This is a genomic window from Autumnicola edwardsiae, assembly GCF_031846505.1.
GTDB classification, from domain to species: Bacteria; Bacteroidota; Bacteroidia; order Flavobacteriales; family Flavobacteriaceae; genus Autumnicola; species Autumnicola edwardsiae.
This window is the reverse complement of the sequence record NZ_JAVRHP010000025.1, coordinates 1-43,744: the sequence shown is the minus strand read 5'-3', so window position 1 is coordinate 43,744 and position 43,744 is coordinate 1. Positions and strand designations below refer to the sequence as shown.

The following is a 43,744-nucleotide window of genomic DNA, read 5'->3' as shown; positions in this document are numbered from 1 at the left end:
GAATGGTGAAGTTTGGGATAATGAGATTATTGTAAGCCATATGGACAATGCGAGGGGACAGGAGCAGCCGGAGCGAATCAATTCTTTTGATTTTGTAGAAATTAAAATTCAGGATAAAACAGCGTGGGTGGCTTATCATAATAACGCGAGGTTCCTGGTAGACGGTAAACCTGTAGGGGAGATGAACTGGCTGGAAAGTGCGATCGCGGTCCTTACTGAAGATGGCTGGAGATTACAACTTTTACATTCTACGTTACTTAAAGAGAAGTAAGTTTAGCGGCAATGATTAAGCCCCGTTAAAAACAATGAGTGCCGAAAATTGGCAATTTTCGACCTATACCTTTAAGGAGCATAGGTATAAGCCTGCTTTACTTCCCGGAAATATTTATCTGGAAACCTTCAAATTAATATGTTGAAATGCTTAGACATTATAGAACCCGCTTGTTTTTTATTTATGACTGAAAAATTCCGAAACAAATACCGAATCCCTTCTGCTCGCCTGCAAAACTGGGATTATTCCTGGAACGCTGCATATTTCATAACGATTTGCACTCATAATCGCCAAAATTTCTTCGGAAGAATTGCTGATGGAAAAATGCAATTATCGGAAATTGGAAAAATTACCCATCACTTCTGGAACGAAATCCCTAATCATTTCCCATATATCCAACTCGGGGAATTCATTGCCATGCCCAACCACATCCACGGAATTATTATCATTGATAATAATGTACAGACGCCCAAGTTGGGCGTCTCTAGCGCAAATTCGGAACGCGCAAATTCGGAACGCGCAAATTCGGAACGCGCAAATCCCCCAAATTTTTCCAAAAACCGCGGCAACGGCACGGAAAATGAATCCGATAAAAAACACAAATCCGGCGGGAAAAATGAACAATGGAAACCCGGCACCCTTGGCGTGATCATCAATCAATATAAACGCATTTGCACGATACACGCACGAAAAATCAATCCTGATTTTGCCTGGCAAACCCGGTTTTATGATATAATAATTCGGGATGACCGGGCATTTAATAACATTTCTGAATACATCAAAAATAATCCTACAAAATGGGCGGCGGACAAATTCCATCATCAGAATAAAAAATGATTTTTTGTTTTACAGAATGTTTCCTGCTAAACCACTTAAATTTGTAGTACGCGCTGCTTAGGGGCGAAAACTGAAGAATTTATGGATACATCTAAAAAACCTGAAGTCTGGCTTCGCGGCTCCGTTCCCGGCATTCCAGCCTTTTTACAACCTGCTGCTCACGCCTTATTGCAGTCTAAAGAAGAGGTTTTTAAGTATACCGAAGCTTTTCCTGAAGCCTTGATATGGGAAAAACCTGCGGGACGTGCATCTGTTGGATTTCATTTGCAGCATATCACCGGAGTTTTAGATCGAATGCTTACTTATGCTGAAGGAAATTCGCTTTCTGAAGAGCAATTTGCATTTTTGCGCAGGGAAGGTGAGCCGACTGAAGATCGAAAATTGGCAAATTTAACCACTGACTTTTCTAAAAAGGTAGACCAAGCTTTGGAGATTTTTAAAGCCACTCCTGAAGCAATTCTAACCGAAAAACGCACTGTAGGAAGGAAGAAAATGCCTTCTACCATGCTGGGATTATACTTTCACGCTGCAGAACACAGTCAGCGGCATGTAGGGCAAATGCTGGTAACGATTAGTGTATTGAAAATTGCCTAAAAAAGTAACTGACTCAAATCCACATTTCCACCGGAAATAATTATCCCGACTTTCTTATTCCGGAATTTCTCTTTTTCCCGGAAAACTGCGGCCAAGGCGGTGGCACTGGAGGGTTCTACCACAATTTTCATTCGCTCCCAAATAATCCTTAACGCTTCGATAATTTCATTTTCTTCCACCCGAATAATTTCAGAAACATATTGCTGAATTATAGGGAAGTTTTTGTCTCCCAGATTAGTTTTGAGTCCGTCGCCAATAGTATTTGTAGTTTCGTTAGTTTCAATATTCCCGCTTTTTAATGAGCGGTAAGCATCATCTGCTTCAAAAGGTTCGGCGCCAATCGTTTTACAGTTTCTTCCGAAGAAATGCGCCGCAAGGGCAGTACCGGCAATGAGTCCGCCGCCACCAACCGGAGTTACGATAAGATCGAGATCGGGATGTTCCTGCAAAAGTTCTATTGCTGCAGTTCCCTGGCCCAGGATTACATTGGTATTGTTGGAAGGATGTAAAAAACCGGCTCCCGTTTCTTTCATGATGCGCTGCGCTGTTTCTTCGCGATCTTTTAAAGTTGGAGGACATTCGGTAATGATTCCGCCGTAAGTTTTAACTGCGTTTTTCTTCACTTGCGGGGCAGAGGAAGGCATTACAATATAAGCAGGAATCCCGATACTCTTAGCAGCAAGGGAGAGCGCCTGTGCAAAGTTACCCGAAGAATGTGTGACCACTCCTTTTTTCTGCTGTTCTTTGGAAAGCTGAAGAATGGCATTCGTAGCACCACGCATTTTAAAAGCGCCCATTCGTTGAAAATTCTCACATTTAAAAAACAATTCTGTTCCCGAAATTTCGTTTATGAGAGAGGAGTGTAAAACGGGAGTTTTATGAATATACGGGAGAATGCGTTGGTGAACTTCTTCAAGTTCCTGCTTAGAATACATAGCTGATTTTTTTCCTAAAGTTATAAATTTAGACCGGAATTCCCCACGGGAAAAGAATTCCTAAAACAGGAATGGCGTTAAAAGAAAAACCTTTTTAGAGTTCTTGACAATTAGAAAATATTGATCTATCGTGGCGGAAAATATATAAGGCTGAAAATTGTGATTTTGGAGAATCTCTTAGAATAGGAAAAAAGCGACCACTAATCCACGAATTTTTTGGCAAAATGAAGATCTTTCTGATTCCAATAATTGCTTTGCAAACCAGACCTCACAGGTTTTAAAAACCTGTGAGGTCTGGTGTTTTTTGGCCTTATGCTTTATGCAAAATCATGCAAATTACTTCTGGTCTAAGAGTAAAATTCACTACTCTTCCTCAACAGGAATAGTTAGCAAAGGAATATTTGATTTCTTAAAGAGTTCTAAGGAAACACTTTCCGAGAAAAGATTGAAGAAAAATCCGTGTTGATGGGTGCTTACGATCATGAGGTCAGCCTGCAATTCTTCAGCTTCTTTCAGGATCATTTCTACCGTAGAACCTTGGATAAGCAGCGCTTCAACCTGAATGTCCTTATTCAGAAATGAATCGCATAAATCCTGTAAATTTCTGTGTTCCTCACGGTATTCTTCAGCTTTTAAATCCCGAATGTATTGAGGTCCCGGCTCGTAACCTATAAAATCCGGCTCCGGATCTGTAACGTGGAGGAGCCAGATTTTTGCATGATATTTTTCTGCAAGGCTTTCTGCATAGTTAAGCAGTTCTTTCACAGTTTTATTAAAATCTACTGCAACAAGAATAGTTTTTATCTCTACCATACTATTTTACAGATTTAATAACCTTTATCTCTCTCTACCACGTTTTTAAGCGGCTCCTCTTCCTGAAGGCGCTCATAGTTTTCGATAATCTGCGGAACAACAGAAGATGCTTTGGTAACACTCGCTATATGCGGTGTAATAAGAATTTGGGTATTGGTCCAGAAAGGATGCTCTTCGGGCAAAGGTTCTTCTCTGAAAACGTCCAGCGCAGCTCCGGAAAGATGTCCGTTGCCAATCATCCTCAGTAAATCCTGTTCTACAAGATGTTCTCCCCTGGCCACATTAATCACGTAAGCACCTTCGGGCAGTTTTTCAAAAAGTTCCCTGTTCAGGATATTTTCTGTTGCCGGTGTAAGTGGTAATAAACAGACCAGTACTTCTACCTGCGGAAGAAATTCTTCCAGGCCATCTTCACCACAATAAGTATTGATATCCTTTTTGTCCTTATCACTTTTAGCCCATCCAAGAACGTTAAAACCATTCTTCGCCAGCTTCTCACCAACGGCAGTTCCTAAGACTCCAACACCCATAATACCTACTGTGGTATTCTTAGGTCTCTTATAAGTGTTATGCCTATCCCAGGCTTTTTCTGTTTGCTGGCTTTTATAAGAGGAGAGTTTCCTGAGATGGCTCATTACAAGCGCGAGAACAAAATCACTCATATCTGTAGTGAGTTGCTGATCTATTACCCGTGTGATCTTAATATTTTCGGGTAGTTCCTTATCGCTGGTAATATGGTCTACACCTGCGCCCATAGAAGCGACCACCTTTAGATTTGGATAATTTTTGAACAGGCCGCGCGGATGGTTCCAGGCAAGTGCAAATTCCACCTCTTCCTTATCGTGGTCTTCTGGGTATACATAAATATTTAATCCCGGATGTTGGTTTTTTAAAGCTTCTAACCAGGGCTGCGGGTCTCTGCCCGGACTTACAATTAAAAATGACATTTTTCTTTTTCTTATTTGTTAATATTAGCTCACAAATGCACTAAAGCCGGTGATGGCTCTTCCTACAATGAGAGAATTTATTTCTTTAGTTCCTTCATAGCTATATATAGCTTCGGCATCGGCCACAAAGCGTGCAACGTCGTGTTCCAGTAAAATTCCGTTACCGCCTAAAACCTCACGGGCACGGCTCACCACATCCCTGGTGCGCATACTACAATAAACTTTAGCCAGCGATGCATGCTCATCTGTAAGCATATCCTGATCCTGCATCTCGCTAAGTCTGAAAACCAGGGTTTGCATGGCAGTAAGGTTGGAAAGCATCTCTACAAGGTGATTCTGAACTAGCTGATAAGATGCAATAGGCCTGCCAAATTGTTCCCTTTTTTTGGTATATGCAAGTGCACTTTCATAAGCTCCCCGGGCACATCCCACTGCCTGCCAGGCAACTCCCGCACGGGTCATCCTTAGCACATTTGCCGTGTCTTTAAAAGAATTGGCATTCTGAAGCCTGTCGCTTTCCGGCACCTTACAATCGGTGAGGGTGATGAGCGCATTCTGAACGATTCTCAGCGCCATTTTATCCTCCATTTTCTCAGCTTTAAAACCAGGATTTTCTTTCCGGACCAAAAAGCCCTTCACCTGGTTACTTTCTACATCTCTGGCCCATATAATTATGACATCGGCAAAAGTCGCGTTTCCTATCCATTTCTTCTGCCCGTTAATTACCCAGTTTTCACCATCAAATTTGCAGGTGGTTTCGAGCCCGCCGGCAGCTCCAGATCCTACGTTGGGTTCTGTAAGGCCAAAAGCACCAATCTTGTCCAGTTTTTGCATTTTCGGTAACCATTCCTGTTTTTGTTCTTCACTTCCGCACAGATAAATAGAACCCATTGCCAACCCGCTGTGCACACCAAAAAAGGTGGAGATGGAAACATCTACCCTTGCAATTTCCTGCGCGATTATGCCTTCCATTAAAAATGGCAAATTTGGGCATCCGTATCCTTCATAAGGCACTCCGGCGATGTCCAGTTCTTTAAATTTTTCAATAATTTCAAAAGGAAACTTAGCACGGTTCCAATGGTCGTTCGCTATGGGTCGCACTTCCTTTTCCATAAAATTGCGCACTTTCATCTGGAGTTCCCGTTGCTCTTTGGTTAGTTTCAGGTCCAGATTATAGAAATCGGCATCTGTAGGAGGGAGTTCACGTTCGCCTTTTTGCTGTTTTGTTTTTAACATTTTCATCAGCCCTTTAAGCTGCCTGTCGTCTAAAGTTCCCAAAGCTTTCATTGCTTCAGAAAGGTCTATCTGCTTATTAATTTGTTGCAATTGGTCGAGATCGACCGACTTTAACAGGTTGATCGTGTTTCTGACTTTTCCGAAGAATGACATAGAAGTAGTATTGGTTCTTTTTAAAAATAGACAAATTAAGCCTTTGCAGTTGTTAAACCTTTCCGAAGAAAAAGTCAAAAATATTTCGGCTAAATCAGCTGTTTATAAGGGGTGAATATTGCTACTGAAGTTTATAAGCTCTCCCTCAAAACTTTATGAAAGTTTTAGCGGACGGACCTTTAAGTACTATGCCGATATTGGTAATTTTAAGAAGGTCACCTTATTTGTCACCGTAAATATTTTCTTCGGAAGAAATTGACCATGGCGTTTAGAAATAGAAGGAAGGCATTATGTCTAATTATTAACCATTCAGAATATGAAAAATCCACAGGAAAAACACGTAAAACCACCTTACCCACAGGAAAGACAGGATGTACCGGGTCACGAAGATGAAATGCAGCCTCAGGTAGATCACGGGGAAGATTCCTATAGAGGTTCGGGAAAGCTCGAAGGTAAAAATGCAATTATTACAGGTGCCGATTCCGGTATTGGAAGGGCAGTGGCCATAGCTTATGCACGTGAGGGCGCAAATGTGCTTATTTCTTACCTTGAAGAGCATGAAGATGCTGAAGAAACCGCTAAATACGTGAAAGAGGCGGGGAAAAAGGCTGTTCTTATTGCAGGTGATGTAAGTGAACAGGAACATTGTGAGAAAATTGTACGTAAGGCAGTAGAAGAATTTGGACAAATTGATATCCTCGTAAACAATGCAGCCTTTCAAATGGCACGTGAATCTCTACAGGACGTTTCCAGTGAAGAGTGGGATTATACCTTTAAAACGAATATCTACTCGATGTTTTATTTGTGCAAGGCGGCAGAACCTCACATGAAGCCGGGAAGTACAATTGTGAATACCACCTCTATTAATGCCTATAAGCCAAAGCCGGTTTTGCTGGCCTATGCAGCTACCAAAGGAGCAATTCTGAATTTTACTGCAAATCTCGGTCAACTTCTTGCAGATAAAGGAATTCGCGTAAATTGTGTGGCGCCGGGACCGGTCTGGACCCCGCTTATTCCTGCTACAATGCCTATGGAAGAAGTGAAACAATTCGGAAAAAATACTCCGCTAAAACGCGCGGGGCAACCGGCAGAACTTGCTGCCGCTTACGTCCTGTTGGCTTCTGAAGATTCAAGTTATATGACAGGTTCGACGGTGCAAATCACGGGAGGAACTCCAACAATTTAAAAAATAGATTATGACCAACGATAATAACTATAACTGCGACAGGCGAAAATTTATAAAGGGAATGGGTCTCGCTACCGGCGGAGCATTAATGACTTCTCCTTTTTTGTCATTCATGGAGGCAGCAGCCGGAGAATCTGACAGGCCACTTAAAAATATGGGAATTGCACTGGTGGGCCTTGGCCGTTACAGTACAAATCAACTTGCACCTGCCCTGCAGGAAACGGAGAATTGCCACTTAGCAGGAATTGTGACCGGTTCCCCTTCAAAAGCAGAGGTTTGGAAAAGGAAGTATAACATCCCGGAAGGGAATGTCTATAATTATGACAATTTTGATGAGATTGCCAACAATAATGATATTGATATAGTTTACGTTGTAATGCCAACTGCCTTTCATGCCGAATTTGCTATACGTGCAGCAGAAGCTAAAAAGCATGTGATTTGTGAAAAACCAATGGCTACAACTGCAGAAGAGGCTCAGCGAATGGTTGATGCCTGTAATGCTAACGGAGTAAAACTCGCCATTGGCTACCGCCTGCATTTTGAACCTTATAATAAACGCGTCATGGAACTGGGCCAGAAGGAAGTCTTTGGAAAAGTAAAGAGCATAAAAGCTGCAGATAGCAGTGACATGACAGGGGGTAGCCTGGATGTTTGGCGTCTGGATAAAGAACGTGCCGGTGGCGGTCCGTTAATGGATCTGGGAATATACTGCGTTCAGGGAGCGGTTTATACCATGGGTAAAAAACCAATTGCTGTAAAAGCTGAATTTGGAGAAATTACGCACCCGGCTTATTTCCGGGATGTGGAACAATCTATAAAATGGGAAATGGAATTTGAAGATGGGGTAGTGGCTGAATGTGAAACCAGTTATGCAGATCCCGAAGAAAAAAAGCTTTTATCTGCTGAAGCCGAAAACGGTTGGTGGAAAGTTGATCCCGCCTATTCCTACGAAGGTAAAAAAGGAGAAACCAGCGAAGGGAAAATGGATTTCCCCAATGTTTACGAACAGGCGATACAAATGGACAGCCAGGCAGGAAGTTTTAGTAAAAATGAAGAATCTATTGTGCCGGGTGAAATGGGCGTCAGGGATATGAAGATTATTATGGCAATTTATGAATCGGCCCGAAATAATGGGGAGCGTGTGGAGATTAAGTATTAAAAGGAAATTTCTCCATAAGTAAAAGCTTAGATATTAAAAATAGAGCCTCACAGTTAAAAAACTGTGAGGCTTGTTTCTGCTACTTTTATCTTCAAAGTTTCCCTTTGGATAAGGGGCCTTATTCAAGCCCAAAAGCTTCTTTAACCTTATCTACATAATCCAGTTTCTCCCAGGTAAATAATTCTACTTCTTTGGTGATTTTACCGTTGTAAGGGCTTTCAAATACTTTAATCTCTTTACGCGGTTCTTTTCCCATGTGGCCGTAAGCTGCGGTTTCCCGGTAAATTGGATTCCTTAATTTTAATCGCTCTTCTATTGCTGAAGGTCTCATATCGAAAATTTCGGCTACTTTTTTGGCAATTTCACCATTACTCATATCTACATTGGATTTGCCATAAGTATCTACAAAGATAGAAGTGGGCTCCACCACCCCAATAGCATAAGAAACCTGAACAAGAACTTCATCTGAAAGTCCTGCGGCCACAAGATTTTTGGCAATGTGCCTGGAAGCATAAGCGGCAGAACGGTCAACCTTACTTGGATCTTTTCCGGAAAACGCACCACCACCGTGGGCTCCTTTTCCTCCGTAAGTGTCTACTATAATCTTTCTTCCGGTTAATCCTGCATCGCCGTGAGGACCACCAATGACGAATTTTCCGGTTGGATTAATGTGGTATTTTATGTTGTCTGTAAATAACTTCTGGACGTATTCCGGTAGGCGTTTTTTTACTCGAGGGATAAGAATTTCCTGAATGTCTTTATTAATTTTTTTCAGCATCTTCTCGTCATCTTCATCAAACTCGTCGTGCTGAGTGGAAACTACAATGGCAACAATTCTTTGAGGAACATTATCGTCACTGTATTCTATGGTAACCTGGCTCTTGGAATCGGGCCGCAGGTAAGTAATTTCTTTACCTTCCCTTCTTAATTTTGCCAGTTCTATAAGGATCTTATGAGAGATATCGAGGGCCAGTGGCATATAATTTTCGGTCTCGTTGGTGGCGTAACCAAACATCATTCCCTGGTCACCGGCACCCTGCTCTTCTTTTTTACCACGATCTACTCCCTGATAAATTTCCTGTGACTGTTCATGAATAAGAGAAATTACTCCACAGGAATCGCCGCTAAATTTATATTCGCCCTTAGTGTAACCAATTTCATTAATCACGCCGCGGGCAATATTTTGTACGTCCAGGTAAGTATTGCTTCGCACTTCTCCGGCTAAAACGACCTGTCCCGTGGTAACCAAGGTTTCGCAGGCAACTTTGGATTCTTCGTCAAAAGCAAGGAAATTATCTAAGAGGGTGTCACTAATCTGGTCCGCAATTTTGTCTGGATGACCTTCAGAAACACTTTCTGAAGTAAATAAATACGCCATGTCTTCTTTTTTAGTTTAGAATCAACAGAGGCAGAGGTGACATGCAAAGGCTACAGAAGTACATTACTTTACTGCTTTAGCATTTTCAACCAAAGAATCTCTTTGGTTTTAGGGTTGCAATCAGTCAAATCTTTCCCTGTAAATAAATCGCTTACAAATGTATAAAAATAGTTTTGATTCAAAATTCTTTAACGGCATTTTATGTATTGGGCGTCGCACTTCGCAAAAAAGCTTGTGCCGGGATTTTGCTTCTCGCTTTTTATAGTCAAAAAAACTATAAAAGAGATCATATAACCGCTTGATCTCTAACGCGGCAATAAAAAAGCTTTCCTTATGTTTTTAACACAGGGAAAGCTTCTAAAAAATTAATTCAAGTATCAGGTTTTTTAGTTGAAATCTTCAACCGCATCTTCTGCAGTAGAACGTGGCAGGAATATTTGAATTCCAAAAGTAAGGCCTAACGAATTTTGATAATCTTCATTACCGGCTCCAACGAGTCCGCTATATTTCAGGCTGGTTTCAAGTGCTACACTTTCGGTAAGGAAATAAGAGTATCCTGGTCCAAATCCAAATGCAAAACCATTAGTAGTTTCACCGCCCGAAACGTTTCTTCCTGCAATACCTGCATTTGTTTCCACGAAAAATTGTCCTGCAGGAATTTCATCACCAAGGTCGGCATCCTGTGGTCTAACATAAAATCTTGTTAGAGCTTGTACTCCATAAACAAAGACTTCATCTGAGTCCTCACTGGCTTTGGCGAACCCCAGATTTACAATACCTCCCAGGAGAAAATTGTCATTCACCATATAACCGGCTTTTGGACTTAAGCCAATATTCCAGCCGGCACCATCGTTAAGACCTACATTAATCCCAAACAGACCTTTGCTTTCAGGTGTAGAAAGTCCACTTCCTAAATCAGCTCCAAGCATGAAGTTTCCTTCCTGCAACTGGGCATGCGAAGTTTGTGTCACTCCAACAATAAAAAATGCTGCTAATAGTAAAATCTTTTTCATAATTTAAAATTTTTCTGGTTGCCCTTCCTCGGGTAATATTTATAAAGGCAAAGTTAGCTGCTAGCGATATTCTGCAGTTTTTATTTAATAGATTTTAATATTCTTTTTGCATTTCCTATTAATTGGTTACAGGTTTGAAAAATGAGAGGATTTTGAAAAACTGTAAGTACTGATTATGACAATAACCCTGGATTTATTATGGATTTTTTAAAAATTTAAAAAATTATTTGCATATTAAATTTTTCTGTGCTTATATTTGTTTCAGACAAAAATGAGAAATGAATCTGTTTATTTGCAATATGATGATGTGTATGATGTGGAAACCTTCCGCAGCGCTCCTTATTGCATAAACTGAAAAGATAATTTGCAAAAGCCGCTGCCAACCGCAGCGGCTTTTTTATTGCGGTTGTCCAAAATGTATTAAAAGGAAGAGGCAGTATATTTTCAGCTAAAAGTGAAAACATGGAATCTAATAAGGCAATATATAAAATGATAATGTGTGAAGTGATGCGAATGTGTCACATGAAACGCTATTGCCAAAACTCGGAAATATAATTTAGTTTATATAGTTCAATTCGGAGTCCCCCGGTAATAGCTAACCTGGGGGACTTTTTTTTAAAATTTTAATAACAACGAATAAAAATTATATAAAAACAGAAATTATGAGTACTCAGAAATTTGCTACAAACGCACTTCATGCAGGACACGATGTAACCGCTAACGGCGGGACCAGAGCAGTCCCTATTTATCAATCTACCTCGTACGTTTTTAATAATTCCAAACACGCTGCCGATCTGTTTTCACTGGCAGAGCCGGGCTATATTTATACCAGGATTAATAATCCTACAAACGATATTTTAGAACAACGTCTTGCTGCACTGGACGGTGGGATTGCAGGGGTGGTAACAGCATCGGGGACAGCTGCTATTAATACAACGCTTCTTACCCTTTTAAAAACGGGAGATCATATTGTCGCTTCCAACAGTCTTTATGGTGGTACATACAACCTGTTAAGTGTGACTTTACCAAGGCTTGGGATTAATACCACTTTTGTAGATCCCGGTAATCCCGAAAACTTCAAGAAAGCAGCAAAGGAAAATACGAGGGCGATTTTCGTAGAATCTCTTGGAAACCCAAAACTGGATGTTTTAGATCTTAAAGCTATTTCCTCGGAAGCTAAAGCGCTTGGCGTTCCTTTTATAGTAGATAACACGGTTGCAACTTCTTACCTGGTAAAACCAATAGAACATGGAGCAGACATTGTGATCCACTCGCTAACAAAATATATTAATGGAAATGGTACTGCCTTAGGTGGTGTTATTATCGATGCCGGTAAATTTAACTGGGCTAACGGTAAATTTCCTGAATTTACCGAACCTTCACCGGGATACCACGGGCTCGTTTATCACAAGGCTTTGGAAGAAGCTGCCTTTATTGCCAAGGTGAGAATAGAAGGTTTGCGTGACCATGGTGCGGCATTGAGTCCTTTTAATGCATTCCAGATCCTTCAGGGGCTGGAAACCCTGAAAGTAAGGATAAAGCAGCATAGTGAAAGTGCTCTGGAACTGGCAAAATGGTTGCAACAGCAGGAAGAAGTAACCTGGGTAAACTATCCTGGGCTGGAGGAGAGCAAATACTATAAACTAGCCCAAGAATATTTGCCTGAAGGACAAAGTGGAGTAGTTACTTTTGGAGTGAAAGGTGGTTTTGATTCGGCACAGAAAGTCGCAGATGAAACAAAAATATTTTCGCTTTTGGCCAATATTGGAGATACAAAATCTCTTATTATTCATCCTGCCAGCACCACACACCAGCAATTGGACGAGAAGCAACAAGCTTCTACGGGTGTCACTCAGGATTTAATAAGATTATCTGTTGGGCTAGAAGATATAGAAGATCTTAAAGGCGATTTAAAAGAGGCTTTTTCTAAAATCTAGTAAGAGCGTAAGTTTAAATAATTTATTGATTGGAAGATGGAGGGAAAGTGTAAAGAAAATATTTTCCCTTCATCTTCCAAAAAAAGAAAATAATGCTTGAGGAAATTCGCATAGCAAATTTTAAGAATTCTGCCGGAGGTGTTCAGGAGATTCAACTTTCTTACGAAATTTTTGGTCAGCCTTTAAATACGGCTCCGGTAGTGATGATTAACCACGCCCTCACCGGGAATTCGAATGTAGCCGGGGAGGATGGCTGGTGGAAAGACATTGTTGGTGAAGAAAAATGTATAGATACTAATAAGTACACCATCCTGACTTTCAACATTCCGGGAAATGGATACGATGGCTTTATTATCGAAAATTATAAAGATTTTGTCGCGCGGGATATTGCGAATATCTTTCTTCTTGGTCTCGAAAAACTAAAAATCACCAAACTGTTTGCCTTAATTGGAGGTTCGCTGGGAGGTGGTATTGCCTGGGAAATGGCTGCCATCAATCCCTTAATTACTCAAAATTTAATACCCATTGCTACCGACTGGAAATCGACCGACTGGCTTATTGCCAATTGCCAGGTGCAGGAATTGTTCCTGAATAATTCTAAAAACCCCGTACATGATGCGCGCATGCACGCGATGTTATGTTATCGTACGCCGGAATCTTTTAAAACTCGTTTTAAGCGGAGTACAAACGAAGAGCTACAGGTTTTTAATGTGGAAAGCTGGTTGCTGCATCATGGGAACAAGCTTCAGGAGCGTTTCCAGATTGGGGCTTACAAGTTGATGAACCAGCTATTGAAGACTATTGATGTTTCCCGTGGCAGGCCCGAACTGGACAAAATCCTGGAGCGAATAGATGGCAATATTTGCATTATTGGGGTAGACTCAGATTTATTTTTTACTGCGGAAGAAAACAGGGAAACCCATCGCCAGCTTGCACAAAGCAGCAACAAGGTTACGTACAGCGAAATTCATTCTGTTCACGGCCATGATGCTTTTTTAATAGAGGCCAAGCAGGTGGAGCAGATCATTTCTGGGATCTTTCAGCAGGTAAATAGGTTGAAAATTTCCAAATTTGGAGGTAAATCTTTATCCAATGGAAATGGTATTAAGTCGGTGCTTGATATTATTGAAGATAAAATTCAAAAACAGGAGCGAATAGGAGTAGTTGTTTCCGCCAGGGGAAAAACAACAGATCAACTTGAAGATTTGCTGGAGATGGCTACGGCAAATCAGGATTACAGCGAAGTCTTCAGGAAATTCAGAAAATATCAAATTGGTGGTTATGATTCCTTAGATTTTTCTGAAGAATTTAAAGCTATAGAGAATCTCCTGGAAGGGGTTCGCTTGCTTGGGGACTACAGTCTTAAAGTGAAAGACCAGCTACTTGCGCAGGGAGAAATAATTTCAGCCAGATTTATAACGGAGGTTCTTAAACAAAGAGGGCATGACGCTCACTTTACAGATTCCCGTAATCTTCTAAAAACAGATAATAATTTTGGAAGTGCACAGCCTCTTGAAGGAATTTCAAAAGAAAATTTTATACAATATTTTAAAGAGCACGGGCATAAGGTGAATATAGTTACCGGCTATATTGGCTCCACCTTAGATGGTGAAACCACCACTCTGGGGAGAAACGGAGGCAATTACTCTGCAGCACTACTGGCAAATTACCTGGATGCGGAAGAATTGCAGAATTATACTCACGTAGACGGGATATTTACAGCAAATCCAGATTTGGTAAAAAACGCGCAGCGCATCGAGGAACTTTCCTATAGTGAAGCTAATGAACTGGCTAATTTTGGAGCGACAATCCTGCATGCCAAAACGATTATTCCTTTAATTGAAAAGAATATTCCGCTACGGATTTTAAATACGTTTAAAAATGACAATCAGGGAACTTTAATTACCGCCAAACCTACCAAAGAGGGCATTAAATCTTTATCTATTCTTGAAAATAACTCTTTACTTAACCTTGAAGGACGTGGGCTCCTGGGGAAATCTGGTATAGATGCCAGAATTTTTAGGGCCCTTGGAGATAGCGGAATAAGTGTGAGTATTATTTCGCAGGGCTCTTCAGAAAGAGGGATTGGCCTTGTGGTAGACGCGCAAAATGCCCATACGGCGATAAAGGCGCTGGAAAGGGAATTTGAAAGTGATTTTTATTCCAAAGATGTTAATAAGATTTCTGTGGTAGATGACGTTTCTGTAATCTCAATTGTGGGGCAGGACTTGAGTACTTTTCACAAACCGTATAATGCCCTTATAAGGAACCAGATTGTACCGTTACTTTTTAATAATACCGTAACCGGGAAAAATGTGAGCCTGGTGGTGAAGAAAGCACAGCTGCACAAAGCGCTGAATGTGATTCACGGGGAGATTTTTGAGGTTTATAAAAAGATCAATATCGCGATTTTTGGTCATGGTAATGTAGGCGGAACTTTAATTTATCAAATCCTGCATTCGGCAGCTTCAATCGAAGAGCGGAAAAAAATTAAACTGAATGTTTTTGCGGTCTCCAACTCGAGAAAACTTTTGTTGAATTCAGATGGTATTGCAGAAGACTGGAACGAAAAGCTGCAGGCTTCAGGAAAAGAATCTTCGGTTTCAGAAGTAATAAATTACGCTCGGCTGCATCATTTAGAAAATCTTATAGCCATAGATAATACAGCCAGCAGGGATTTCGTGCAGCATTACCCAAAATTGGTTAAAAATGGCTTTGATCTGATTTCCTCCAATAAGATCGCGAATACCTTGGATATGAAGTTCTATAAAGATTTGCGGGAAGATCTGGAAAAAAATCAGAAGCGTTATTTTTACGAAACTAATGTGGGCGCCGGGCTTCCGCTTATTGATACCATCAGGATCCTGCATCTTTCAGGAGAAAATATTACGAGAATCAGAGGTGTCTTTTCCGGAACCCTTAGTTATCTTTTCAATACATTTTCTTCAGAAGACAGGCCGTTTAGCAGTGTTGTTAAAGATACTATTGATAAAGGTTTTACGGAACCTGATCCCCGGGAAGATTTAAATGGAAATGATGTAGGCCGAAAATTGCTCATTTTGGCGAGGGAACTCGATTTACAGAACGAATTTGAAGATGTGAAAATTAAAAACTTAGTTCCGGAAGATTTAAGAGGGGGAGATGCCGGAAGTTTTATGTCCAATTTGAGGAGATTGGATGAGATGTATCAAAAAATAAAAAATCAACAAAAACCAAATCATGTTTTGCGATTTATTGGAGACCTTTCCGGAGATTTGCAACAGGATAAAGGCGAGCTGGAAGTAAACCTGGTTTCGGTGCCGGCAGATAGCAGCCTTGGGCAGGTAAAGGGAGCCGATTCAATATTCGAGATTTATACTGAATCTTACGGTGATCGTCCCATTGTGATACAAGGTGCCGGTGCCGGTGCTGCGGTTACTGCAAGAGGTGTATTTGGTGACATTTTGAAATTATCAGAAAAAATAGCTTAATGAAAAACTTTGAAACTATTGCCGTAAGGACTCAAATGGAACGTTCTCAATATTTAGAACATTCTACACCTTTATACTTAACATCCAGTTATGTTTTTGAGGATGCAGAAGATATGAGGGCTTCATTTTCAGAAGAAAAAGAAAGAAATATTTATAGCCGGTTTACCAACCCGAACACTTCAGAATTTGTAGATAAAATTGCAAAAATGGAGGGTGCAGAAACGGGGTATGCTTTTGCAACAGGAATGTCTGCGGTTTTTTCAACGCTGGCTGCCTTACTAGATAGCGGCGACCATATTATCTCGGCAAGATCTGTGTTTGGCTCAACACATAGTTTGTTTACCAAATTTTTTCCGAAATGGAATATTTCGCACAGTTACTTCAATGTAAATGAAGTTGAAAAAATTGAAAGCCTGGTAAAGCCGGAAACTAAAATTCTTTTTGCTGAAACCCCAACGAATCCCGGGGTCGATATTTTGGATTTGGAGGTGTTGGGTGAGATTGCTAAAAAGCACAACCTTATTCTAATTATCGATAATTGTTTTGCCACGCCGTACTTACAGAATCCCATTAAATTTGGTGCCGACCTGGTAATCCATTCGGCTACAAAATTAATAGATGGACAGGGTCGAGTTTTGGGTGGAGTGACGGTTGGTGATCCAAAATTAATAAGGGAAATTTATCTTTTTTCACGAAATACCGGGCCTGCTTTGTCTCCCTTTAATGCCTGGGTACTTTCCAAAAGTTTGGAGACCCTGGCGGTAAGACTTGACAGGCATTGTGAAAATGCTTTAAAAGTTGCAGAATTCCTGGAAAATGAACCTAATGCTGAAAATGTCAAATATCCATTCCTGAAATCCCATCCGCAGTATGAAGTTGCTAAAAAGCAAATGAAGCTTGGAGGGAACATTATTTCCTTCGAAATAAAAGACGGAATTGAAGCTGGAAGAAAATTTATTGACAGTGTAAAATTATGTTCCAGAAGTGCCAATCTTGGTGATACACGTAGTATTGTGACACATCCTGCATCTACCACACACAGCAAGTTAAGTGAGGAAGACCAGCTGGAGGCAGGAATTACGCCTGGTCTTGTAAGGGTTTCCGTAGGACTTGAACATGTAGATGATATTATTGCTGATTTGAAGCAGGCACTTAATGGTTTGTAGTTCATAGTCTGGAGTTCCTAGTTTCCAGTTCGTAGTTGTGAGCAAAAAACTACCATTTTTTTTAAGGAGGGGTGGCCGAAAGCCGGGGTGGTTTTCTGGAAGTAGGAATAATGTCGCGGGATAAGCACCCAAACCACGAAATTCAAACTTGGAACTTTCTAAAAATGGCTATCTTTGCATTATGCTTTCAAAAAAGACGAAATACGGTATAAAAGCATTGTCATTTATGGCAAAACAACCGGAACGCAAACCGGTACAAACATCAGAAATCGCCCGCAGCGAAAATATTTCCCAGAAATTTTTGGAAAGTATCCTGCTGGAATTACGAAAGTCTGGTTTCCTTGGAGCTAAGAAAGGTAAAGGCGGAGGCTACTATCTTATTAAAGAACCAGAAGATATAAAAATGACTTCTGTAATAAGGGTTCTGGAAGGACCCATAGCGATGGTTCCCTGCGTAAGCCTTAATTATTATGAGAAATGTTCAGATTGCGCCAGCGAAGAAGCCTGCTCTGTACATGCACTTATGATTCAGGTGAGGGATGTTACGTTAAAAGTATTGGGAGATAATACTTTGGCAGATTTGGCAATAAAGGAGTAGGAACCAGAATTTAATGTTAAATACTGTAAATTAGGTGACTATTTAATTGGAGTAATAGAAAATGAAGATTACATTTGTATTAAAACCTAGTAACCCGATAGGGTAATAGATAATAAGAATAAAATATGCTTATGTTTCTTGACCAGACCAAGACGAAGAAAACTTTTAAAAAAGACAGAGCTGCAGAGAAACCTCTCCGCAGTATCGCAAAAACCGTCAGCTGGAGAATAGTGGGAACAATGGATACTGTAGCAATATCCTGGGTTTTAACTGGTGAGATAGAAACCGCCATGGCTATAGGATCTGTAGAGCTGGTTACAAAAATGATTCTTTATTTTGGACATGAAAGGATTTGGAATAAGATAAACTTTGGAAAGGAATAGTTATGAAAAAGTATAGCGAACAAGAATTGAAAGTACTTAATCAGCAATTAAAAGGGATTACTCCGGCTGAGATTGTTCAATGGGTGGTTTCAAATGCAGGGAAACCTGTAGTGACCACTAATTTTCGCCCTTACGAAGCGGCTATTCTTCATGTATGCTCCAAAATAGACCCTGCTATTAAGGTGATCTGGTGTGATACTGGATATAACACTCCGCAAACTTACAAACATGCAAAAGCAGTGATAGATAGACTTCAGCTTAATGTAAAACTTTATACACCTAAACAAACTGCGGCTTACAGAGATGCGCTTTTCGGAGGGATACCCGACGTAAATTCGACTCAGCACGAGGAGTTTACAAAGCAGGTAAAGCTTGAGCCTTTCCAGAGAGCAATGAAGCAGCAACAGCCGGATGTATGGTTTACTAACTTAAGAAAAGGGCAGACTTCATTCAGAGATAGTATAGATATACTTAGTTACAGCAAAGACGGGCTTTTAAAAGTTAGTCCGTTCTATCATTGGAGTGATGAGAAGCTGGACGCTTATCTTGAGGAGCATGATCTGCCAAATGAATTTAAATACTTTGATCCTACAAAAGTTTTAGCAAACAGAGAGTGTGGCCTACACGCTTAAAAAATATATAAATGAACTCGATATTAAATCAAAATACCTTAGAAAGCGAAGCTGTATACATCTTTAGGGAAGTAGTGGCTCAGTTCGAGAATCCGGTGTTGCTCTTTTCTGGCGGGAAAGATTCCATCACTTTGGTTCGGCTGGCTCAAAAGGCGTTTCATCCTGCAAAGATTCCTTTTCCGTTAATGCACATAGACACCGGTCACAATTTCCCTGAAACTATAGAATTTCGGGACAGGCTGGTAAAAGAACTGGGGCTTCAGCTTATCGTGCGTCACGTACAGGATGATATAGATAATGGAAAGTCCATAGAGGAGAAAGGAAAGTATTCGAGCCGTAACGGGTTGCAAACAAATACCCTGCTGGATGCTATAGAAGAATTCAAGTTTGATGCCTGTATTGGTGGTGCCAGAAGGGATGAAGAAAAAGCCAGGGCGAAAGAAAGAATCTTTTCTGTAAGAAATGATTTTGGGGAATGGGACGAAAAGAATCAGCGTCCTGAGGTATTTGATATGTTGAACGGAAGGATTGAAATTGGACAGAATGTAAGGGTTTTTCCAATTTCTAACTGGACAGAACTTGATGTGTGGAATTATATCGATCAGGAAAATATTGAGATTCCGTCAATATATTTTGCGCATGAGCGTGAAATCTTTGAAAGGGACGGTCTTATCTGGACTGCTTCAGAATATGTGTATAAAGAAGACGATGAGGTTACCGAAAAGCGCAGTGTAAGGTTTAGGACTGTGGGGGATATTACCTGTACAGCGGCTGTAGAATCCAAAGCTGATACTATTCAGAAAATAATTCAGGAAATAAGGGAGTCTTCTATTTCTGAACGTGGCGCAAGAATAGATGATAAACGTTCTGAAGCTGCAATGGAAACCAGGAAGCAACAAGGTTACTTTTAGAAACCAATTCCGAAGAAATTTATCTCAAGCAAAGAACAGAATTAAACGATTTTAGAAATAATGGAAGTTTTAAAGATAGCAACAGCGGGTAGCGTAGACGATGGTAAAAGTACCCTTATTGGGAGGTTACTTTACGATACGCAGTCTCTTACCTCAGATAAAATTGAGGCAATAGATAAAAGCAGTCGTAAAAAAGGACTTGATTACCTGGATTTCTCTTTGGCTACAGATGGTTTGGTAGCAGAGCGCGAACAGGGAATTACTATAGATGTGGCTCATATCTATTTTTCTACTAAAAAGAAGAGTTACATTATCGCTGATACTCCCGGCCACGTAGAATACACAAGAAATATGGTGACTGGAGCTTCAACCTCCCAGGCGTCCATTATTTTGATAGATGCCAGAAAAGGAGTGATCGAGCAGACTTACCGTCACTTTTTTATTAATAACCTGCTTCGTGTAAAAGAAGTAGTGGTGGCCATTAACAAAATGGACCTCGTCAATTATTCTGAAGAAGTTTTTAATGATATTGTTGCTGATTTTAGGAAACTTCAGGAAGAGAGTGATTTTAAAGAACAAAATTTGACTTTTATTCCGGTTAGCGCACTTTGGGGAGAGAATATAGCCGAAAAATCTACGGCAATGCCATGGTACAACGGTGATACGGTACTGGAGCACCTGGAAGATATTAAAGCCGAAGATTTTCAGGAAACTTCGCAGGCACGATTTGCTGTACAAACTGTAATCCGCCCTAAGACCGATGAGCATCATGACTTTAGAGGCTATGCAGGAAAAATTACAGGGAACAGCCTCAAAGTAGGGGATGAGGTAACCGTACTTCCATCTCTAACAACTTCAACTATAAAGGAAATATTCTTTTTTGATGAGAAATTTCAAGAAGCACCGGCAGGAAGTTCTGTGACTATTACGTTGACAGATGATATTAATGTGGCGCGAGGGAATACCCTGGTAAAATCTTCAGAAGTTCCACAAGAGTCAAAACAACTAAATGCTACTATTTGCTGGATGGACGGGAAGCCCCTTGTGCCGGGAAGTAAATATGTGCTTCAGCATAATACTAACGGAATATTGGCGAAAATTGACAAAATTGAAGGTCAGGTTTCCACAGATTTTGGTGGGATCAGCGAAGCTTCATCACTCAATTTAAACGAAATCGGGCAGGTTTCCATTAAATTAAGTAAACCGATTTTTGCAGATAATTTCGAGAAAAATAAAGCTAACGGCCGTTTTATACTTGTAGATACACAAACCAATACAACTTCTGGAGTTGGATTTATCAAGTAAATCATGAAATCAAACAAAACATCGTCCTCTATATGTATGTGCATGCGTTGTACAGCAAACACTTAGAAGTCCGTTTTATAAAATAAATTATAAAAGGTTCTTTTAAGTGTAAAAACTAAGAAGAACCTTTTTTATTAAGCACCTGTTTATAAGGTGATCCATTAAAATTTCATTATTATGCAAAGTTTTAGAACCGAAATCGAGAATCCTGTTGTTGAGAACGACATTATAGATTTAGAGAAAAGAATCAGGTTGTTCCGTGAAGGAAAAGCAGATGAAGAAAAATTCAGGAGTCTGCGTCTTGCCCGTGGTGTTTACGGCCAGAGGCAGGCAGGCGTGCAAATGGTTCGTATAAAACTTCCGTTTGGAAAAGTGACTTCTGAACAATTACATAGAATTGCAGATGTATCTGATGAATATTCTAAAGGAAGATTGCATATTACTACCCGGCAGGATATACAGATTCATTATGTGAGCCTAGATCGTACGCCAGAACTTTGGGCTCAATTGGAGAAAGATGATATCACTTTGCGTGAAGCCTGCGGGAATACAGTAAGAAATGTTACTGCGTCCCCAACTGCGGGGATAGACTCTAAGGAACCTTTTGATGTTTCTCCTTATGCCCACGCGACTTTTCAGTTCTTTTTACGGAATCCTATCTGCCAGGAAATGGGAAGAAAATTTAAAATGTCTTTTTCTTCTTCAGAAGAGGACACTGCATTAAGTTACCTGCATGATTTAGGATTTATTGCTAAAATGAAGGATGGAAAACGCGGATTTAAAGTGATGCTTGGTGGTGGTCTGGGTTCGCAGCCAAGACATGCAGATGTGCTTTATGAATTTATTGAGGCAGATAAGATTATTTCACTTACAGAAGGAGTATTGAGGGTTTTTGACCGTTATGGAGAACGTGCAAAAAGGATGAAGGCAAGGATGAAATATCTTGTAAAAGATTTGGGAAAAGATGCTTTTATGGAGCTGGTGGACGAGCAAACCACTGCGCTTTCTAAAAAAGAACCGGCTATTCAAATTGAAAAATTCGAAGCAGCACCGCCTTTACAGGATGTGGAAGTACCTTCAGTAGAAATTGAAGATCAGAAAGATTTTGAAGTCTGGAAAAGTACAAATGTACTTCCGCAGAAACAGGAAGGATTATTTGCTGTGGGCATTCGTGTTGCATTAGGGGATTTTTATACCGGTGGAGCAAGAAAACTGGCAGATTTGGTTAAAAAATATGCTGGAAATGAGATTCGTCTTACACTAAGACAGGATATCCTGGTACGTCACGTACGGGAAGAGTTTCTTCCGTTTTTTTATTCAGAACTAAAGAAATTGGGATATGCTGAAATCGGTTACGATAGAACAGTAGATATTACGGCATGTCCGGGAACAGATACCTGTAACCTGGGAATCGCGAGTAGTACAGGAATTGCAGATGTGCTGGAAGATGTGTTGAAGGAGGAATATCCGCAGTTTATAAACGGAAGGGATATTACCATCAAGATTAGCGGATGTATGAATGCCTGTGGCCAGCATAACATGGCAGAAATTGGCTTCCAGGGAATGTCTATTAAAATTGGTAAGACGGTTGCACCTGCACTTCAGATTCTACTTGGAGGTGGAACTTTGGGAGATGGGAATGGACGTTTTGCAGATAAGGTAATCAAAGTGCCAAGTAAACGTGGACCTGCAGCTTTCAGAATTATTCTTGATGATTATGAAGCAAATTCTACTCCGGAAGAAAGATTTATAGAATATTATGATCGCCAGGGTAAAACCTATTTTTATGATATACTGAAAGATCTTGCAGATACTTCTAATTTTACTGAAGATGAGTATGTTGACTGGGGTCACGAAAAACCTTATATTAAAGCAGTGGGAGTTGGTGAATGTGCCGGTGTGGTAATCGATCTTATTGCAACGCTTCTTTTTGAAAGTGAGGAGAAAATTGATAATGCAAAAAGTGCCCTGGATAGAAAAGACTGGGCAGATAGTATTTACCATGCCTACACCTCTATTGTAAATTCGGCTAAAGCTTTATTAATTGCTGATGATGTAAAAACGAATACACAGGCAGGTATTATTTCTCAATTTGATGAGCTTTTTGTGGAAACTGGAAAAATAGAACTTTCCACTTCCTTTAAAGAATTTGCTTATCAGTTGAATGAGCATGAGCCTTCAGAAGCTTTTGCCGTGAAATATTTAGAAGATGCGTCTTTATTTCTGAAGAGAGTAGATGCATATAGAACAAAGGAGGTACAACATGCATAATGCACCCAAATTAACAGTAGTAGGAGCTGGGCCGGGAGATCCGGAACTAATCACCATTAAAGCCGTGAAAGCGCTGGAGTCGGCCAATGTTATTTTGTACGATGCGTTGATTAATCGTGAACTACTGGAATATGCTCCGCAGGCAGAGCATATATTTGTGGGAAAACGCAAAGATAAACATCGTTATTCTCAGGATGAGATTAACGAACTAATTGTAAAGTACGCTCTGGAACGTGGAAACGTTGTGAGGCTTAAAGGAGGAGATCCTTTTGTCTTTGGAAGAGGTTCTGAGGAGATTAATTTTGCAAAAAGCAAAGGATTGGAAACTGCAATGGTTTCGGGAATTACTTCGGCTATATCTGTTCCTGCAGGTGTGGGTATCCCGCTCACGCAAAGGGGAACTTCAGAAAGTTTTTGGATAATAACCGGTACCACCACACAAAAAAAGTTATCTGACGATGTACGCCTGGCGGCACAATCTACAGCAACTGTGGTGATTTTAATGGGAATGAGCAAACTTGCTGAGATTGTCGAAATTTTCAGTCATTTTGGGAAAGGAAATATGCCGGTAGGAGTAATACAAAACGGGACAACAGTAAATGAAAAGTCAGGTTTTGGAACTATTTCGACTATTGAAGAAGTGGTTTCTGACAAAGGATTAACTGCTCCTGCGATAATTGTCATAGGCGAAGTGGTAAAGGAAAGAAATCAGGTGAGGAGGATTTTTAAAAACTTCGAGGTAATTCCTGGGAACAATTCAAAAGAATAGAAATGGAAGAACGAAACGAATTATATCCTGTTTTCCTAAAGGTCAATAAACTTAATATCCTTGTTGTTGGAGGTGGTAATGTGGGCCAGGAAAAACTACATTTTTTACTAAAATCGAGTCCAAATGCAAATGTTGAGGTTGTCGCCAAAAAGTTCCTGCCAGAAACGGCAGAACTTGCAAAAAAATTCGGCGTAAAAATGACCAAAGGAAGGTATAGGAGAAAATATCTTAAAAAGCGTCACATAGTTATTGCAGCAACTAATGACACCAAGCTTAATAAGCGGGTTCACAGGGATGCGAAGAAGCGCTACCTGCTTGCAAATATTGCCGATACACCAGATCTTTGCGACTTTTATATGGGTGGGATTGTAAATAAAGGGCATGTGAAAATTGCCATTTCCACCAATGGAAAGTCGCCTACCACTGCCAAGCGCCTGCGGGAATTTTTCGAGGAAGTAATCCCGGAAAATGTAAACCAGATGGTAGAGAATTTAAATGAGTACAGAAAATCCATTAAAGGTGATTTTGAAGCCAAGGTGGAACAGATGAATACTATAACCGAATCGTTAAAAGTTAAAAAAGATCGTAATGATTAAGACAGATATCCTGATAATAGGAGCCGGCCCCACCGGATTGTTTACCGTTTTTGAGGCTGGGCTATTAAAGTTAAAAACGCACCTTATAGATGCTTTGCCGCAACCGGGCGGGCAGTGTTCTGAAATTTATCCAAAAAAACCAATCTATGATATCCCTGCATTTCCAGAGATATTGGCTGGCGATTTAGTAGGAAATCTTATGGAGCAGATCAAACCTTTTGAACCTGGATTCACACTTGGTGAGCGTGCAGAAACTTTAGAGAAACTGGATGACGGGACTTTTATTGTAACTACCAATAAAGGTACAAAGCACCATGCTCCTGTAGTGGCAATTGCCGGTGGTTTAGGTTCTTTTGAGCCAAGAAAACCCCCTATCGATAACATTACAGATTACGAGGATAAAGGGGTTTCTTACTTTATTAAAGATCCGGAAGTTTACCGCGATAAGAAGGTGGTAATCGCAGGTGGAGGAGATTCAGCCTTAGACTGGGCAATTTATCTTGCAGATATTGCAGCTGAAGTTGCTCTGGTTCACAGAAGACGGGAATTCCGCGGAGCTTTGGATAGTGTAGAGCGCGTTTCTGAACTTGCAAAACTTGGCAAGATCGAAATGATTACTAATGCTGAAGTTGTAGGACTAAGAGGAGAAGATCAACTTGAAAAAGTGGTAATTCGTCATAAAGATACGGCCAGAGGAGAAGAGTTTAGGGAAGTAGATGACTTTATTCCGCTATTCGGACTGTCACCAAAACTTGGTCCTATTGGAGACTGGGGGCTGGAGATCGAAAAGAATGCGATTAAAGTAGATAATTCTTACGATTACCAAACCAACATTCCCGGGGTATATGCAATTGGGGATGTAAATACTTATAAGGGAAAATTAAAGCTGATTCTTTCAGGTTTTCACGAAGCTGCGATCATGTGTCAGAGTGCTTACGCGAGAATTTTCCCGGATAAGAAATATATCCTTAAATATACTACCGTTGGAGGCGTTCAAGGCTTCGATGGAAGTAAAAAAGAGGCTAAAAAAGAAGTAGTACAGAGTATAGGTTAATTAAAAACCTATAGCGAATATTTTTAAAAACCAGTGAGATTCTAAAATCTCACTGGTTTTTGTTTTTGATACTGTCTGGAATTTCTGAAGATATCGGCAGGGTCTTGAAGAACTTAACAGGACGATAATTGCCATTTTTAGGGCCCCTTTAAATTGGTCTGAATGCAGAGAAATTTTAACTTTGGATAAAATTCCGGTTTTATGAAAATCAATCTAAAAAGGCTTAACGACGCATACCACTTCGAAACGAAGAACGAACGTGGCGATATTGTTCATTTAGACAACAAATCTGAAGAAAATCCGCAGGGTTCAAGCCCTATGGACCTGTTATTAAGGGGGATTGCCGGCTGTAGTAGTATAGATGTGGTGATGATCCTTAAAAAACAGCATTTGGAACTGGAAGATCTTCAGGTTGAAGTTGAGGGTTTTAGAGAAGATGGAGCAATACCTAATGTTTTCAAGAAAATTCATCTTAATTTTATGCTGAAGGGAGACATTCCGGAAGCAAAAGCAAAAAGGGCGGTCAGTCTCTCTATGGAGAAGTATTGTTCAGTATCAAAAATGCTTGAAAAGGCTGCTGAAATATCTTTTGAAGTTAATTTAAACGGAAAATTGATTTAAACTACAAGTAAAAAAGAGAAAGAGTTAATGAGATAAGGAGATAATAACTATTTAGCTTTTTCCCTCTTTTCCTTTTTAACTTTTTGTTCAATTCATTTGTAAATTCAGGCCTTAGCCTTATATTTGCTGCATAAGTTCATAAATTTAAACATCGTTATCAAGAAAGGTTGAGGGATTAGACCCGCTGAAGCCTTGGCAACCCTCCTGTAATGGGAGAAGGTGCTACGTTCTACCACTCCGTAAGCGGCTTGGATAGATAACAAAAGAACACTTTCCTTCTTCTTTTTTTGATAATATTTTGAAATAAATCGAATGTCAAAAATAGAAGATCTACTTTCTAAAAAAATACTGGTTTTAGATGGCGCCATGGGTACCATGCTTCAGGAATATAAATTTTCTGAAGAAGACTTCCGTGGAGAGCGTTTTAAGAACTGGCCTGTATCGGTACAGGGGAATAACGATTTACTTTCCTTAACACAGCCCGAGGCAATTGCCGAAATTCATCGCAAATATTTTCTCGCGGGTGCAGATATTGTGGAAACCAATACTTTCTCCGGTACTACTATTGCTATGGCAGATTACCAGATGGAAGACCTGGTGTATGAATTGAATTATGAATCTGCGAGAATTGCTAAAAAAGTTGCTACAGAACTTACTGTAGAAGATCCCAAAAAGCCGCGATTTGTTGCCGGCGCGATTGGGCCTACCAATAAAACAGCAAGTATGTCGCCAGATGTGAATGATCCCGGGTACAGAGCCATTTCATTTGAAGAGCTTAAAGTAGCTTACCGCCTGCAGGCACAGGCATTAATAGACGGCGGGGTGGACATCCTGCTTGTAGAAACCGTCTTTGATACTTTAAATGCAAAGGCAGCCTTGTTTGCTATAGATGAGCTTAAGGAAGAGCTGAATGTGGACGTGCCCATCATGGTAAGCGGCACAATAACAGATGCTTCGGGGAGAACCCTTTCCGGGCAAACTGCAGAGGCTTTTCTTATTTCAGTTTCCCATATTCCACTTTTAAGTATAGGGTTTAATTGTGCTTTAGGTGCAAAACAACTTACTCCGCATCTTGAAGTCCTTAACAGGTACGCAAATTCCGGAGTGTCAGCTTATCCCAATGCTGGATTACCAAATGCATTTGGAGAATACGATCAGGATGCTGAAGAAATGGCAGATCAGATAAATGAATACCTGGAAAAGCGGCTGGTGAACATCATTGGCGGTTGCTGTGGTACTACTCCAAAACATATTAGAGCTATTGCTGAAATTGTCAAAAATTACCAGCCGCGGGAAATTCCTGCTGGGAATGAAATGGAGCGTCATGCTGAATTTGATTCAGCGTCTCAACCTTAAGTGTAATAATAAAGTATGAGGCCCGGAAACAAATTCTGGGTGACGAAAGAAATAGAATATGAATAAATCAACAGATAATTCAGATATAAAAAGCAAAGGTTCCTTCCCTTTGGGGAGGCCGGGAGGGGCTATTAGACCTTTAAAACTCTCTGGCCTTGAGCCTTTAGTAATAACCCCAGACAGTAACTTTGTAAATGTAGGAGAACGTACCAATGTTGCAGGATCCAAAAAATTCCTAAGACTAATTAAAGAGGAAAAATTTGATGAAGCCCTGGAAGTAGCTAGAGATCAGGTAGATGGTGGCGCTCAGATTATTGACATTAACATGGATGATGGCCTTATAGATGGGAAAGAGGCCATGGTCAAATTTTTAAACCTGGTGGTGGCAGAGCCGGATATTGCCCGTGTTCCTATTATGATAGACAGCTCAAAATGGGAAATTATTGAGGCCGGACTTCAGGTGGTGCAGGGAAAATGTGTGGTGAATTCCATCAGTTTAAAAGAAGGGGAAGAAGAATTTGTTAGCCACGCCAGAAAAATAAAAAGGTACGGTGCTGCGGTAATTGTAATGGCTTTTGATGAAGTAGGTCAGGCAGATAATTATGAACGCCGGGTGGAGATTGCCAAGAGATCCTATGATATCCTGGTGAATAAAGTAAAATTCCCACCTGAAGATATCATCTTCGATTTAAATATTTTCCCGGTGGGAACGGGAATGGACGAGCACAAACGCAACGCCATAGATTTTATTGAAGGAACGCGCTGGGTAAAAGAAAACCTTCCGCATTGCAGTGTAAGTGGAGGGGTAAGTAATGTTTCTTTTTCCTTTCGGGGAAATGATCCTGTTCGGGAAGCGATGCATTCTGTTTTTTTATATCACGCTATTAAGGCGGGAATGAACATGGGAATCGTGAACCCCGCTCTACTGGATGTTTACGACAATATACCCAAAGACCTGCTGGAGCATGTGGAAGACGTAATTCTCGACAGAAGGGAAGATGCCACAGAGCGTATGCTGGATTTCGCAGAAAATGTTGTAGGGACAAAAAGAGAGAGTAAGGTAGATCTCTCCTGGAGGGAAAAGCCTTTGCAGGAGCGAATTACGCATGCCCTGGTAAAGGGAATCGACGCCTTTATTCTCGACGATATTGAAGAAGCACGTCAGGAAGCAGATAAGCCTATAGAAGTTATTGAAGGCCATCTGATGATAGGGATGAACGTGGTTGGTGATCTCTTTGGAAGCGGGAAAATGTTTCTTCCGCAAGTAGTTAAATCTGCCCGGGTGATGAAAAAAGCAGTGGCTTATCTTTTACCTTATATCGAGGCAGATAAATCACAGAAGCGGCAGTCGGCAGGGAAGGTGCTTATGGCCACTGTAAAGGGCGATGTGCACGATATTGGTAAAAATATTGTAAGCGTTGTTTTGGGCTGTAATAATTACGAAATTATAGATCTGGGGGTCATGGTCCCACCTGAAAAAATTATTGAAACTGCTAAGACTGAAAATGTGGATGCGATTGGGCTTAGTGGTTTAATTACACCTTCATTGGATGAAATGGTTTTTTTAGCCAAAGAAATGCAACGTCAAAATTTTGAGGTGCCTTTGTTGATTGGTGGTGCGACAACTTCTAAGGCGCATACTGCTGTAAAAATAGATCCTCAGTACAATTTTGCGGTAGCGCATGTAAATGATGCTTCCCGGGCTGTGACCGTGGTAGGTGATTTACTTAAGGAAAGCACGCGGGAAAAATATAAAAGCGATCTTAAGGAAGAATACGATAAATTCCGGGCAAACTTTAAAAAGCGAGGTAAAGTAAAAAGTTTTCTGAACCTGTCGCAGGCCCGCAGGAATAAGTATATGATAGATTGGAAAGATACATCCATTAAAAAACCCAATAAACCCGGCGTACAGGTTATTGACGGTTTCGACATAAGGAAACTTGTTAAATATATCGATTGGAGTCCGTTTTTTAGAAGCTGGGATTTGCACGGTCGGTATCCGGATATCTTGAAGGATGAGAAAGTGGGGGAGCAGGCAAGTGTTTTATTTGAAGATGCAAAGCAAATGTTGAACAGGATCCTGGATGAAAAACTGCTGAAAGCAAAAGCAGTGTTCGGACTTTTTGAAGCAAATACGGTTAATAGTGATGATATTGAAGTAAAATTTCAAGAAGAATCTGAAGAGAAAACAATGCTTTTCCGCACATTAAGGCAGCAGCTTAAGAAGCATGGGGAAAAGCCAAATTTCGCCCTTGCAGATTTTATTGCACCAAAGGAAACCGGGATCCAGGATTATATAGGTTTCTTTTGTGTAAGCACAGGTTTTGGAACCAGCGAATTGGCTGCACAATTTGAAAAAGATCACGACGATTATAATTCAATTATGGTTAAAGCCCTTGCCGATCGTTTAGCTGAAGCTTTTGCAGAATATCTTCATAAGCAGGTTCGTACTGAAGACTGGGGCTATGCTCCAGATGAGAATCTTTCTAATGAAGAATTGATTAAAGAAACGTATAAAGGAATAAGACCGGCACCTGGATACCCGGCCTGTCCCGATCACCTGGAGAAACTGAGTATCTGGGAACTTTTGAAAGTTGAAGAAAGAATAGGGGTGAAATTAACCGAAAGTCTGGCGATGTGGCCGGCGGCAAGTGTAAGTGGTTACTATTTTGCGAATCCCGAAGCCCGCTATTTCGGACTCGGGAAAATAAAAGGAGACCAGGTAAAGGATTTTGCCGAAAGAAAAGGGATTACGTTCGAAAAAGCCGGGAAATGGCTTAATCCAAATATTGCGGATTAATAAACGTCATTCGAAAGACCTCACAGGTTTTCAAAACCTGTGAGGTCTGGAAGAAAAGTTGGGTAGACCCGCAAGGTTTTAAACTCCTGTGAGGTCTGGAGGAAAAAATCAATAAGACCTGCAAGGTTTTCAAAACCTTGTAGGTCTAATAAGATCAGAAGATTTTAGATTAGTATTATATCAAACTAAAATATTTCAGCTGCTCAAAGATTTAGAAACGAGTTTTAGAATGACGGGATAAAAATTAAAACTATTTAATGCGTTAGGGATTGCAGCGGCATCCTTTTTTTACCGGTACGTAGCGCAGCGGAGTGCCATAAAAAAAGATAAAGCACAAAGCCCGGCCTGTAAGGCAACGCCCATATAAAAAGAAATTTTAGGTTGACATGAAAGTTACAGAACACATTAAAAATGCAAAGGGTAAAACATTGTTTTCTTTTGAAATCGTGCCGCCCAAAAAAGGTAAAAACATTCAGGAGCTATACAATAATATAGATCCTTTAATGGAATTTCAACCGCCTTTTATAGATGTGACAACTTCCCGGGAAGAATATGTGTATGTGGAAAGAGAGGGGCTTCTGGACAGGCAAATTACCCGTATGCGGCCGGGAACCGTGGGAATTTGCGCCGCGATAAAGCATAAATACAATGTAGATACCGTCCCTCATGTACTTTGTGGTGGCTTTACCAAACAGGAAACTGAATATCTCCTGGTGGATTGCCATTATTTGGGTATTGAGAACGTTATGGCGCTTCGTGGAGATGCCATGAGCCATCAGAAATATTTTGAACCTTCAGAAGGTGGTAATAATTACGCTTGTGAGCTGGTGGAGCAAATTGAGAATTTGAACCAGGGAAAATATTTGCACGATGTTATTGAGGCAGATCATAAATCTGATTTTTGTATTGGAGTTGCCGGTTATCCGGAAAAGCACCTGGAAGCACCTTCCTTAAAAACTGATCTCAGGCGCTTAAAGGAGAAAGTTGATAAAGGTGCAGATTATATCGTAACACAAATGTTTTTTGACAACAGCAAATATTTCAAGTTTGTAGAAGATGCGAAAAAAGCAGGTATTAATGTGCCCATAATTCCGGGTATTAAGCCGATTGCTACCATGCGCCACTTGCAATTATTGCCGCAGGTATTTAGGATAGATCTTCCGGAGCAATTAATTTCAGAAGTCGAAAAGTGCAAAAGTAACGCAGAAGTACGGCAGGTAGGCGTAGAGTGGTGTATTGAACAGTCTAAAGAGTTAATGGACGCTGGAGCGCCGGTTTTGCATTACTATTCTATGGGGAAAAGCTCCAATGTTCAGCAAATTGCAGAAGCTATATTTTAGCTGAAATAAGAGAGGTGCCAAAAATGGCAATTATCGCAAATGTATTAGATTTGCGGTGCCATGAATAAATTTGTCCTCTACCTACTTTTGTTTTGCTGCGGAATAATAAATGCGCAGGAGAAAGCTTCCAGATTTTATTCGGTAGATGCCAATTATTTTTATGGAACAATTCTGGAGCACAGTCCGGATATCTCCCACCTTATAACAGGCCATCCTACCGGTGTAATACTCAGTTTTCAGCGTAAAACCTATGGGTTTGAAGCCTGGGAGCGACGTTATAATTATCCCGATGTTGGTTATTCTCTAAGTTATCAGGATCTAAAGAATCAGCACCTTGGGGAGAACGTGGGGTTGTATGCGCATTTAAGTTTCTATTTTTTACAACGGAATCTAATGTTCAGGGTAGGGCAGGGGCTGGCTTATGCTTCTAACCCCTACCATCCGGACGATAATTACCGGAACAACGCATACGGTTCCCGGATTTTAAGTTCCACTTACCTGATGAGTAATTTCCACAGGGAAAATATCTACAAAGGATTTGGCCTGCAGGCGGGAATTTCGCTGCTCCATTATTCCAATGCCGATTTTAAATCTCCTAATAGCAGTACAAATACGTTAACTTTTAATATTGGGGTGAATTATTTGCTGGATTATGAAGATGAACCGGCTTACATTCCAAAAAATCCTGAAGAAAATGATTATACCGAACCTGTTCATCTCAATGTTGCTCTTCGCGGCGGAGTGAATACCATGGGAGTGATAGGATCTGCACGATATCCGTTTTTAACCGCTGCGGTCTTTGCAGATAAAGTGATAAACAGAAAAAGCACATTACAGGCAGGTGCCGAATTTTTTTATTCCCGGGCTCTGGAAGAATATATTTATTACCAGGCTGTTGCTTTTCCCAGTGGACATACCACGGGCGACGAAGATGCAAATCGCGTAGGATTGTTTGCCGGACATCAGCTAACTTTTAATAAACTTTCTGTTGTTACGCAGCTGGGATATTATATTTACTACCCTTATACTGAATATGTGGACCAGCTTTACATAAGGGCAGGATTGCGCAGGAAGTTGAGCGAACATTTCTGGGCTTCGGCTACCGTGAGGGCGCATGGTGCAAATGCTGAAGCTGTCGAATTTTCTTTAGGTTACCGATTATAGATGAAGATGAAAAAAAAATTCTATATCCTGCTACTTGGAATCGTGCTGTACGGATGCTCACCCGACGAGGCTGCCACCTGCTTTAAAGGAACGGGGGAAATTGTGCGGGACGAAGTTGAATTAGAAGCTTTTGATGAAATAATAGTTTATGAAAAAGTGAAATTATTTATTCAGCAGGGACCGGAACAGAAAATAGTTATTGAAACTGGTGAGAATTTAAGAGATGAGGTTTCGGTTGAAGTAGAAAATTCGAGGTTGAGTATTAAAAATGGCAATTCCTGTAACCTGTTTCGGGATTATGAGGTCACCAAAGTTTATGTTACTGTTCCCAACCTCACCTGGTTACAGAACAGTAGTGGCAGCACGATAGAAAGTACAGGGGTATTGAAATTTGCCAATTTATGGCTGCGATCTTTTAACCAGGAAGAAGATGCTTCTGTTCGAACGGTTGGAGATTTCAAACTGAACCTGGACGTTGAAAACCTCCGAATTACGAATGACCAATATTCCAATTATTTCCTCTCCGGAACGGTGGAAAATTTAAATGTATTCTTTGCTGCCGGAGATGGAAGGCTGGAGGCAGCAAAACTGGTTGTTCAGCACTGTGACATCTTTCACCGCGGAACAAATAAGATGATCCTGAATCCGCAGCAATCACTTTCCGGGGAAATAAGAAGTAGTGGAGATGTGATTTGCGTTAATAAGCCGCCGGTTGTGGATGTAGAAGAGTTCTATACAGGAAAGCTCAGTTTTATCATCCCCTAAATCCCCGAAGGGGACTTTTTAGTATTAGGAGCGGAGTCGAGGAGAGAGGATCCAAAATTCGAATGAGAGAGTTTAGAAAGAAAAAATTCCGTACTCAAATCACAATTTTTGATCCTTTTGGTTTCAAAAGATCGATAATTGCCAAATTTGATGCCTCACTTCTAACACGTTTAAAAATTTCTTTTGGTCACCTTTAGCGGAGCAAAGAATTTCTGAATCGCACTTCCAGGATTAAAAATTTCATTTGTGAAATTTTTTCTACGAAGCTCCCCCTTCGGGGGTTGGGGGGATCGTAAGTTCCGCGAAAAGGCTTTCCAGGTTTTTGGTTTTCCGGTTGAGTTGAAGCGTTTTTAGTCCGTTATCATGTGCGAAATCAAACACAGCGGAGCGCATATCCTTTTTAGCGTCAAAGCGAAGTTCGTAAGCAAAGCCGCCAATATTTTTGGCACTAATGAGGTGCGGAAGTTTGTTGAGGGCCACATCTTCAATGCGGTAATCAAATTCCACTATGATAATTTGCTCATTTTCGTCCCGTAGTTCTGCCATTTTCTTATCGGCCACTACTTTACCGTGATCTATAATAATTACCCTTTCGCAAATCGCTTCCACTTCCTGCATGATATGGGTAGAAAGGAAAACAGTTTTATTCTTACCAATATTCCTGATAAGGTTCCTTATTTCCACAAGCTGGTTTGGATCCAGCCCGGTGGTAGGTTCGTCCAAAATCAGAACTTCAGGATCATGAAGTAATGCTGAAGCCAGGCCAACACGCTGCCGGTAACCCTTGGAAAGCTGCTCAATTTTTTTGTCCGCCTCAGGAGTAAGACGGGTAAGTTCAATTACTTCTTCTATTCTCTCTTTATCAATATTGTAGACCTTTGCATTAAAAGCAAGATATTCCCTTACGTACATTTCGGTATACAGTGGGTTATGCTCCGGCAAATACCCAATTCCCTTTTGAATTTGATGAATATCATCTGTTAAGTGGATTCCGTTTACTACAGCTTTCCCTTCAGAAGGAGGTAAATAGCCGGTAAGGATCTTCATTAAAGTAGATTTTCCTGCCCCGTTGGGGCCTAAAAAACCAACAATTTCGCCATTTTCAATAGAAAATGAAACTGCATCCAGGGCTTTTTGATTTCCGTAGAATTTTGAGATTCCTTCAATTGAAATAGACATAGCACTTTTTTTTTCAAAAGTAATAATTAATTACCATCTATAGGAGCGGGGGAAATTCAGGTTTCTTGCCCTCCTTTATAACATCAATTTTTACGTTTAAACTATTCGGAATAAAGCCTTAGTAAATGTGACAATTTTTAGTAATTTTTTCGTAAAAACAGAATTCCGAAAAGGAATTAATAAAAAGTTAAAAAAAGAATAAAAACTATTCCTGTTTTTGAAATTTAATGCTACTTTAGCCACGTAACAGTGAAACAATGAACAACTTAATTACCTGGAACGCATTTTATTATTTTTATTTCTATACCAGAGATAGGATCGGGAATGCTTTGTAATTAACTGTGCTGAAATTATATAAGAGTCTCGATCTAAAAGTCGGGACTTTTTTTTTTAGAGCAAATTTTAAATGGATAAAAAAGTAGCAATTCAGGGAATTCAAGGTTCCTTTCATCATTTGGTGGCACAGGAGTACTATCATAAAAGTATAAACGTGCTGGAATGTATGTCTTTTAGAGAGCTCGTTTCGGCATTAGTTTCTGGAGAAGCAAATGAGGCGGTTATGGCTATAGAGAATTCTATTGCGGGTTCCATTTTGCCAAATTACGCCATGATCGATGAAAATAACATAAAAGTGATTGGAGAGCATTACATCCCAATAGATATGAACCTGATGGCTTTGCCCGGGCAATCTATAGAAAAGATAAAAAAAGTTTTTTCACATCCCATGGCATTGCTGCAGTGTAAAGATTTTTTCAAAAAATATCCGCATATTAAATTAATTGAAGATGCAGATACCGCTGAAGTCGCCAAGAGAATATATGAAAAGGAGCTAAAGCATGTTGGTGCGGTGGCAAGTAAAGCTGCAGCGCAGATTTTTAACCTTGAAATGCTGGCAGAAAGTATCCATACCAAGAAAAGTAATGCTACCCGCTTCCTTATTTTGAGTATGAAGAAGAAGGAGCCCAATGGCGAAATTATTAATAAGGCATCTTTAAAATTTGAGCTGGAAAGCAAGCGGGGAAGCCTGGTTTCGGTTTTAAATATCATCAGGGATTTTGATTTGGATATGACGAAGATCCAGAGTATGCCAATTATTGAAACACCCTGGAAATATTCATTTTTTGTGGATGTAACTTTTGATGAGTACGAAGGTTTTAAGAAGGCAATGGAGATCCTGGAAGTGATGACTGAACAATTAAAAGTATTAGGTACATATAAAAACAGTTTGTAATGGTACAGGCAAAACGATTAGATGAGGTAAAAGAATATTACTTTTCCAGTAAACTCAGGGAGGTGCGGGCCCTCGAGGCTGCAGGAAAGCCCATTATTAATTTGGGTATTGGTAGCCCAGATTTACCACCGCCGCCGCAGGTAATTTCGAAACTGAATGAGGCACTTAGCAATCCCGGGGCTCATCAGTACCAGCCGTACAGGGGAACTGCCGATTTTAGAAATGCCATTCGGGATTTTTATAAGAACCATTACCAGGTAAGCCTGGATCCGGAGACAGAAATTATTCCTTTAATGGGGAGCAAGGAGGGGATTACCCATATTTCCATGGCTTTTCTTGATAAAGGAGACCAGGTTTTAATTCCAAATCCGGGTTATCCAACCTATTCTTCGGTGACGAAGTTGGTAGAAGCCGAAGCTGTTTACTATAATTTGAGCGCTAAAGGAAACTGGCTTCCAGATCTGGAAGAATTAGCTAAAAAAGATTTAAGCAAGGTAAAACTAATGTGGGTTAATTACCCTCATATGCCCACCGGTGCTTCGGCTAACGATGAATTTTTTGCAGATTTGGTGGCGTTTGCCAAAAAATGGCAAATATTGATCATAAATGATAATCCTTACAGCTTTATCTTAAATGACCATCCCGAAAGTATTTTAAAAACTGAAGATTGCAAAGATGTTGTGCTGGAACTGAATTCGCTGAGCAAAAGTTTTAATATGGCCGGTTGGCGTATTGGAATGCTCTGCGGAAGTGAAAAAAACATCAATACCATCCTGAAGGTGAAAACCAATATGGATAGCGGAATGTTTTATCCTTTGCAGGCCGGTGCTGCTGAAGCTTTACGCCTGGATAAAAAGTGGTTTACCGCTCAAAATGAAATTTATAAACAACGGAAAGAGAAAGTTTTGGAACTTGCTGAGGCGCTTAATTGCACTCCGGAAAAAGATCAACAGGGAATGTTTGTGTGGGCTAAGGTGCCGGAAGGAGAAACTTCAGAAGGTTTTGTGGACCATCTTTTACATACCCATGATATTTTTACTGCTCCCGGATTTATTTTTGGCAGCCAGGGAGAAGGTTACATCAGGTTTTCCCTTTGTACAAACGAAGAGAATATTTCCGAAGCCATTAAACGAGTAAAAAAATGAAAGTTTATATAATAGGAATCGGACTTATTGGAGGTTCTTTTGCACTTGACGTGAAAGCAAATTTTCCGGAGGCAAAAATCTTCGGAATAGATGCCAGCAACGCAAATCTTGCCAGGGCCAAGGAATTGAAGCTGATAGACGAAAAAGCTTCTATGGCAGATTTAAAAGAAGCTGATGTAGTGTTTGTGGCCGTTCCCGTGGATGTTAGTTTAGGGGTGATTTCGAAGGCTCTGGATCAGGTTGGTGAAAATACGCTGGTTATAGACGCGGGATCAACAAAATCAAAGCTTTGCCAGGCGGTTTCCAATCATGAAAACCGAAGGAATTTTTTGGCGGCCCATCCAATTTCAGGTACCGAATATTCCGGACCCGAAGCTGCAACTCCGAATCTTTTCAGGGATAAAACGAATATTATCTGTGAAGTGGAAAAAACAGCTTTTAAACTTCAGGAAAGGGCGTTGGAAATCTTCAGCAAACTTGGAATGCGAATACGGTATATGGATCCTGAATCCCATGACCGGCACATTGCATACGTCTCCCATCTGTCACATATAAGTTCATTTATGCTTGGCAAAACGGTTTTGGAGAAGGAAAAGAACGAGCGGGATATTTTTGATCTTGCAGGCAGTGGTTTTGCTTCAACAGTAAGGCTGGCAAAAAGCTCACCCGCGATGTGGACGCCAATTTTCGAGCAGAACAAAGAGAATGTGCTGGAGACTTTAAATGGATATATCAGTAACCTTACGCAGTTTAAAAACCTTATCGAAAATGGGGATTTTGAGGAGGTCTTTAATGAAATGGAAAGAACAAATCATATAAAAACAATCTTAAACGGAATCAACTAATACTACTTAAATTATATTGAAAAATGGAAAACAAGAAAGAACTTAGAAACTGGCTGGATGCTTTTGGACTTGATCATCCTTTGGTAATCGCCGGGCCTTGTAGCGCCGAAACCGAAGATCAGGTTTTGAAGATTGCACATCAGCTAAAAGATACAGATGCGACAGTTTTAAGGGCGGGAATCTGGAAGCCAAGAACAAGACCAGGTAATTTTGAAGGTGTTGGTGCACTTGGATTAAAGTGGCTTAAAAAGGCAAAGGAAGAGACAGGAATGTTAACTACTACAGAGGTTGCAAACACTGCTCATGTAGACCTTGCCTTAGAAAATGATGTGGATATTCTCTGGATTGGGGCGCGCACTACTGTTTCTCCGTTTATTGTTCAGGAAATAGCAGATGCACTAAAGGGAACAGATAAGACCGTTTTGGTAAAGAACCCTGTAAATCCTGATTTATCCCTTTGGTTAGGAGCTGTAGAGCGATTTTACACTGCAGATATTAAAAACCTGGGAGTAATACACAGAGGATTTTCGGCTTACGAAAAGACTAAATACCGAAACAACCCCGAGTGGCAAATTGCTATTGAACTTCAGAATAAATTCCCTGATCTTCCATTAATCCTTGATCCTTCCCATATTGCCGGGCGTCGTGATATTATTTTTGATCTTTGCCAGACTGCACTGGATTTAAATTATGACGGAATTATGGTAGAAACCCATCATACTCCTGATGATGCATGGAGTGATGCGGCGCAACAAATAACTCCTGCAACACTAGTTCAGATTATGAAAGATTTGAAGATTAGAAAAGAAATTTCAGAAAGTGAAGAATTTCAGAATAAACTCAGCAACCTAAGGGCGCAAATTGATGTTGCCGATAATAAGTTAATAGAACTGCTTGCAAAAAGGATGAGAGTTTCCGACGAAATTGGAAAAGTTAAGAAAGCACAGAATGTTTCTGTTCTTCAGACTAAAAGATGGAACGAAATTCTTGGAAAAATGGTGTTGGAAGGAGAGCAACACGGGCTTAGCGAAGAATTTATTCTACGTTTATTTAAGGCTGTACACCAGGAATCTATTAACCACCAGGAAAAAGTGATGAATTCTTAAAAAGGATTCTTTCCAATGTTTGTTAGATGGAAAACTTATCCTAATAGAAATAAGAAAGCCTCACTACTACAGCGAGGCTTTCTTATTTTTTTGATATGTCTACTTTGTATAGGCCAGTCGTCTTGAGGCTTTACGCATAAGTGTATTAATCAAGCCATCTGTACTACTGCCAAGGCTGCCAACAACCCTTTTGTTATAATTCCAGAGAAGTTCTCCATCCATGGCGTTGTTTACGCTCATATTAATTGTGGCAGAATTTGTGGCTCCCCAAAAGCCAACAAGAACGCCAAGTGCAATGGAAGCACCGTCAGACATTGGCTTATCGGTTTCAAAGTTACCGCCAATAACAGCGTCCACTTCTAAGAGTTCGGCCAGTTCTTCTGGTGTAAGGGCGGTAAGATCATAAATCTTGTTCTTCGCCAATATGGCATTAGTTCGCTTTGGATCCTGAACGTCGATAAACAATTTGCCGCGGCTTTTTCTTTTCAGGAACCATGAGTACATGGCGGCTTGTACAGCAGATCCTTCGCTTTTTTCCATTTCTGCCAGCTGTTCAACTGAAATTTCTTTCATTTGTTTAGGCCGTAGGCTTACCTTTGCAGTAAATGGCAAAATGGCAATTATTTTATGCTCTTTTGCAATCTGATCGAATTTCGGGTTCTCATACAGGTGAGTCTGTGAAATTGATGAAAGTCCGATCAAGAAGAAGAATATCGGAATAAAGAATTTTTTAGTAATTTTTTGCATGATGATTAATGATTAAATTTACGCGATCAAATATATGCGAAAATATGATTGATTTAACAAAACATTAGGATAATATTAATATTTAATGAAAGGAACGGTTTACAAATCTACAGGCAGCTGGTACCAGGTTAAAACTGAATCTGGAGAACGCTATAACTGCCGTATAAAGGGAAAGTTCCGTATCAAAGGAATTAAAAATACAAATCCTGTTGCGGTAGGTGATAAGGTTATTTTCGATCTGGAAGAGCAACAAGGGGAGGAGCAGCAGGGAGTGATCAAGAAAATTGAAGAGCGGGAAAATTACATTATCCGTAAATCTGTAAACCTTTCTAAGCAAACCCATATTATAGCTTCAAATATAGACCAGGTTTTCCTTATAGTTACGCTCAATAACCCACCTACTTTCACAACATTTATGGACCGGTTTCTGGTTACTGCTGAAGCTTACGATATCGAAGCAGTCATCCTCTTTAATAAAACAGATACTTATTCTGAAGAAGAAGTGCTGGAAGTAAAATTCCTCGCTCAACTTTACAGGGATGTTGGTTATAAATGTGTGGGAATTTCAGCAAAGACCGGTAAGAATGTAGATAAGGTTAAGGAAATGATGGTTGGAAAAACAAGTATGTTTTCGGGTCATAGCGGGACAGGAAAATCTACGCTCATCAATGCATTGGAATCTTCATTGGATTTAAAGACTTCAGAAATTTCTGAACAACACCGGCAGGGGCAGCACACTACTACATTTGCTGAAATGTTTGACCTTAGTTTCGATGCCAGAATTATTGATACGCCCGGGATTAAAGGTTTTGGAGTGGTGGATATGGAAAAGGAGGAAATTGGGGATTACTTTCCGGAATTTTTCGCGTTAAAACAAGATTGTAAATTTCATAATTGTCTGCACCTGGAAGAGCCGCATTGTGCTGTAAAAGAAGCTTTGGAAGAGGGAGATGTAGCCTGGTCCAGGTATAAAAGCTATTTACAAATAATGGAGGGTGAGGATGAGAATTACAGGATAGACAATTATCAAAAGAAATGAGAGTAGTATTACAAAGAGTTTCAGAAGCGTCTGTAACTATTAATCACCGTGTAAATGCGGTAATAAAACAAGGTCTCGTTATTTTATTAGGTATTGAAGATGAGGATACAAGTGAGGATATCGAATGGCTGTGTAATAAGATTGTAAAAATGCGCATCTTTAATGATGAAGATGAGGTGATGAATCTATCCTTACTGGATATTGATGGAGACGCAATTGTGGTAAGTCAGTTTACACTCCATGCCAGCACTAAAAAAGGAAATCGTCCCAGTTATATAAAAGCAGCCAAACCGGAAGTAGCGGTTCCTCTTTATGAAAAATTTATTGAAGTGCTGTCGGAAAAACTAGATAAAATAGTTGGAACTGGAGAGTTTGGAGCAGATATGAAGGTCGCTTTGGTCAATGATGGTCCGGTGACAATTTTGATGGACTCTAGAAATAAAAGTTAAAATTTCTTAAAATTTTATATATTGCGAATGTAATTCTACCATTCCATCACAGTGTATAAGATATTTCTTGCTTTTGTTCTAGCGTCTTTAAGTTTTACCTTAAACGCTCAAAATTCCCAATTACAAGGTTTTTTACTGGATCCAAGCCTCACTGCTAATGCGAATGCCGTTATCAGGAAAAACTCTATTGAGGTGGAGGTTCTGGCGGTAAACAAGATGCTTATCCGTCGTAAAAAAATTATTACCGTGCTTAATAAAAAGGGTGATGGTTTTGCTGTTGCATCCACCTTTTATGATAACAACCGGACGATAAAGAATCAGGAAGCTTTTATATATAATTCTTTTGGAGATGAGGTTCAGCACTATAAAAAGCGGGATTTTAAAGATCAAAGTGCTGTGGGAGGTTCTACTTTTCATTCAGATGAGCGGGTGAGTTACCTGAATTATACCCCAAGAAGTTACCCTTACACAATATTATTTGAAAGTGAGATAGAGACAAATAGTACAATTTTTCTGCCTCCATGGAAACCTGTTTATGGTTTTTATGCAAGTGTTGAAAATTCTTCTTATCAATTACTTAATCCGGCCAAAATCCCTATTCGTTTTGATGAGCGAAATCTTGAAAACTTCGCTATTAATAAGGAAACTTCAGAACATGAACTTAGTTATAGCGTAAAAAACATCCCTGCCTATGTCCCTGAAAATTGGGCGCCAGACCTGGAGCAATTTACTCCTGGAGTTTTAATAGCGTTAAATAACTTTGCCCTAGTAGGAGTTACTGGTAACGCCACCAACTGGCGGGAATTGGGAAAATGGCAATATGATAACTTACTTAAGGGCAGGGATAAATTACCTGAAGGGACTATTTCAAAAATTGCATCCCTTACAAAGGATGCCAAAACAATAGAGCAGAAAGCTGAAATTATTTATAAATATGTTCAGGAAAATACACGGTACATAAGTGTACAACTGGGCATTGGAGGTTGGGAGCCGATGTTGTCTGAAGATGTTGACAGGCTGGGTTACGGAGATTGTAAGGCACTTACAAATTATACCAAGGCCTTGTTGGAATCCCAGGGTATACCTTCTAATTATGCAGTAGTTTATGCAGGAGAGGAGAAACAAAACATAGATGCAGATTTTGCCTCTATGCAAGGCACTCATGTTATCCTTAACATTCCCCGGGAAGAGGAGGATATATGGCTGGAATGTACAAGCCAGACCATGCCCTTTAATTACCTGGGAGATTTTACTGATGACAGGGATGTGCTGTTAGTGAAGCCTGAAGGTGGAGAAATTGTACGTTCTAAAATTTACACTGCATCTGAAAACCTCAGGAAAAGTAGTTCTGAGATTATTTTACAGCCAAACGGCGCCTTTACTACCAATTTTGAGCGTAGGAGCAATGGTATTTTCTACGGAAATATTTATAGGATAAAAGATCAACAGGCAGCGATTCAGGATATTGTTTATAAAGAAGATTGGGGACATTTACAGGGATTGAAAATAGCATCTGTAGGGTACAATGATGACAAGGATAAAAAGCAGTTTACAGAAGAGCTACATTTTACCGGACAAAAGTATGCCACAAAAGCCGGCAAAAGGTTACTCTTACCTGTAAGTTTTTTAAACCTGAACACATTTAATACTGCAGGTGATGTAGAAAGGAAATTGCCGCTTGAGATTAGAAGGGGAAAAACAATAGTTGATAGATTCAGTTTTGTACTGCCTGAAGGGTTTGAGGTAGAGTCAATTCCGCAATCTGCGAGCATAACTTCAGAATTTGGAAATCTGGACCTGCAGCTTGACTTAATAGAGGACGAAGAGGAGAAAAAGATTGAGGTAATGCGGGAATTTCAACTCAAAAAGGGTTTATGGCCTGCAGAAGCATACGTCAAGTTCAGGGACTTCATATCCCGTGTAAATTACATAAACAATCAAAAAGCAGTTATTAAAACCAATCTTTAAACACATGCGCAATTTTCTATTTATTCTATTCCTTGTTACAATAAACGTGATAAACGGGCAGGACTATCGTTTTGGAAAAGTTTCTGAAGAAGAAGTTCTGGAAAAAGTTCATCCCCTGGATTCCACAGCAAACGCCGCCATTCTATTTAGAAGTCAGGTCACTTATTATGAATTACATCAAAGTATTGGATTTACCTTAGTGACCGATGTTTACGAGCGTGTAAAAATCTATAATAAAGACGGTTTTGACTGGGCTACCAAAGAGATCACTGCCTATCAAAACAATTCCGATCGTGAGAAAATTAGTAGTGTTAAAGGAAATACATACAATATAATAGATGGTAAGCTTGAAGAAGAAAAGTTGCACAAAGACGG

At 40.1% G+C, this 43,744-nt stretch carries 37 protein-coding genes, 2 pseudogenes and 1 riboswitch; of the genes and pseudogenes, 31 read left to right on the top strand and 8 right to left on the bottom strand.

The features are described 5' to 3' along the window. From RM529_RS06875 to RM529_RS06865, 3 genes and pseudogenes are all read left to right on the top strand, one after another. Window positions 1-271, top strand: a pseudogene (locus tag RM529_RS06875) (DUF4440 domain-containing protein); the annotation flags it as partial. A 183-nt stretch (window positions 272-454) separates the two neighbouring features. After that, window positions 455-1,108, top strand: coding sequence for a transposase (locus tag RM529_RS06870; RefSeq protein WP_311484017.1), 654 nt, complete (start codon window positions 455-457; stop codon window positions 1,106-1,108). A gap of 81 nt (window positions 1,109-1,189) precedes the next feature. Then, window positions 1,190-1,702 (top strand): DinB family protein, encoded by a 513-nt coding sequence (locus RM529_RS06865; protein WP_311484016.1) that lies wholly within the window; start codon window positions 1,190-1,192, stop codon window positions 1,700-1,702. Here RM529_RS06865 and RM529_RS06860 read toward each other — a convergent pair. The 4 genes from RM529_RS06860 to RM529_RS06845 form a co-directional block, all read right to left on the bottom strand. Further along, on the bottom strand, window positions 1,699-2,637 hold the full coding sequence (locus tag RM529_RS06860) for a pyridoxal-phosphate dependent enzyme (protein ID WP_311484015.1): 939 nt from the start codon (window positions 2,635-2,637) through the stop codon (window positions 1,699-1,701). The two genes, RM529_RS06865 and RM529_RS06860, sit on opposite strands and share 4 nt — an antisense overlap. 363 nt (window positions 2,638-3,000) lie before the next feature. Further along, on the bottom strand, window positions 3,001-3,450 hold the full coding sequence (locus RM529_RS06855) for a universal stress protein (protein WP_311484014.1): 450 nt from the start codon (window positions 3,448-3,450) through the stop codon (window positions 3,001-3,003). A 14-nt stretch (window positions 3,451-3,464) separates the two neighbouring features. After that, window positions 3,465-4,397: a 2-hydroxyacid dehydrogenase gene (locus RM529_RS06850; RefSeq protein WP_311484013.1), complete on the bottom strand. Its 933-nt coding sequence runs from the start codon at window positions 4,395-4,397 to the stop codon at window positions 3,465-3,467. Between the two features lie 24 nt (window positions 4,398-4,421). Beyond that, complete coding sequence (locus tag RM529_RS06845; RefSeq protein WP_311484012.1) at window positions 4,422-5,786, bottom strand: acyl-CoA dehydrogenase family protein; 1,365 nt, start codon at window positions 5,784-5,786, stop codon at window positions 4,422-4,424. Window positions 5,787-6,102: 316 nt separating this feature from the next. Here RM529_RS06845 and RM529_RS06840 point away from each other — a divergent pair, with 316 nt between their 5' ends. After that, the gene (locus RM529_RS06840) at window positions 6,103-6,972 is read left to right on the top strand and encodes an SDR family oxidoreductase (RefSeq protein ID WP_311484011.1); all 870 of its coding nucleotides are present in this window, start codon (window positions 6,103-6,105) and stop codon (window positions 6,970-6,972) included. Between the two features lie 10 nt (window positions 6,973-6,982). After that, the gene (locus RM529_RS06835; protein ID WP_311484010.1) at window positions 6,983-8,131 is read left to right on the top strand and encodes a Gfo/Idh/MocA family protein; all 1,149 of its coding nucleotides are present in this window, start codon (window positions 6,983-6,985) and stop codon (window positions 8,129-8,131) included. Window positions 8,132-8,249: 118 nt separating this feature from the next. Here RM529_RS06835 and metK read toward each other — a convergent pair whose 3' ends face one another. Continuing rightward, the gene (gene metK, locus RM529_RS06830) at window positions 8,250-9,509 is read right to left on the bottom strand and encodes a methionine adenosyltransferase (protein WP_311484009.1); all 1,260 of its coding nucleotides are present in this window, start codon (window positions 9,507-9,509) and stop codon (window positions 8,250-8,252) included. 386 nt (window positions 9,510-9,895) lie between these two features. Next, on the bottom strand, window positions 9,896-10,522 hold the full coding sequence (locus tag RM529_RS06825) for a hypothetical protein (RefSeq protein WP_311484008.1): 627 nt from the start codon (window positions 10,520-10,522) through the stop codon (window positions 9,896-9,898). Between the two features lie 662 nt (window positions 10,523-11,184). Here RM529_RS06825 and RM529_RS06820 point away from each other — a divergent pair. The 18 genes from RM529_RS06820 (at window position 11,185) to RM529_RS06735 (ending at window position 33,660) form a co-directional block, all read left to right on the top strand. Next, the gene (locus RM529_RS06820; RefSeq protein ID WP_311484007.1) at window positions 11,185-12,459 is read left to right on the top strand and encodes an O-acetylhomoserine aminocarboxypropyltransferase/cysteine synthase family protein; all 1,275 of its coding nucleotides are present in this window, start codon (window positions 11,185-11,187) and stop codon (window positions 12,457-12,459) included. A gap of 92 nt (window positions 12,460-12,551) precedes the next feature. Next, on the top strand, window positions 12,552-15,929 hold the full coding sequence (gene thrA / locus RM529_RS06815) for a bifunctional aspartate kinase/homoserine dehydrogenase I (RefSeq protein ID WP_311484006.1): 3,378 nt from the start codon (window positions 12,552-12,554) through the stop codon (window positions 15,927-15,929). Continuing rightward, complete coding sequence (locus RM529_RS06810; RefSeq protein ID WP_311484005.1) at window positions 15,929-17,095, top strand: trans-sulfuration enzyme family protein; 1,167 nt, start codon at window positions 15,929-15,931, stop codon at window positions 17,093-17,095. Before thrA ends, RM529_RS06810 begins: the two co-directional genes overlap by 1 nt. Before the next feature lie 181 nt (window positions 17,096-17,276). Continuing rightward, a complete protein-coding gene (locus RM529_RS06805) occupies window positions 17,277-17,693 on the top strand; it encodes an RrF2 family transcriptional regulator (protein WP_311484004.1) in 417 nt (138 codons plus the stop codon). Between the two features lie 125 nt (window positions 17,694-17,818). Next, window positions 17,819-18,076 carry a DUF2061 domain-containing protein gene (locus RM529_RS06800; protein ID WP_311484003.1) on the top strand — a complete coding sequence of 86 codons (258 nt, stop codon included), beginning with the start codon at window positions 17,819-17,821 and terminating at the stop codon, window positions 18,074-18,076. A 2-nt stretch (window positions 18,077-18,078) separates the two neighbouring features. Beyond that, on the top strand, window positions 18,079-18,708 hold the full coding sequence (locus RM529_RS06795) for a phosphoadenosine phosphosulfate reductase domain-containing protein (RefSeq protein WP_311484002.1): 630 nt from the start codon (window positions 18,079-18,081) through the stop codon (window positions 18,706-18,708). An 11-nt stretch (window positions 18,709-18,719) separates the two neighbouring features. Then, window positions 18,720-19,619, top strand: a complete 900-nt coding sequence (cysD, locus tag RM529_RS06790; RefSeq protein ID WP_311484001.1) for a sulfate adenylyltransferase subunit CysD — start codon at window positions 18,720-18,722, stop codon at window positions 19,617-19,619. A 60-nt stretch (window positions 19,620-19,679) separates the two neighbouring features. Then, on the top strand, window positions 19,680-20,924 hold the full coding sequence (locus tag RM529_RS06785) for a sulfate adenylyltransferase subunit 1 (RefSeq protein WP_311484000.1): 1,245 nt from the start codon (window positions 19,680-19,682) through the stop codon (window positions 20,922-20,924). A gap of 177 nt (window positions 20,925-21,101) precedes the next feature. After that, on the top strand, window positions 21,102-23,195 hold the full coding sequence (locus tag RM529_RS06780; protein WP_311483999.1) for a HEPN domain-containing protein: 2,094 nt from the start codon (window positions 21,102-21,104) through the stop codon (window positions 23,193-23,195). Further along, on the top strand, window positions 23,188-23,964 hold the full coding sequence (gene cobA, locus RM529_RS06775; RefSeq protein ID WP_311484018.1) for a uroporphyrinogen-III C-methyltransferase: 777 nt from the start codon (window positions 23,188-23,190) through the stop codon (window positions 23,962-23,964). Before RM529_RS06780 ends, cobA begins: the two co-directional genes overlap by 8 nt. A gap of 2 nt (window positions 23,965-23,966) precedes the next feature. Then, window positions 23,967-24,560: a precorrin-2 dehydrogenase/sirohydrochlorin ferrochelatase family protein gene (locus tag RM529_RS06770; RefSeq protein ID WP_311483998.1), complete on the top strand. Its 594-nt coding sequence runs from the start codon at window positions 23,967-23,969 to the stop codon at window positions 24,558-24,560. Then, window positions 24,553-25,614 carry an NAD(P)/FAD-dependent oxidoreductase gene (locus tag RM529_RS06765; RefSeq protein ID WP_311483997.1) on the top strand — a complete coding sequence of 354 codons (1,062 nt, stop codon included), beginning with the start codon at window positions 24,553-24,555 and terminating at the stop codon, window positions 25,612-25,614. The genes RM529_RS06770 and RM529_RS06765 overlap by 8 nt, the downstream gene beginning before the upstream one ends. Window positions 25,615-25,815: 201 nt before the next feature. Further along, entirely contained in the window at window positions 25,816-26,235 is a 420-nt protein-coding gene (locus RM529_RS06760; protein ID WP_311483996.1) for an OsmC family protein, read from the top strand. Between the two features lie 151 nt (window positions 26,236-26,386). Then, window positions 26,387-26,498: riboswitch (SAM riboswitch) on the top strand. A 49-nt stretch (window positions 26,499-26,547) separates the two neighbouring features. Further along, window positions 26,548-27,591, top strand: a complete 1,044-nt coding sequence (locus RM529_RS06755) for a homocysteine S-methyltransferase family protein (RefSeq protein WP_311483995.1) — start codon at window positions 26,548-26,550, stop codon at window positions 27,589-27,591. 58 nt (window positions 27,592-27,649) lie between these two features. Beyond that, window positions 27,650-30,391, top strand: a complete 2,742-nt coding sequence (gene metH, locus RM529_RS06750) for a methionine synthase (protein WP_311483994.1) — start codon at window positions 27,650-27,652, stop codon at window positions 30,389-30,391. A 386-nt stretch (window positions 30,392-30,777) separates the two neighbouring features. Further along, window positions 30,778-31,731: a methylenetetrahydrofolate reductase [NAD(P)H] gene (gene metF, locus RM529_RS06745; RefSeq protein WP_311483993.1), complete on the top strand. Its 954-nt coding sequence runs from the start codon at window positions 30,778-30,780 to the stop codon at window positions 31,729-31,731. A gap of 60 nt (window positions 31,732-31,791) precedes the next feature. After that, window positions 31,792-32,895 (top strand): acyloxyacyl hydrolase, encoded by a 1,104-nt coding sequence (locus RM529_RS06740; protein WP_311483992.1) that lies wholly within the window; start codon window positions 31,792-31,794, stop codon window positions 32,893-32,895. A 6-nt stretch (window positions 32,896-32,901) separates the two neighbouring features. Beyond that, window positions 32,902-33,660, top strand: coding sequence for a head GIN domain-containing protein (locus RM529_RS06735; RefSeq protein WP_311483991.1), 759 nt, complete (start codon window positions 32,902-32,904; stop codon window positions 33,658-33,660). Between the two features lie 258 nt (window positions 33,661-33,918). Here the strand turns inward: RM529_RS06735 and gldA are convergent, their stop codons facing one another. Further along, window positions 33,919-34,839 carry a gliding motility-associated ABC transporter ATP-binding subunit GldA gene (gene gldA / locus RM529_RS06730; protein ID WP_311483990.1) on the bottom strand — a complete coding sequence of 307 codons (921 nt, stop codon included), beginning with the start codon at window positions 34,837-34,839 and terminating at the stop codon, window positions 33,919-33,921. Between the two features lie 406 nt (window positions 34,840-35,245). Between gldA and RM529_RS06725 the strand changes: the two genes are divergently transcribed. From RM529_RS06725 to RM529_RS06710, 4 genes are read left to right on the top strand one after another with little or no spacing between them, the layout of a single operon-like run. Beyond that, window positions 35,246-36,070, top strand: coding sequence for a prephenate dehydratase (locus tag RM529_RS06725; RefSeq protein WP_311483989.1), 825 nt, complete (start codon window positions 35,246-35,248; stop codon window positions 36,068-36,070). Further along, window positions 36,070-37,215, top strand: coding sequence for a pyridoxal phosphate-dependent aminotransferase (locus tag RM529_RS06720; RefSeq protein ID WP_311483988.1), 1,146 nt, complete (start codon window positions 36,070-36,072; stop codon window positions 37,213-37,215). Before RM529_RS06725 ends, RM529_RS06720 begins: the two co-directional genes overlap by 1 nt. Further along, complete coding sequence (locus RM529_RS06715) at window positions 37,212-38,060, top strand: prephenate dehydrogenase (protein ID WP_311483987.1); 849 nt, start codon at window positions 37,212-37,214, stop codon at window positions 38,058-38,060. Before RM529_RS06720 ends, RM529_RS06715 begins: the two co-directional genes overlap by 4 nt. A gap of 23 nt (window positions 38,061-38,083) precedes the next feature. After that, on the top strand, window positions 38,084-39,166 hold the full coding sequence (locus RM529_RS06710) for a bifunctional 3-deoxy-7-phosphoheptulonate synthase/chorismate mutase type II (RefSeq protein WP_311483986.1): 1,083 nt from the start codon (window positions 38,084-38,086) through the stop codon (window positions 39,164-39,166). 99 nt (window positions 39,167-39,265) lie between these two features. Here RM529_RS06710 and RM529_RS06705 read toward each other — a convergent pair whose 3' ends face one another. Further along, a complete protein-coding gene (locus tag RM529_RS06705) occupies window positions 39,266-39,739 on the bottom strand; it encodes a hypothetical protein (RefSeq protein WP_311483985.1) in 474 nt (157 codons plus the stop codon). Window positions 39,740-39,998: 259 nt separating this feature from the next. Between RM529_RS06705 and rsgA the strand changes: the two genes are divergently transcribed. From rsgA to RM529_RS06685, 4 genes and pseudogenes are all read left to right on the top strand, one after another. Continuing rightward, window positions 39,999-40,952, top strand: a complete 954-nt coding sequence (gene rsgA, locus RM529_RS06700; RefSeq protein WP_311483984.1) for a ribosome small subunit-dependent GTPase A — start codon at window positions 39,999-40,001, stop codon at window positions 40,950-40,952. Next, the gene (dtd, locus tag RM529_RS06695) at window positions 40,949-41,401 is read left to right on the top strand and encodes a D-aminoacyl-tRNA deacylase (RefSeq protein WP_311483983.1); all 453 of its coding nucleotides are present in this window, start codon (window positions 40,949-40,951) and stop codon (window positions 41,399-41,401) included. Before rsgA ends, dtd begins: the two co-directional genes overlap by 4 nt. A 51-nt stretch (window positions 41,402-41,452) precedes the next feature. Further along, window positions 41,453-43,369, top strand: a complete 1,917-nt coding sequence (locus RM529_RS06690) for a DUF3858 domain-containing protein (protein WP_311483982.1) — start codon at window positions 41,453-41,455, stop codon at window positions 43,367-43,369. A 4-nt stretch (window positions 43,370-43,373) separates the two neighbouring features. Then, window positions 43,374-43,744, top strand: a pseudogene (locus RM529_RS06685) (transglutaminase); the annotation flags it as partial.

What these genes read in the sequence shown, in the direction of transcription:
- RM529_RS06740 (WP_311483992.1), top strand. Translation starts at nt 31,792, where the DNA reads ATGAATAAATTTGTCCTCTACCTACTTTTGTTTTGCTGCGGAATAATA.
- RM529_RS06760 (WP_311483996.1), top strand. Translation starts at nt 25,816, where the DNA reads ATGAAAATCAATCTAAAAAGGCTTAACGACGCATACCACTTCGAAACG.
- RM529_RS06705 (WP_311483985.1), bottom strand. Translation starts at nt 39,739, where the DNA reads ATGAAAGAAATTTCAGTTGAACAGCTGGCAGAAATGGAAAAAAGCGAA.
- RM529_RS06810 (WP_311484005.1), top strand. Translation starts at nt 15,929, where the DNA reads ATGAAAAACTTTGAAACTATTGCCGTAAGGACTCAAATGGAACGTTCT.
- RM529_RS06770 (WP_311483998.1), top strand. Translation starts at nt 23,967, where the DNA reads ATGGAAGAACGAAACGAATTATATCCTGTTTTCCTAAAGGTCAATAAA.
- RM529_RS06865 (WP_311484016.1), top strand. Translation starts at nt 1,190, where the DNA reads ATGGATACATCTAAAAAACCTGAAGTCTGGCTTCGCGGCTCCGTTCCC.
- RM529_RS06835 (WP_311484010.1), top strand. Translation starts at nt 6,983, where the DNA reads ATGACCAACGATAATAACTATAACTGCGACAGGCGAAAATTTATAAAG.
- RM529_RS06850 (WP_311484013.1), bottom strand. Translation starts at nt 4,397, where the DNA reads ATGTCATTTTTAATTGTAAGTCCGGGCAGAGACCCGCAGCCCTGGTTA.
- RM529_RS06870 (WP_311484017.1), top strand. Translation starts at nt 455, where the DNA reads ATGACTGAAAAATTCCGAAACAAATACCGAATCCCTTCTGCTCGCCTG.
- RM529_RS06710 (WP_311483986.1), top strand. Translation starts at nt 38,084, where the DNA reads ATGGAAAACAAGAAAGAACTTAGAAACTGGCTGGATGCTTTTGGACTT.
- dtd (WP_311483983.1), top strand. Translation starts at nt 40,949, where the DNA reads ATGAGAGTAGTATTACAAAGAGTTTCAGAAGCGTCTGTAACTATTAAT.
- RM529_RS06820 (WP_311484007.1), top strand. Translation starts at nt 11,185, where the DNA reads ATGAGTACTCAGAAATTTGCTACAAACGCACTTCATGCAGGACACGAT.
- RM529_RS06765 (WP_311483997.1), top strand. Translation starts at nt 24,553, where the DNA reads ATGATTAAGACAGATATCCTGATAATAGGAGCCGGCCCCACCGGATTG.
- RM529_RS06715 (WP_311483987.1), top strand. Translation starts at nt 37,212, where the DNA reads ATGAAAGTTTATATAATAGGAATCGGACTTATTGGAGGTTCTTTTGCA.
- RM529_RS06735 (WP_311483991.1), top strand. Translation starts at nt 32,902, where the DNA reads ATGAAAAAAAAATTCTATATCCTGCTACTTGGAATCGTGCTGTACGGA.
- RM529_RS06720 (WP_311483988.1), top strand. Translation starts at nt 36,070, where the DNA reads ATGGTACAGGCAAAACGATTAGATGAGGTAAAAGAATATTACTTTTCC.
- RM529_RS06855 (WP_311484014.1), bottom strand. Translation starts at nt 3,450, where the DNA reads ATGGTAGAGATAAAAACTATTCTTGTTGCAGTAGATTTTAATAAAACT.
- RM529_RS06845 (WP_311484012.1), bottom strand. Translation starts at nt 5,786, where the DNA reads ATGTCATTCTTCGGAAAAGTCAGAAACACGATCAACCTGTTAAAGTCG.
- cobA (WP_311484018.1), top strand. Translation starts at nt 23,188, where the DNA reads ATGCATAATGCACCCAAATTAACAGTAGTAGGAGCTGGGCCGGGAGAT.
- RM529_RS06755 (WP_311483995.1), top strand. Translation starts at nt 26,548, where the DNA reads ATGTCAAAAATAGAAGATCTACTTTCTAAAAAAATACTGGTTTTAGAT.
- cysD (WP_311484001.1), top strand. Translation starts at nt 18,720, where the DNA reads ATGAACTCGATATTAAATCAAAATACCTTAGAAAGCGAAGCTGTATAC.
- RM529_RS06795 (WP_311484002.1), top strand. Translation starts at nt 18,079, where the DNA reads ATGAAAAAGTATAGCGAACAAGAATTGAAAGTACTTAATCAGCAATTA.
- RM529_RS06825 (WP_311484008.1), bottom strand. Translation starts at nt 10,522, where the DNA reads ATGAAAAAGATTTTACTATTAGCAGCATTTTTTATTGTTGGAGTGACA.
- RM529_RS06785 (WP_311484000.1), top strand. Translation starts at nt 19,680, where the DNA reads ATGGAAGTTTTAAAGATAGCAACAGCGGGTAGCGTAGACGATGGTAAA.
- RM529_RS06840 (WP_311484011.1), top strand. Translation starts at nt 6,103, where the DNA reads ATGAAAAATCCACAGGAAAAACACGTAAAACCACCTTACCCACAGGAA.
- rsgA (WP_311483984.1), top strand. Translation starts at nt 39,999, where the DNA reads ATGAAAGGAACGGTTTACAAATCTACAGGCAGCTGGTACCAGGTTAAA.
- thrA (WP_311484006.1), top strand. Translation starts at nt 12,552, where the DNA reads ATGCTTGAGGAAATTCGCATAGCAAATTTTAAGAATTCTGCCGGAGGT.
- RM529_RS06780 (WP_311483999.1), top strand. Translation starts at nt 21,102, where the DNA reads ATGCAAAGTTTTAGAACCGAAATCGAGAATCCTGTTGTTGAGAACGAC.
- metH (WP_311483994.1), top strand. Translation starts at nt 27,650, where the DNA reads ATGAATAAATCAACAGATAATTCAGATATAAAAAGCAAAGGTTCCTTC.
- RM529_RS06725 (WP_311483989.1), top strand. Translation starts at nt 35,246, where the DNA reads ATGGATAAAAAAGTAGCAATTCAGGGAATTCAAGGTTCCTTTCATCAT.
- RM529_RS06860 (WP_311484015.1), bottom strand. Translation starts at nt 2,637, where the DNA reads ATGTATTCTAAGCAGGAACTTGAAGAAGTTCACCAACGCATTCTCCCG.
- metF (WP_311483993.1), top strand. Translation starts at nt 30,778, where the DNA reads ATGAAAGTTACAGAACACATTAAAAATGCAAAGGGTAAAACATTGTTT.
- gldA (WP_311483990.1), bottom strand. Translation starts at nt 34,839, where the DNA reads ATGTCTATTTCAATTGAAGGAATCTCAAAATTCTACGGAAATCAAAAA.
- RM529_RS06800 (WP_311484003.1), top strand. Translation starts at nt 17,819, where the DNA reads ATGCTTATGTTTCTTGACCAGACCAAGACGAAGAAAACTTTTAAAAAA.
- RM529_RS06805 (WP_311484004.1), top strand. Translation starts at nt 17,277, where the DNA reads ATGCTTTCAAAAAAGACGAAATACGGTATAAAAGCATTGTCATTTATG.
- metK (WP_311484009.1), bottom strand. Translation starts at nt 9,509, where the DNA reads ATGGCGTATTTATTTACTTCAGAAAGTGTTTCTGAAGGTCATCCAGAC.